This window comes from Bradyrhizobium oligotrophicum (assembly GCF_051168495.1).
Lineage (GTDB): Bacteria > Pseudomonadota > Alphaproteobacteria > Rhizobiales > Xanthobacteraceae > Bradyrhizobium > Bradyrhizobium oligotrophicum_A.
Map to the genome: position 1 here is coordinate 741743 of NZ_JBNPVB010000001.1, position 57204 is coordinate 798946.

Genomic DNA, 57204 nt, shown 5'->3' on the forward strand with positions numbered 1-57204 from the left:
CCGTCTGAGCACGCATATTCTGGACACGGTGAGGGGCAAGCCCGCCGCCGACGTCGCGATCGATCTCGATGCGCTGCAGCCGGATGGTTCGTGGCGCCGGGTCAAGCAGGTCCGGACCAATGCCGACGGCCGCACCGACCAGCCGGTGCTGGCTGGGGATGACCTCACGGCCGGCACCTACATGCTGACCTTCCATATGGGCGCCTATTTTAAGGCCCACGGCCTCGCCGCTGACGATCCGCTGTTTCTCGACCTGATCCCGCTCCGCTTCTCAGTCGCTGACACGAGCGCGCACTACCACGTGCCGCTGCTCGCGACGCCCTGGAGCTACCAGACCTATCGCGGGAGCTGAGACGATGAGTGCCGATATCTATCCGCGCGACATGGTCGGCTACGGCCGCACGCCACCGCATCCGCGCTGGCCCGGCGATGCCCGCATCGCCGTGCAGTTCGTGATCAATTACGAGGAGGGCGGCGAGAACAATATTCTGCACGGCGATGTCGCCTCCGAGGCGTTCCTGTCCGAGATCGTCGGCGCCCAGGCCTGGCCCGGCCAGCGCCACATGAACATGGAATCGATCTACGAGTTCGGCTCGCGCGCCGGCTTCTGGCGGCTGTGGCGGATGTTCACCGCGCGCAAGCTGCCGGTGACGGTGTTCGCGATTGCGACCGCCATGGCGCGCAATCCGGACGCGGTGGCCGCGATGAAGCAGGCCGGCTGGGAGATCGCCTCGCACGGCCTGAAATGGATCGACTACCGCGATGTCTCCGCAGCCGACGAACGTGCGCATATCGAGCAGGCGATCCGTCTTCACACCGAGCTGACGGGGACGCGGCCGCTCGGCTTCTACCAGGGTCGCACGTCGGAGCACACGCTGGACATCGTCCTCCACGAGCAGGGCTTCGTCTACAGCGCCGATTCCTACGCCGACGAGCTGCCGTACTGGATCGAGGGGCCGCATGGTCCGCAACTGATCGTGCCCTACACGCTCGACGCCAACGACATGCGCTTCGCCACGCCGCAAGGTTTCAATTCCGGGGATCAGTTCTTTGCCTATCTGAAGGACAGTTTCGATACGCTCTATGCCGAAGGGGCCGAGAGTCCGAAGATGATGTCAGTCGGGCTGCATTGCCGGCTTGTCGGCCGCCCCGGCCGCGCCGCGGCGCTGGCGCGCTTTCTCGACTACATCATGGGGCATGACAAGGTCTGGGTCGCGACCCGGCTCGACATCGCCCGGCACTGGATTCGGACGCATCCGCCGTCCGGGGTGTGGCGGCCGTCGCAGATGTCACGCGTGCTGTTCGTCGAGCGATATGGCGACATCTTCGAGCATTCGCCGGAGATCGCCGAGCGTGCCTACCGCTCCGGCCTGACGGCCTTCGACGATTCAGCGGACGCGCTGCATACCACGTTGATGAATGTCGTGCGCGCCATGAGCCGTGACGAGAAGCTCAAATTGATCCGCGCCCATCCGGAACTCGCTGGCCGCGAGGCGCTCGCGGGCGAGATGACGGATGACTCGATCGGCGAGCAGGGCCGGCTCGGTTTCACCTCGCTGTCGCGCGCCGAGTTCGAGCGCGTCGCCGACATCAACCGCCGCTATCGCGACAAGTTCGGCATGCCGCTGATCGTGGCGCTCGCGCTGCACGCCGACCGCGCTTCCGTCATCGCCGAGATGGAGCGGCGGATCGGCAGCGACGCGGATACAGAGATCGTCAACGCCATCGACCAGATTGGCCACATCACGCGGGCGCGGCTGGCGAACAAGTTCGATCAGGGGTGAGTGAGAACTCGCTCCGCCATTTCGGCGACATTCAGCAGCAGGCGGTCGCGGCCCCTTGCCGCAATCAGCTGCAGGCCGAATGGCAGGCCCTTTGCGTTCTTCCCGCACGGGATCGAGATGGCGGGAACGCCGGCATGATTGACGAACGGCGTGAACACCGCATGCCCGCGCGGAGACGCGGGCTTGCCGCCGATCTCGGACGGGCCGAGTTGCGCGAATGGCCAGGCGACACAGGGCACCGTCGGCGCCAGCAGCACATCGACCTCCATGAAGAACGCAGCAAAGGCACGTGCGATCTGTGTGCTCGCCTCGAGCGCGCGCGCGACATCGGCGCCGCTGAGGCCGAGGCCGCGCTCGATCTGCTTCGCGATATCCGGATCGAATTGCGTGGCATCGCTGCGGAAAGCGTCGCCAAACAGCGCGGCCAGCCCGGCATGCTGCAGCGGCATGACCGCGTCCTCGGCAAGGCCCGTGGGCCAGACGGGGTCTCTCCGCGCAATCGACAGGCCCGCGGCGGAAAGACGCTCGACCGTGCGTTCGAGGCCCATGCTGATGTCGTCATCGACGGCGACGTCGAGCCCGAGGCGGGGCGAGAACGCGATGCGCAATGGGCTTAGCTGATCGGCCAAGGGCGCGTCAAAGGAATGCGGATCGCGCGGATCGGCGCCGGCCATTGCCTCGAAGGCGAGCCTCGCATCGCCGACATCAGCGGCGATCGGGGCGATGACCGAGATGCCCCAGCCGGCTTCGGAAAACCCGGCGCCGTAGGGAATCGCGCCATAGGACGGCTTGAAGCCGACCACGCCGACATGGGCCGGCGGCCGCCGGCTCGATCCACCCGCATCTGTACCGATCGCGAGCGGCACGAGTCCCGCGGCGACCGCAACGGCAGGGCCGCCGGATGATCCGCCGGGCGTGAGATCCGGGTTCAGCGGGTGGCGCGTAGGCCCATAAAGCAGCGACGTCGTGACGCCCTTGCAGGCGAACTCGGAGGTCGCGCCGATGCCGACGATGACCGCTCCGGCCTTGCGCAGCCGTGCCACCGCGATGGCATCCTCGGGGGCGGTGAAGCCAGCGAACAGCCGCGAGCCCTGCGTGATGCGCCAGCCGCCGACCCAGATATTGTCCTTGATCACGACGGGCACACCGGCCAGCGGCAGCTGCTCTCCGGCCGCGACCCGGGCGTCGACGGCATCGGCGTCCGCGCGCGTGCGCTCCGGATCTGTCATCACGACGGCGTTGAGATCGCGTGCCGCGGCGATGCGGGTCAGCGCCTGCTCGGCCATCTCCCTCGCGGAGGTCTGCCGCGCCGTAACGGCCGCCGCGATGTCACTTGCGCGCATGGGATCGCTCCATCAGCAGCACGGCTGCGCCGGCAGCCGCGGTCAATCCAAGTGCGACGAAGCTGCCGCCGAGCCCGACGCGCGGCGTCAGGACAGCAACCAGCAGCGGCGCAGCGACGAGGCCGAGAAACGAGGCGGTGAGCACTGCGCCGGTGGCCTCGGCGACGCGTCCGGGTTTTGCGAGATTAGCGATCTCGGCAATGAAGACGCCGTTCCAGCCGCTCGCCGTCAGCCCGAACACGAAGGTCAGCATCACCAGGATCGGCCGGCTCAGCTGCGCGCCCCACAGCCCCAGCAGCAGCGCGCAGATCGCCATGCCCACGCCCGCCATCACCAGCACCGCGCGCGCCGAGCGCAGCCGCGTGGCGACGACGCCCCAGCCGAGCCGTCCAATAATGCCGGCGCCTTGCGCCGACGCCAGCACCCAGCCGGCCTCGACATGGCTCAGCCCGAGCTCCGCGGTGCCGAAGCTGACGAAGCAGGTGTTGAGGATGACCTGCATGCCGCTGAACGGGATCGAGGCGATGGCGAGCGCCGCCATGCGGCGGTCGGCGCTGATCAGCTGCAGCCGCTCCATGAGGCCGAGCCGCGGCATGACCACCGGCGCGATCGCGTAGGTCGGCCTGAGCCGTTCGAAGGCGGCGAAAGCGATGGCGGCGCAGACGATGACGGCGGCATAGGCGGAGTTTGGCGACATCAGGACGGCGATCGGCGGCAGTGCCAGCGAGCCGACCACGGCGCCGATCTGGCTGCCGGTCTGCCGGATCGAGAACACCATCGCCCGCTTCTCGGCCGGCACCAGCCGTCCGAGCAGCGCCGAGCTGGCCGGTGTTTCAGGTCCGACCGCAAGCCCCAGCATCAGCCCGGCGCCGAGCAGGGCCCATCCGCTCTCGAACAACGCGAGCGACATGCCGGCGCTGACGACCACGGCGCACAGCGCCGCGACGCGCAGCGAGCCGAGCTTCTGCACCAATGTGCCGCCCCAGAACGAGGAGACCAGGCTGATGACGAACGCTGCAGTCGAGAACAGCGACAGCTGTTCGATGCTGAGGCCGGCGCGCGGCGCCACCGTGCCGGGCGCGAACAGCGCCAGCGACACCAGCGCCTGCAGCGCGATCATCGCGGCGAGCGCGGGCCACAGCGGCACGGCTGGCGCCGCGGCAGGTTTCGCGTCTATCATGCCCCGCCAACCTGATGACGGAGTGCAAAATGGCCGGCGGTATCTCGGTTCATGCAGTCGATGTCGCGAACGGGCGCCCGGCGCTGGGCCTTGGTGTCGCGATCTGGCGCGTGGCGCCCGACCGCACGCTGCTCGCCGAAGGCCAGCTCGGCGCCGACGGCACCCTGCAGGCGCCGGTCGTCAAGGGCGACGGCGTCACGGCCGGCGAGTACGAGGTGCTGTTCCATATCGGCGAGTTCTTCGGGGCGGGTGCTAGGACGAAATTCCTGACCACAGTGCCGTTTCGCTTCGCGATCGACAAGGTCGAGGAGCACTTTCATCTGCCGCTGAAATTCACGCCCTGGGGCTATTCGATCTTCCGCGGGGCTTGAGAGCGTGCGGCCGTCCTTCGAGACGCCCGCCTGCGGCGGGCTCCTCAGGACGAGGTCTAAACGCTTGGCGATGTATCAATCCTCTCCATGAACTCGCGGCTGATGACCAATCTGCAGCGCCGACCTCGGAACCCGACCCTCATGGTGAGGAGCGCCGCGCCGATCGGGCCGAGTGCCAAGCAAGGTCGTCGTTCGCGGCGCGTCTCGAACCATGAGGCCTCCGCAGCTAGACGCCTCGATCAACCCGTCAGTCGCTTCGACAGTCCCGTCGTCCGTTCCATGATCGCCATCAGCGCCACCGTGCCGATGATCAGCACGCTCGACAGCGCGGCGATGGTGACGTCGAGCTTGCCTTCGAGGTCCTGCCACATCCGGATCGGCAGCATGTCGGTGGCGGCGTCGCGCAGGAAGAGCGACACCGGCACGTTGTCGAACGACGACATGAAGGCGATGAAGGCGCCGGAGATGATGCCGGGGCGGATCAGCGGCAGCACGATGCGGCGGAACGTGTAGAGCCTGGAGGCGCCGAGGATCGCCGAGCTTTCGAGCAGGGTCGGTTCGAGCTGCGCCAGCGCGGCGACCGTGTTGCGCACGACATAGGGCACGCAGACGACGGTGTGGCCGATCACCAGCGTCAGCAGCGAGATCGGCAGGCCGATCAGCGAGAAGAACATCAGCGCGGCCAGCCCGAAGGCGAGCGCCGGCAGCACCAGCGGCGACATGAACAGCGAGTCCAGAAGCTTCGCCGTCAGCGTCTTCGAGCGCGAGATCGCCAGCGCCGCGGCGACGCCGAGCACGACCGATAGCCCCGTCGACCACAGCGCCACCACGACGCTGTTGCGTGCTGCGAATTGCAGCTGCCAGGCGTTCCACAGCTCGACATACCAGCGCGTCGAATAGCCGGGCGGCGGGAATTTCAGCGAGAAGCCCGACGTGAACGAGACGATCACCACGACCAGCGACGGCGACACGATCAGGATCAGCGCCAGCACCGCGATGACCGTCATGACGATCTGGAAGCTGAGTGCCTCGAAATTCTTCTGCCGGCGGCTCATCGCGCATCTCCGTAGCCGCGGGCGCGCCGGCCGAGCGTCGAGAACAGCGCGACGATCGCCAGCACCGCGAACAGGAAGATGATCGAGATCGCGGCCGCGAACGGCCAGTTCTGCAGGGTCGAGGCTTGCTGATAGAGATACATCGGCATGAACAGCATCTGCCCGCCGCCGACCAGCGACTGGGTGATGAAGGCGGTGATCGCCGCCGCATAGGTCAAGGTGCAGCCGGCGATGATGCCGGGCATCGACAGCGGCAGCATCACCTTGACGAAGGTGCGCCAGCTGCCGGCGCCGAGCGAGGCCGAGGCGTCGGAGAGATTGGGATCGATACGGCCGATCGCGGTGATCAGCGGCAGCACCATCAGCGGCATCTGCACCTGCGCCAGCGCCGCGATCAGCCCTCCCTGCGTGTAGATCATGCGCAGCGGCGTGCCGATCAGGCCGAGCGATTGCAGCACCGAGTTGATGATGCCCTGCCGGCCCAGGATCACGATCCAGGCGAAGGTGCGGACCACGACGCTGGTCAAGAGTGGCAGCAGCACGATCATGATGATCAAGGTCTGCACCCGGCTGCCGGAGCGCTGGTAGAGCCAGGCGATGGGATAGCCGAGCACGAGGCAGGCGAGCGTAACCTCGGCGCCGAGCAGCAGCGTGGAGCCGAGCACGGACAGGCTGAAGGGGTCGGTCAGGAACTTGATGTACTGGCCGAGCCCCCACACCGTCGCCGCGGTGTCGTTGTGCAGCGACAGATAGAAGAGTTGCGCCAGCGGCAGCACGAAGAAGATCGCGAACGCCAGCCCTAAAGGCAACGCGAGCCCGAGGCTGAAGCTGGTCACGTCGCCGGGAGCTGTCGCGCTTGCTGTCGTGGCGCTCTTCATGGCTCAGATCTTGATGTCGCGATTGAACTTCTCGATCCAGGACGCGCGCTGCTCGTTGATCTTCTTCCAGTCCTGGAACACGAACTTCTTCTTCAGCTCGGCGGTGTCCTTGGCCAGCACCTTGGCGATCTCGCCGGACATCGCGACCTTGGTGTTGGTCGGCACGATCAGATAGGGCGAGTTCATCAAGGTCGTCTGCACCTCCGGCGACAGCGCCGCCTCGATCAGCTTGAAGGCAAGCTCCTTGTTCGGCGAGTTCTTGACGATGTGGATCGTGGTCTTGAACGCGATCGCGCCTTCCTTCGGCGCCACGAACTCGACCGGCACGCCGCGGGCCTTGAGGATCTGGATGGCGTTGAAATTGCCGGGCGAGATGTCGATCTGGCCCTGCTGGAACAAGGTCGCCAGCGCGCCGGGATTGGCGGCGACGGCGGCGAGGTTCGGCTTCAGCTCTTCAAGCGCCTTGAAGCCCTCGTCGACATTGGCCTCGGAGCCGCCCCGCATGCGCGCGATCTCGACCAGCCAGCCGGTGCCGAGCGTGGAGTTGAGGTTGGTGATGCCGACCTTGCCCTTGAACTCCGGCTTCCAAAGATCGGCCCACGACGTCGGCGGCGTCTTCACCGTTTCCGGATTGTAGGTCAGGCCGACGACCTGGAAGAATGGGGCCGGTCCCATCGCATCCTGCGCTTCCGGAATCAGGTCCTTGAAATAGGCGCTCTTGTCGGCCGGGAACGGATCGACGAGGTCCTGGCCGATCGCGACCAGCGCCGGACCCGGATCATGCAGCATGACGTCGATCGGCGGATTGGCTTTGGCGGCGTTGACCTTGGCGATCTGGTCGACCGATAGCATCGGATCGAGCACGATGGCGGCGTCCGCATTGGCCTTGCGAAACGCCGGCACCAGCACCGCCTTGTGCGCCTCCTCCCAGCTGCCGGTGAAGGTCGCGAAAACCAGCGGCCGCGCCTGCGCGAGGCTGAGGCCCGGGAAGGCGTGCATGGCTCCCAGCGTCAGGGCGCTGGTCAGGAGCCGGCGGCGATCAAGCATCATGTTTCACTCCGATGTGTTGGTTGTTCATTCCGGGAAGACGGTGGCGAGCCCCGGCGCAAGCGGCGCGACGCGCACCGGCGTGCCCGACTCGCGCAGCGGCGTGCCGCCGGTGCGGGCCTGCGAAATCTTGATGCTCGACCCGTCCTTGGCCTTGATCTCGTGCACGACGGTGGCGCCGAGCGGCAGCGCCATGCCGATCTGGCCAGCGAAGCCGGAGTCGTCGCCGACAAAGGTCAGATGCTCGGGGCGCAGGCAGACGGTGACCTTGTCCGAGGCACGCACCGGGTTGGGCGCACGCGCGATGATTTCGCCGCCGGCCTCCAGTCCGACGCGCACGTGACCGGCATCGGTCGCAATCACCACGCCCTTCATCTTGTTCGCGGTGCCGACGAAGCTGTTGACGAACAGCGTCTGCGGCCGATCGTAGATCTCGGATGGCGTGCCGAACTGTTCGAGATGGCCATGGCTGAGCACCGCGACGCGGTCGGCCATCGACAGCGCCTCCTCCTGGTCGTGGGTCACGATCAGCGTGGTGGTCCCGGCCATGCGCTGCAGCCGCTTGACCTCGATCTGCATGTCCAGCCGCAAATTCTTGTCGAGTGCGGCGAACGGCTCGTCGAGCAGCAGGATCGACGGCTCGATGGCGAGCGCGCGCGCCAGCGCCACGCGCTGCTGCTGGCCGCCCGACAATTGCCGCGGCAGCCGCTCACCGAACGCGCCGAGCTGCACCATGTCGAGCAGCCGCTGCGCCTCCTTGTTGCGCGTGGCCTTGTCGACGCCGCGCGCGGCAAGGCCGTAGCCGACATTCTCGGAGATCGAGAGATGCGGAAACAGCGCATAGTTCTGGAACACGATGCCGACCGCGCGGCGATTGGGCGGCAGCGCATCGACGACGTCATTGCCGATGATGACGCGCCCCTCGCTCTGGCCGATGAAGCCGGCGATGATGCGAAGCAGCGTGGTCTTGCCGCAGCCGGACGGGCCGAGCAGGGCAATGATCTCGCCGCCCTTTACATCGAGATTGATGTCGGAGACGGCCATCGTTCCGCTCGCAAAGCGGTGCGTGATCCGATCCAGAACGAGCGACTTGGCTTCCGATACGCTGGCCATGGGCTTCCTGCTCTACGCCCACGAAAAAAGCAAGAAGCGTGCCGCCTTTTCGAGCAGTGGAGGCCGTTTGCGTACAAGCAAGCGCGAGGCCGGTATGCGAGTGTGCCGGACTTTCGCAGCAGCTCACAGCAATGGCTCGCTCTCTCTCTACGTCATTCCGGGGCGCCCGAAGGGTGAGCCCGGAATCCCTACCCACGGGCCGTCATTGTCTGGTGAGACGGCCGTGGCGACATCTCGGGTCCGCACGGTCAGTCGTGGTTATGGATTCCGGGCTCGCGCTGACGCGCGCCCCGGAATGACGGGGAGAGAGACGGCGCTCCTCACCCACTCAAACTAACCGTCGCGATGCTCCAGCCGCGCGGCCAGTGCTTCCGACAATCCCGTCGTCGGCTTTGCGGCCGGGCGGCGGAAGGTGCCGGCTGTCGCCTTGCGCATCTTCAGGGCCAGCAGCGCCTCGGCCTGCTTCACCGCGGCGATCACCTGATCGACCACCGGCACGGGAATGCGATGTGCGACGCGGGCGGCGAGCCCTGAGAGGGGGGCGCCGGCGAAGATCAGCACGTCGGCCTCGTTCTCCTCGACCGCGCGCAGCGCCAGTTCGACCAGCAACTCCTCTTTCTCATTCTGCACGTCGGAGATCTGCTTGAAGCTGCCATCGAGCATGCGGATGCCGGCGCAGCGCTCGATCAGCCCGTGCATGCGCACGCACTCCTCGTACCACGGGCCCAGCGCCTGCGCGAAAGTGACGATCGCGAAGCGTCGTCCGGCCATGCAGGCGGTCAGCATCGCCGCTTCCGCGAGCCCGATCACCGGCACGTCGAACAGCTCGCGCGCCGCGAACAGGCCGGGATCGCCGAATGCGGCGATGATCGCCGCGTCGAACGTCCCGTTGCACTCCGCCAGCATCTCCAGCGCGACGGCGCCGCCGATCTGCGCCTCCGCGCGGGTGGCGATATAGGGCACGCCGCGCGGCGCCGTGCATGGGATCAGCGTCGTGCCGGGAGCGGCGGCGTCGCGGCCGACCTGCAACATGAGATCGGTGATGTCGGTGCGAATATTGGGATTGAGCAGCAGAATGTTCATGGCGCCTCGCGATGGAAGCCAAAGCTTGCCCGAGCCATCGCGGCCCTGTCTACAGCAGAGACATCTTCAAGCCCCGCCCGGCGGTCCGCCGAGAATGATGGCGATGAAGGTCGCGAGCATGGAGGCCACCGCGCCAAGGCTGAGCAGCCGCCGCAGCTTGAGGAACCAGGATCGCCGGTCACTGCCGCCGAAGCTGAGCTCGTCGACGATCAGCGCCACCAGCAACGCGGCGGTCAGCAGCACCAGCGAGGCCGCAGCCGGCAGCAGCAGCGCGGCCCAGCCGAGCAGAGCCGGCGTGACACCCCAGGCCATGCGCCACCAGTCGGCCAGGGCCGGCGTCTGCACGGCGAGCCCCCAATGAATCGCGCCGAGGAAACTCAGGATGACCGCGCCATAGGCGATCTGGGCCTGCAGGGCGATCAGGGTGCCGGGCCCTGGCCGGAGATCACCAGTACCGCAAGGCCGATGAAGGGGATCAGCCCCGCGAGCCCGAGGATGCGCATGGAGGTGGGAATGCCGGCGAGCATGACGTGACCTTCATCAGTTGCTGGGACGCGCTGGCTGAGCGCTCGTCGTTCGACGTCGCTCTGCGCGGCAGCGCTCGGAGCAGAACTTCACCTCATCCCAGTCGCGCGCCCATTTGCGCCGCCACGCGAATGGGCGGCCACATGCGGCGCAGATCTTGGTCGGCAGGTCGGCTTTGCGGCGCATCTTCGGCATGATCGGTCACCACGGAACCGGCGTACCGCGCCAATCGTAGAAGCCGCCGCTGTCCTTCGGCTCGAGCCGGTCGACGACACCGAGCAGGTGCTGCGCGGCTTCGGCCGGCGTGACGCCGCTCGCGGAGGCGAACGGCGCCGACAGCGCCGTCGCGACCGTGCCCGGATGCAACGCGACGCAGATCGCCTCGGGTGCACGGCGGGCGAGTTCGATCGCCGCGCAATGCACAAGCTGGTTCAGCGCCGCCTTCGAGGCGCGATAGCCGTACCAGCCGCCGAGCCGGTTGTCGCCGATCGAGCCGACCCGCGCCGACAGCGCCGCAACCATGGCCTTTCCGCTGCGGGGCAGGCGCGGCAGCAGGTGCTTCATCAGCAGCGCCGGACCCGTGGCGTTGATGGCGAAGGCGCGCGCCAGTCGCCCAGCATCGAGCTCGCGCCAGCTCCTTTCCGGCAGCTCTTCGCCGTCATGCAGCATGCCCGTGGCGATGATCACCAGCCTGGTCTCGCCGGTACCTGCGATCAGCTCCGCCGCCTGCGCGATGCTGGTCTCGTCGGTGAGATCGAAGTTGGGGAGTGTGCTGCGGCTGAAGCCGAGCACGCTGTCGAACCGGCCGCTCTCAGTGAGCGCGGTGCGGAGTGCGGAGCCGATTCCGCCGCTGGCTCCGAACACGGCGGCGACACCGCCAGCCGGAAAGGAACCCAGCCGCATGGCGTGCCTGGACAGGGGGGCGTCACCTTCAGCGCTGCCGTCACGCGTTGCGGCCGTGGTCAGCTGGTCCGTCACGTCGATCCTCGCCGGAGCCGTGCGGCCCCAAGACTCGCCCACGATTGTTCACCTTTCCATACGATCCTGCGCCGCGACTGGATCAGAAGGCCAGGCTGGAGCCTCTGGAATTGATTGGCGCGGGAGCCGGCTTCGGGATCACAATCGGGTGGTCGTTCACCGCGCCGCAACGAGTTGCGTCCAAGTTGCAGGCCGCGAACCGAATGAGCGGTCATGACATCAGAAAGCTCCGCCCTCGCCGTCCGAGGGTTAACGAAATGTTTCGAGCGGCCGGCCGTCGACGGGCTCGACCTGATCGTGCGCGCCGGTGAATTCTATGCGCTGGTCGGCCCCAACGGCGCCGGCAAGACGACGACGTTGCGCATGGTCGCCGGCCTGCTGCGGCCGGATGCCGGGCAGATCGCAATCTTCGGCATCGATGCGCTGCGCGATCCGATCGCCGCCAAGCAGGTGATGGCCTGGGTCTCCGACGAGCCGATGATCTACGACAAGCTCACGCCGCTCGAATATCTCGAATTCGTCGCCGGCCTGTGGGGCGTCGATCCCGCAACGTCCGGCCAGACGGCGCGCGATCTCCTGGTCTCGCTCGGACTGGAGCGCCATCTCCATGAGCGGTGCGAAGGTTTCTCCAAGGGCATGCGCCAGAAGGTTGCGCTCGCTGGCGCGCTGGTGCACGACCCGCAACTGATCATCCTGGACGAGCCGCTCACCGGCCTCGATGCGGTGTCGGCGCGTCACGTCAAGAGCCTCCTGGCCGAGCGCGTCCGCCGCGGCGGCACCGTGATCATGACCACCCATATCCTCGAAGTAGCCGAGCGCATGGCCGACCGGATCGGCGTCATCGCCGCCGGCCGTGTGGTCGCGGAAGGAACCCTGGCCGAACTGCGCCAGCAGAACGGCCGCACCGACACCAGCCTGGAGGAGCTGTTCATCGCACTGGTCGACGTCGAGTCCGCGGCATGACGCGGGCGGCGACGCTGGCCTGGTTCGCCCGCCACGAGATCAGGCTCGCCTGGCGGGAATGGCTCGGCATGATCACCGCCGGCAGGCGCAATCGCACGCGTGCCGCGATCATCGGCCTGGTGCTGTTCGGCGCCATCATGCATCTGCCGGCCTGGGCCGTGGTCGGGCGCTACGCGGACCTGCAGCCGCCGCTCGACAAGACGGCGCTCATCGTCATCAGCTCGACCATCATGCTGTCCTGGGCCCTGATGCTGTCGCAGGCGATCGAGTCGGTGACGCGCGTGTTCTACGCCCGCGCCGATCTCGACCTCATCATGTCGTCGCCGGTGCGCCTCGCCGAGATCTTCTCGGTCCGCATCGCCGCCATCGCCCTGTCGGTCACCAGTATGGCTCTGCTGCTGGCGACGCCCTTCGTCGACGTGCTGCTGATCGAAGGCGGCGTGCGCTGGCTCGCGGCCTTCGTCGTGGTCGCGGCCGTCGGGCTGTCGGCTGCCGCGATCGCCATTGCGATCACGATCATCCTGTTTCGACTCATTGGCCCGGCACGCACGCGGCTCGTCGCCCAGATCCTGGCGGCCGTAATCGGCGCCGGCTTCGTGATCGTGCTGCAGATCGCCGCGATCGTGTCCTACGGCACGCTGTCGCGCTTCGCCGTCCTCACCTCGGATGCCGCAGCTGCGATCGCGCCGGATCCGGACAGCTTCGTCTGGCTGCCGGCCCGTGCCACGCTCGGCGACGGACAGGCGCTCTTGATCCTGCTGGCTGCCGGGCTGCTGCTGCTCGGAATCGTCATGATGGTGTTCTCGCCGCGCTTTGCCGACACCGCGATCAGCGCCGCCGCGCAGGGCGTATCGAGCCGGGCCGGCGCCCAGATCCGCGCCTTCCGCGGCGGCTCGCGGCAGCAGGCGCTGCGCCGCAAGGAGTTCGTGCTGCTGCGGCGCGATCCCTGGCTGATCTCGCAGACGCTGATGCAGCTGCTGTATCTGCTGCCGCCGGCGCTGCTGCTGTGGCGCAGCTACTCCGACAGTTCGCAGGCGGTGATCCTGATCACGCCGGTCATCGTGATGGCGGCGGGCCAGCTCGCCGGCGGGCTGTCCTGGCTGACGATCTCGGGCGAGGACGCGCCCGAGCTGGTCGCGACCGCGCCGCTGACCGCGGTGAGCATCGTGCGCGCCAAGATCGAGGTCGTGCTGATGACGATCGCGGTGCTGTTCGCGCCGCTGGTGCTCGCGCTGGCCTGGATCGCGCCGTGGCAGGCGTTGATCACGGCCGTCGCCGTGCTGGTTGCAACGCTCTCGTCGACCTCCATCCAGCTGTGGTTCCGGATCCAGGCGCGGCGCAGCCAGTTCCGCCGCCGCCAGACCTCGTCGCGGCTCGCGACGTTTGCCGAAGCGTTCTCCTCGATCGGCTGGGCGGCGACCGCGGCGCTGGCGCTCGCCCTGCCGGCCGCCGCCGTGATCTGCGGACTGATGACCGCAGGCCTTTTGTTCGCGGCCTGGAGGCTGAGTCCGGCACGGTCCTGACACGATCAGCGCAGCACCTCCACGACCGCCGCGGCGAAGGCCTCGGGCGCTTCCTGCGGCAGATTGTGACCGGCGCCGGGGATCACGCGATGCGCGATCCGGTTGCTGAACTTTGCGGCATGGGCGCGGCCGTCCGTTGCCGGGATCACGCCGTCGCTGTCGCCGTCGAGCGTGATCGTCGGCACGGTGATCACGGGCTGGGCTGCCAATCTCCGTTCCAGTTCGTCATAGCGCGGATCGCCCTCGGCGAGGCCGTAGCGATGGCGGTAGCTGTTGATCACGACGTCGACGTGATCGGGGTTGTCGAAGGCTGTGGCGGAGCGCGCGAAGGTCGGATCGTCGAAGCGCCAGTTCGGTGACCATTGCTGCCACAGCAGCCGCGCGATTTCGGCGCGGTGGGCGGCGAGCCCGGCGCGGCCGCGTTCGGTCTGGAAGTACCATTGATACCAATAGGCGAATTCCTGCGGGACCGAAGCAGGCTTGAGCGCCTTCGCGATATCCTGGATGGCATAGCCCCCCACCGAGACGAGACCGACACAGCGTTCCGGCCACAGCGCCGCGCCGACGCAGGCCGCCCGTCCGCCCCAATCATAGCCGGCGAACACGGCACGCGAGATCGCCAGCGCATCGATCAGCGCGATGAGATCGGCGCCGATGGCCGCCTGCTGACCCGATCTCGGTATCGACGGATCAAGGAAGCGCGTCGACCCGTAGCCGCGGACGTAGGGCACGATCACCCGGCAGCCCTGGGCAGCGAGGCGCGGCGCCACGTCGACGTAGGAGTGAATGTCATAGGGATAGCCGTGCAGCAGGATGACGGCCGGACCATCGGCCGGTCCGCTTTCGAAATAGGCAATGCGCAGCACGCCTGCGTCAATCTCGCGCAGCGGCTGCATTCGAACAGTCATGGCGTCCTCCCACATCGTCCGCCGCCCTCATCGATCCCCGGCGTTGTGCTGAGGATAGTGATGATCCGGTTTAGGCGCTACACTCGCAGCTGCCGTTGAAGGGGAACCGACATGCTGCGCTCGCTGGCCTCGCTGCTCGCCGTCCTGATCTCGTTCGCAACGCCCGCGCTGGCGCAATCGGGGCCGCGCACCAGCGAGTGTCTCGCGATGGCCGGCAACACGCCGCGCGCGATGCCTGTCAGCCTGCGCCGGACGGCCACCGCCGCCAACGAGGTGACGATCACCTATGCCGGCCACTCGACCTACTTCATCGACACGCCGATGGGCATCCGCATCGCCACCGACTACAGCGGCGCCTATCAGGTCGGGCGGTTGCCGGACGTGATCACCATGAACCGGGCGCATTCGACGCACTACACGCTGGCGCCCGATCCGCGCATTCCGCACGTGCTGCGCGGCTGGGGCGACGACGGCAAGCCGGCGCAGATCTTCGAGCGCATCGGCGACGTGCTGGTCCGCAACATCACCACCGACATCCGCCGCTATTTCAGCGACTCGCTCGGCGCCGACATGATCAAGGACGGCAACTCGATCTTCATCTTCGAGGTCGCCGGCCTGTGCATCGGCCATCTCGGCCATCTGCACGTCAAGCTGGACGAGACGCATTTCGCCGCGATCGGCCGGCTCGACGTGGTGATGGTGCCGATCGACGGCACCTATACGATGTCGCTCGACGGCATCTCCGAAATCACCAAGCGGCTGCGCGCCTCGGTGGTGCTTCCGATGCACCGCTTCGCGACGCCGCTCGACGAGTTCATGCGCAAGATCGGCCAGCAGTTCGAGATCGACCGCCGCACCGAACGCAGCCTGAAAATGTCGCGCGAACTGCTGCCGTCGATGCCGACGGTGATCATCCTCGACGGCGTGTAGCCTCAGGCGCCCGCGAGGCTGGTGCCGCGGCGGCCGTCCGGCGTCAGGAACATACGCTTGAGCTTGTTGATCACGCGCACGGCGAGGCCGAGCACGTAGGGCTGGGTCTTGAGGCAGAAGGCGAGCTTCTTGACGTGGCCCTCGACGTGCCATTTGGCATGGGCGCCGTCGCGGAAGAAGATCACGTCGCCCGGCCCGTAGCGCTTCGGCGCCATGCCTTCGCTCTCCAGCACGATCGCGCCTTCGAGGATCAGGATGGTCTCGTCGAAATCGTAGTACCAGTCGAACTTGCCCTCGGTGCAGTGCCAGACGATGGTCGATCCCAGCCCGTCGCTGCTGCGCGCGATGGTGCAGGAGGTCGCCGTCGGATTGCCCTCGGTGATCCAGGATGGTTCGATCGGAGCCGGCGCCAGGTCGACGGTGAGATTGGCGGTTTCGATCAGGGACGGGGACATCGTGGACCTCAAATGCATGTGACTGAAATGACCGGACGGACGCCGGCGCGGGCCTGCGACCATAGCGGGTTGCACCTAATGGCTGCTTGCCGCGATCATTAAGATGTGAGCCATTGGCCGCGACCCGCGGTCGCATCACACCCACGCAAGCGCTATAAACTTCACGCCAGCGCCGCATTTTGTTCGCGGCCTCGCCAAACCTCCCGATTTACTGTTTGGCCGCACTGCAAGATGCGGGACGTGCCTCCTCCGGTTGCCTGCCGCATTTGTGCAACGTGCCGTCACCTTTAGAGATTTGCCGCCTTCGCCAGAGAATAAGGATTTCCCGAGATGCGCCGACTGAGCCTCGCCATCGTCCTCACGCTGTCCGCCGCCACCCTTGCTGCGACCACCCTTGCCACGACCACCCTCGTCAGGGCCGGAGAGACGCCCGCCCCCGACAACGCCAAGGCCTACTTCATCAACCTCAAGGACGGCGACACGGTCTCCTCGCCGGTCCTGATCCGCTTCGGCCTGTCCGGCATGGGCGTCGCGCCGTCCGGCACCGAGGCCCCGAACACCGGCCATCATCATCTGCTGATCGACGCGCCGGCGCTCACAGGCGATGCGCTCAACGAGGCGATCCCGGTGGATGCCGAGCATGTCCATTTCGGCAAGGGCCAGACCGAAGCCTCCGTCAACCTCACCCCCGGAAAGCACACGCTGCAGCTCGTGCTCGGCGATTGGAGCCACATTCCACACAACAAGCCGGTGATGTCGGAGCGGATCAGCATCACGGTCGAGCCGACGACCCAGGCCAAATCGCCATGATCCCGGCGCGGCGCAGCTCGCGATCCGGCTTGCTGCGCCACCGCCTCCCCCTTCTGCGAGTGCACATCCCGCGCTCATCTATGTCTTGAGCGCGAGCCGCAGTCCGCCCCAATGGCGGTCCTTGATCGTGATCGGCACATCGATCTCCTTCAGCGGCACGCTGACCCCGCCGCCCATATCGCGCTCGTAGCGCTGCACGAGATGTCCATGGAGCGTGCGCGCCGCCGCCATGCCGGCGCGATCCTTGTAGAAGCGGCGGTTGCGGCAATTGGCGACGTTCCAGATTCTTTCGCCTGGCCGCTGCGTCTGCGAGACACTGCGGTTGTGCGTCGGGATATAGGCGTTCCTGTCGATCGCGACGCAGAATACGGCGTTCGGATTGGCGGCAAGCACCGCCTCCTGGAGCGGCGCCAGGATGCGATCGCAGATGGCGGTGAATGGCGCCTCGAACTGCTCGGGATCGGTTCCTGCAATGCGGCGGTAGTTGAAGTCGAACCATGTCGCGATCGTGCTCTCGCCTGAATCGATCGACTGCTCGATTGCGGCCATGATCCTCCCGGCCACCGTCAGCGCCGCGTCGACCTGGGCCTGATCGGCGCCGTCGATCGCGGCCAGGAACGCAGCGATCCGTTCGTTCTGCGCCTGGCCGAGATCGCGAAAGCTCACATGGACGTCGCGATTGCCGATCGCCACGATGTCGCCCTCGACCCCGCCGAAGGATGCGCACTCCACCTTGACCTGCTGCTGCTCGGCGATGCCGACGATGTCCATCGCGGCGCGAAAGCGCAGGCCGCCTGCGGACAGATCGAGCACCGTACCGTCGATATGTCCTCCACGGCCGTGCAGGCGCGCGGATACGCTGACAGGCCGCCGCTGGTCGGACGAGCGGCGATCGCCGACGCTCGATCTCCGCAACGAGACCATGAGATTGGCGCGCAGCTCCGAGACGCGGCTGTTGGTACCGGTCACGAGCTCGGACACGGTCTGGGTCTGCTGTTCGATCTCCGACGAGCGGCCGGAGATGCGGGTGACGTTCTCTGCAACCATGGCGACGCCCGCCGAGGCCTCGGTGAGGCTGCGCGCCACCTCGCGCAAGGTCGCCTCCTGCTGCTCGGCGGCTGCGGCCATCGCGGCGCTGGCGCCGTCGATGCTGCCGATCGCCGCACTGATCTTGCTGATGACGACGGTCGAGTCCGAGGTCGCGGTCGAGATGCGCTCGATGCGCTGGGCGATGTCGTCGGCGGCGTCGGAGGTCTTGCGCGCCAGCGCCTTCACTTCATGTGCGACGATGGCAAAGCCGGCGCCGGCGTCGCCGGCGCGCGCCGCTTCGATGGTGGCGTTGAGCGCCAGCAGATTGGTCTGTGCGGCGACCTCGGCGATGGTGTTGACGACCGAGGAGATCTGCTCGGCGGCGTCACTCAAGGCGGCTACGGTCGAGCCGGCCTGCTGCGCTTCCCGCGCGGCCCGGCTCGCCAGTTCCGCGGTCTCGGCCGCGCGCTGCGCAATCTCACGTCCCGTCGCCGACAGCTCTTCCGCCGACCCCGACACTGTCGTGACGTTGCTGCTGGCGCGGGCCGACGCGTCGGCCACCGTGCCGGCCTCGCTTGCAATCGTCTTCGCCTCCGAGACGGCCTGCGCGCTGCGCGTCGAGGCGTCGCTGCTGATGGCCATGACCTCGGCGACGGCGCAATCGAGGTCGGTCTCGAGCAGCTCCCACATGTCGGCGAACATCTTGCGGCGCTCGCGCTCGGCTTCCTCCTTCACAATGGCCTGCTCCTCGGTGAGCCGGCGGTTCTCCAGCAGCTTGCCGTGGAATACCCCGAGTGCGCGCGAGATCTGGCCGACCTCGTCGCGACGCTTCACCGGCTCGAGGCGAACGTCGAGATCGTTCTGTGCCAGCCGCTCCATCGCTCGGGCCATCTGCAGCAGCGGCGAGGCGAGCCAGCGTCCGAACGCGAAGGCCGCTGCGGCCGTGATCAGCACGGTGATGCAGATCGACCAGAACACGGTGTCCTTCACGCTCGCGAGTTCTGCCTTGACGACGCCGAGTCGCTGATCGGCTGCGGACCGGATCGCCTGCAGCGTCGGACTGATGCCTTCAATGTGCCGCGCCAGCTCGGCCTGCTCGCCCAGCAGCCTGGTCTGTCCGCCCATGTAGGAGAGGAAGCTCGTGCGATAGACGTCCATCAGCATGACGATCTCGGCCTTGACCGGCTCGGGCAGATCAGACTTGGCGAGTTCTGCGCCGAACTCGGTGACGCGCTGGCGCAGCTCCTCGCCATATTTCGGGTCGCCGCGCAGCATGAAATCCTTTTCGTGGCGGCGCATCATCAGCATCAGCACCGCCAGCCGCGGCTGGTCGTATTTCTTCAGCTGCGTTTCGATCGAGCGAACCGCACCGCGCAGCTTTCCTTGCAGCCCGTCATTCTCGTTGAAGCCGATGACCTTCTGGGCCGCGACGACAGCGGCGAAGCGCGTTGCGTAGCCGGTGATCGCCTCGCGCGACGACGCAGCCTGCCGTGCGGTCTCGTCGCCGGGTGTCGCCGCGAGGATGTCGTCGACGCGATCGAGCCGCGAGGTGATCGACTTCACCAGTCCGTCATGCGCGGCGACCTTGTCGTTCGACGGCTTCTGCAGGAATTCCGTCGCAGCGCCGCGCGCCTGCAGCAGGCCTTCCCATACCCCGCCGCTCAAGGCGGCCAGCATGGCCACGCGATCCGCCGTCTGCTGGCTGCGCCGTTCGATCGAAAGTCCTGTCAAATAGAGGCAGCCGATGACGGCGACGCCGGCAACACCCAGGCAAAGAATTTGGCCCTTGAGCCCAAATCGAATCCGGCCCTGCGCCGGGCTCGTGGTCGCGGCACCCATCACTCTTCCCTATGAGTCAACGAAGTAGCAGCCGCGAGTTTTATGGGTGCTACTTAACGGCGACCTAATTGGCGCGAGCAATATTCCAAAAATCAACCGTCGGATGCAGTAGTCCTACGGGCTTTGCAATGATCCGGCCGCAACAAACAACTCTAAGCACGGTCTCGTGCAGTCGGCGGCCGCATCACGCGATGGGCCGCCGGCATACGCATCGATCAGGCCCACTCGCCCTTGCGGAAGACCGGCACGCGGCGGCCGTCGGTATGAACGCCGTCGATGTCTGTCTCGGCGGCACCGATCATCCAGTCGATATGGATCAGGCTCTGGTTGCCGCCTTGGGCTGCGATCTGCTGCGGCGACAGCGAGGTGCCGTTGACGAAGCATTTCGAGTAGCACTGGCCGAGCGCGATGTGCGAGGCGGCGTTCTCGTCGAACAGCGTGTTGTAGAACAACAGGCCGCTCTTGGAGATCGGCGAGGAGTGCGGCACCAGCGCGACCTCGCCGAGCCGACGGGCGCCCTCGTCGGTGTCCAGCACCTTGTTGAGCACCTCCTCGCCCTTCGAGGCCCTGGCCTCGACGATGCGGCCTTCTTCGAACCTGACCTGGATGTCGTCGATCAGCGTGCCCTGATAGGACAGCGGCTTGGAGCTTCTGACGTGACCCGAGACGCGGCGGCAGTGCGGCGTCGTGAACACCTCCTCGGTCGGGATGTTGGCGTTGCAGACGATGCCGTTCTTCGCGGTCGAAGCGCCGCCCTCCCATTCATGACCATCGGCCAGGCCGATCGTCAGGTCCATGCCGGGGCCGGTGTAGTGCAGCGCGCTGAAGCGTTGGCCGTTGAGCCACTCGGTGCGCTCGCGCAGCACAGCGTTGTGACGCTCCCAGGCCGACACCGCATCCTCGCGGTCGACACGCGACGCCGCGAAGATCGCATCCGCGAGCTTCGCCACCGCGACCTCCTCAGGGACATCGGGGAAGACCAGCCTGGCCCAGGCCGCGCTCGGATAGGCGATGATGTTCCAATTGGTCTCGAAATTGGTGATCTTCTCCAGTGCCGGCTGGTAGGCCTTGGAATTGGCCTTGCTCGCGCGCGCGACCTTGGCCGGATCCTGGCCCGACAGCAACATCGGATTGTCGCCGACGATGGCGAGCCGTGCGGTGTTCTCCGAGAACGCCTTGGCCATGCCCTGGTAGAGCCAGTCGGCGGCGCGATCGAAGCTGTTGTCATGACCAAAGCGATAACGCGCCAGGGTCAGCTCCTCGTCGGAGAAGAACGAGGTCACGATCCCCGCGCCGGCCTTGTAGGCATGCTCCGCGACCTTGCGCACCAGCGGCAGCGCCACCGACGGCGCGGTCAGCAGCAGATCCTGCCCCGGCTGCAATTGCAGCCCGATCTTTACCGCCACTTCGGCGAGGCGGTCGAGCTTCACGGGATCGATGGCGGCGTCGATGTTGCGCGGATGTGCGGTCATCAGGGGTGTCCAGTTCCGTTGCTTTGCGGTGCTCAAGAGATAGGCCAATCGAGGAGGCGGTCAATGGTGAAGGGGCGGCGGCATTGCATCGAGCCTCCGCCGTCATCGCCCGCGCGGAGTATCTTCCGACAGATGTTCTGGAGGGGTTCGGAGACATGCTGACACATCAGAATGAACTTTTTGGGTCCGCATCCATCGCTTGCGAGGACTACGCCGTGAAGCCAGCGCCACCCTCCCCTGGAGGGCAGGGCCATCGCATATGAAGCTGAGGAACTGTCCCGGCGGGCAATTCTGCCGATGAGTTACTCCGTCATGCCCGGGCTCCGTCCCGGGCATCCACGTCGTTCTCAGCGAGCCGGACGACGTGGATGGCCGGGACGAGCCGGGCCATGACGACGTGGAGACAGACGAGAACAAAACCGCGATCGTCATATGCGATAGCCCTGCCTGGAGGGGGAGGGTGGCCTCACGAGGAGCGAAGCGACACGTGAGGCGGGGTGGGGTGATCTCTCCTCGAGCACTGGCGCCCGTGGAGAGATCACCCCACCCCGCTCGCCCGCGGCGCGGCCGTTTGATCCACCCCCTCCAGGAGAGGGTGGGCAGCGAGTTCGTAGCAACATCATCATCAACAATCTCAAGCCGCATATGCGGATGTGCATCTGCATTCTCGCGACGCCCCTGGCGCCCGAGTGATGCATCGATCTCACCCTCTCGAAGCGAGGGTGCAGGGAAGGCCGGACCTCGACTGAGGCCCGTGGCCCGCCTGCGAAAAGAATGCAGGCGGCAGGTACCACAGGTCCAGCCGGACGACCCGGCCCTCCCTGCGCGATAGTGTTACGGTGTCCTTCGTGCTCTCCTTGGGGACCGGGCTTTCTTGCCCCCATCACCTGCGGGACGCTCGCGCATCCGCAGCAGGCTTGACCTCGGCATCGGGAGGCCGGGACCACACGACTTGACCGTGCGAGCCGGAGTTGTTCGTCGGCGCGATTGCTCACGCTGCAAGCCGGCCCGCCCATCACATCCCGCACTCCACGCTTCGTGACGACCGCGCAGCGCCCCTCGTCGATGAGGCGGGATGCGCCTAGACAATCACATTTTCCGGAAAAACGAAAGCAGAATCTTGCGAGGCCGCGGGCCGGACCGGGCTACCCGGTTGACGCCGCGTTCGAAATTCGCGTTGTGACGCGTGCCGAATACGGGCGATTGGCGTGCCGTGAGGCGGACGATTCCTGAACGCTTCGACACTGAGTCGCCCGACGAGGCGAATGCTCCTGATCAGTCTTCGACGCGCAGCCCGTCGCCTTGAACGTACCAATCGGCGCGCGAGGCCCAATGCACATGGCGGTCCGGTGCCGTGCCGAGCGGCTGGTCGAAGCTGCCGGCCGGAATGATCGCCTCGCGGCCGCTGCGCGTCAAATGCGGCATCGGGCTGCCGCAGCGAGAGCAGAAGGCGGTGGTGAAGCTGCGCGCTTGCGGCAGGTCGAAGCGCGTCACGGAGACCTCGCCCTGCAGCCAGCGCAGCGCCGCAGCCTTCACGATCACCGCACAGGAATGCGCCGTGCCGCTCGCCTTGCGACAGCGTGAGCAATGACAGTTGAGGAATTTGTCGAACGGACCGTCGACTTCGAACACCACCTTACCGCACAGACAGCTTCCACGGACGATCGTCATGTCATTTTCCTGATGTCGTTTCCTATCAGCCCGTCGCGCCCTGTCCGGCGCGTCATTCCCTCGCGACGAGTCAAACGAATATGTCGATTTGGAACCGCCTCAGCGGGCAGCGCCGTCCCGCTATTGCATGGCTCCAGGGCGATTCGGTCACGTTGAGGACATGTTTGGACGTTGATTGGCGCGCGGCAGGGGGATTCACAGCGTACAGGAGTCCTCCGTATGTATCGCGTTGTTGTTGTTATCGTCGCATTGCTCGCTCTCTCCGTTCAGGCACAGGCCCGTCCTCGTCATCATCATCATCATCATCACTATTCGTATCGTCACCACTCCGTCATGAATGCAATGGCCTCGATCCCGGGTGAGGGGCGTGTCGTCGGTGGCCGCCCGTCTGGGTGCCCGCATGCCTTCTGCGGCTGCGAGGCGTCGCTCTATACCTTCGGCCGGGTCATTCCCGAGCTGAATCTCGCATCCAACTGGCGTCGTTTTCCGCGTGCCGCTCCCGCACCGGGCATGGCGGCGGTTCGCTCCGGCCACGTCATGATCCTGCAGCAGCAGGTGGGCAACAACGTCTGGTATGTTCATGACGGCAATTCCGGCGGCCACGTCACCCGCGAGCATCCGCGTTCGATCGCCGGCTACACCATCGTCAACCCGAACGGCGGTTCGTCCATGTTCGGCGCGGCGTCCGGCATGACCCGGCAGGCCCGCGCACCGGCGTTCCAGCGCATGGCCCGCAACGCGCGCTCATCGGACTGGATGACCGGCGCAACGCCGATGTTCAACTAAGTCGGGTCTCCCTCTCCTCGTCACGACGAGGAGAGGGAGCAGGCTCGCCGCAATCGACGTGGTCGTCGGAGTGCCGTGCCCTATTTCTGCGGCTCTGTCGTCGACCACAGCAAGGTCGTCGCGTTCTTCTCGTAGGCCATGCCCTTGGGGTAGCTGATCAGCTCCATCTGCAGGTCCCACGGCGTCAGGAAATACAGGATCGACTGGCCGCCCGCCGGGCCTTCATTGATCGGAATCGGGCCCTGCATCGTGCGCACGCCCTTGGACTTCAGATAGGCGGCGGCCTTGTCGATGTCGTCGACATACAGCGCGATGTGGTGGCCGCCGACATCGCTGTTCTTCGGCTGCGTCTTGGCCTGGTCCGGCGCCTCGTACTGGAACAGCTCGATGTTCGAGCCATAGCCGCAGCGGACCATGCTGATCTCGTGGATGACCGCGCGCGGATGCACGTTGACGACATCCTGCATGAACGTGCCCTTGTCGTCCGAGAACGGCCCGAACGACATCGCCTGCTTGCAGCCGATCACGTCGGTGAAGAAGGCGATCGCGGCCTTCACGTCAGGCACGGTGATCCCGGTGTGGTCATGGCCGCGCAGGCCGGGGATGGAGTCGGCGGAAGCGAGGGCGGTGGAGAGCGCGAGGGCGGCGAGGGTCGAGCTGATTAGTTTCATTGAAGGCATCATCAAACTCCTAAAGCTACTAGCGGCGAGACGACGACGGAGCGGCGATGACCACCCTCCCCTGGAGGGGGAGGGTCGCCTCGCATGAGCGAAGCGAATCTGAGGCGGGGTAGGGTGGGCCGCGCGCAACAGGTCGCGCCGATAGATCACCCACCTCATCGCGTATGACGACCGGAGTTTTGCTCCCCCGCGCCTCCAAGTCGTCATGGCCGGGCTTGTCCCGGCCATCCACGTCGCACGGCATCCTGGGGACGACGTGGATGCCCGGGACAAGCCCGGGCATGACGGAGAAACGCATCGGCAGGGGTTGCGCATCGCGACAGCCCGCAATCTCGGCAGCCGGACCTTTGAAGCACCACGCGCTTCACCCCGACGCCAACTGCTTCTCCACGGCCTTGTGATCGTGCGCCAACCCTGCCGCGAGACCCTTGGCCATGTCGCCGACATAGATGTCCTCCTCGCCGGCCTCGTAGCCGTCGAGGATCTCCTTGGCGGCGTCGGATGGCGTCATCTTCGGAATCGGCAGACCGGCCGTCATCCGCGTATCGACGGCACCGGGCAGGGCGCCGGCGATGCGCACGCCCTTCGGCGTGAGCTCGCCGCGCAGGCCCTGCGTAAGGCTGAGCGCGGCGGCCTTGGAGGCGCAATAGGAGCCCATCAGCGGCAGGTTCACCCGCGCCAGGATGGTGAGGATGTTGAGCACCGCGCCCTGGTTCTTGATCAGGACAGGCGCGAAGGCGCGCGTCAGCCGCAGCGGCGCGATGTAGTTGATCTCGATCTCCTCCTTGGCGATGGCGAGATCCGGCGCCGCCAGCAGCGCGGTGTTGTGGTTGATTCCGGCGTTGTTGATCAGCAGGGTCGCGTCCGACGCCAGCGCGGCGGCCGCCGCTGCGTCGGCATCGCTGGTGACATCCAGCTTCAGCGGCACGACCTTGTCGGACGCCGCCATACCCGAGATGTCGCGCGCGGCGGCGTAGATCTTGGCCGCACCGCGGGCGAGCAGCTCGGCGATCAGCGCCTTGGCAATCGCACCGGTGGCGCCGGTGATGACGACGACGGAGTCCTTGATCGATGCACTCATGCGGCGGATCCCTGCTGCTGCGGTTGCTGACGGGACGGGGTGTCGTCGAGCCAGCCCGGCTCGACATCGGGCAGTGGAATGGCGGCCAGGAGCTGGCGCGTATAGGCGTGTTGCGGATGGGAGAAGATGCGGCCGACCGGGCCGTGCTCGACCACCTCGCCGCCCCGGAGGATCGCGACCTCGTCGCAGAGCACGCGGATCACCGAGAGGTCATGGCTGATGAAGACCACCGTGAGGCCGAGCTTCGCGCGCAGCTCCTTCAGCAGCATCAGGATATGCGCCTGGGTCGAGACATCGAGGCCGGAGACGATCTCGTCGGCGACGATGAAGTCGGGCTGCAACGCCAGCGCCCGCGCGATGCCGGCGCGCTGGCGCTGGCCGCCGGACAGCTCGTGCGGATAACGGTCGACGAACGACGTCGGCAGGCCGACGAGATCGAGCAGCGCGGCAGCCTTGTCGCGCCGATCGCGCCGTCCGTTGAGGCGGCCATAGACCTGGAGCTGGCGCGTCAGCGTCACCGAGAGCGGCAGGCGCGGATTGAGCGAGGATTGCGGATCCTGGAAGATCATCTGGATGCGCGCACGCAGCGGACGCAGCGCTGCCTCCGACAGATGGCTGATCTCGACGCCGTCGAACTGGATGCCGCCGGAGGTCGGCTCCAGCAGCCGCACCAGCAGCCGGCCGAGCGTGGTCTTGCCCGAGCCGGACTCGCCGACGAGGCCGAGCACCGCGCCGCGCGGCACGGCGAGATCGACCGATTTGATCACGTCGCGCATCACGGGCTTGCCGAACAGCGACGTCGCGCGCGCCGGATAGGCGAAGCCGAGCTGGCCGGTGCGGAGCAGGATCTCGCTCATGCCGGCCTCCCGGCCGCGAGCTGATCGAGCCTGCGCGCCTCGGCCCACAGGCCTTCGATCAGCGCCGGCGGCACCGGCTTCAGGCTGTCAGCGGGACGGTCGGCGCGCGGGGTCGCCGCGAGCAGCGCCCGGGTATAGGCATGATGCGGCTTCACCAGCACGTCGGCCGTGAGCCCTTCCTCGAGCACGCGGCCGGCATGCAGCACGGTCATGCTGCGGCAAATCTTGGCGACGACGCCGAGATCATGGGTGACGAACAGGATCGCGGCGCCATGGCGCTGGCGCATCCGCTCGACGAGCTGCAGCACCTGGCGCTGCACGGTGACGTCGAGCGCGGTGGTGGGCTCGTCGGCGATCACGAGCGACGGATCGCAGGCAAAGGCCATCGCGATCAGCACGCGCTGGCGCATGCCGCCGGACAGCTCGTGCGGATAGAGGTTGAGCACGCGGGCGGGATCGCGGATCGCGACCTCGGTCAGCAGCTCAATGGCGCGGTCGCGCGCCGCCGCCTTCGACAGCTTCAGATGCAGTTGCAGCACGGCCGCCATCTGCGCGCCGATGCGACGGACCGGATTGAGCGAGGTCATCGGATCCTGCGGGATCAGCGCGATGCGGCGACCCAGCAGGTCGCGGCGCTGCTTGTCCGGCATCGCCAGCAGATCGCGGCCCTCGAAGCTTACGCGGCCTGCCGAGATCGTTGCCTTTGATGGCAACAGCCCGAAGATGGTGCGGCCGACCATCGACTTGCCGGCGCCGGATTCGCCGACCAGGCCGCGCACCTCGCCGGCCTCGACGCGCAGGCTGACGCCGCGCAGCACATTCGCGGCGCCGATCGCGACGTGGAGATTGTCGATCTCGAGGATGGCGATCATCGGCGCTGCACCCGATCGAGCGCGGCGCGCAGGCCGTCGCCGAACATGTTGAAGCCGATGACGCTGACGATGACGGCGCCAATCGGCAGCGCCATGATCCAGGGGGCCTGATAGACGATCTGCCGCCCTTCGGTGATCATGCCGCCCCAGCTCGCGGTGTCGCCGGTGACGGAGATGCCGACGAAGGATAGAATGACCTCGACCAGGATCGCGATGCCCATCTCGACCGCGAGCAGGGTGACGATCAGCGGGATGAGATTGGGCAGGATCTCCAGCCGCAGCGCCTGCGCCCGGGTCAGGCCGAGCACGCGCGCGGCGGCCGCATAGTCGCGCGCGAGCTGCGCCTGCGTCTCGGCTCGGGTGATGCGGGCGAAGCGGGTCCAGTCGACCACCACGATCGCGGCGATCACGGACGTGAGGCCGGCGCCGATGACGGCGGCGAGCACGATCGACAGGAGCACCGGCGGGAAGGCCATCCAGACATCGATCAGCCGCGACACCAGCTGGTCGATCCAGCCGCCGAACGCGCCGGCGATCAGGCCGAGCGCGATGCCGATGATCGCGGCAAGCGCCGAGGCGACCAGCGCCACGGCGACGGCGGTGCGCGCGGAATACATCAGCCTGGAGAGCACGCAGCGGCCGAGGCTGTCGGTGCCCAGCGGGAACGCCGCCTCGCCGCCGCGCATGAATGCCGGGGGCAGCTGCGCCGACATCAGGTCCTGCTCGGCCGGATCATGCGGGGCGATGAGCGGCGCGAACAGTGCGATCAGAAACAACATTGCGACGATGGCGCCGCCGATCCACAGCCGCGCGCCGCCACGCGCGAGCGCGCTGCGCCAGCGCGAGGGCGTTGCCGTGATGGGACCGGAGAGGATGAGATCAGCCATTGCATTTATCCATGACGCAGCCTCGGATCGAGCAGCGCCACCAAGAGATCGACGGCGAGGTTGAGGGCGATGAACAGCACGGCGAAGGTCAGGATCAGCCCCTGGATCAGCGGGAAGTCGCGGTTGATGACGGCATCGATCGCCATGTTGCCGATGCCCTCATAGGAAAAGATGCGTTCGACCAGCACGGTGCCGCCGAGCAGCAAGGTGACCTGCACACCGGAGAGCGCCACCGTCGGGATCAGCGCGTTGGGAAACACCTCGCGCTGCAGGATCGTGGTGCGCGAGAAGCCGCGGGTGCGGGCGATCTGCGCGTAGTCCTGGTCCTCGGCCTCGGCGAGCTGCGCCTTGAGCAGGCGCGCGACCAGTGCGGCGAAGGGCAGCGCCAGCGCTAGCGATGGCAGCAGCATGTGGCGCAGCAGGTCGGCGGCGACGTCGAAGCGCAGGGTGAGCAGGCTCTCGATCAAATAGAAGTGGGTGCGGAAGGCGACGGCGAGCTGCGGATCGAGCCGTCCGGAGATCGGCAACAACGGCAGCAGCACGCCGAAGCCGAGCAGCAGGATCAGCGCCCAGAGGAAATCCGGAATGGCGAGGAAGACGCCATTTGCCGTGTCGAGCAGCCATTCGATGCGGGTGCCGCGCAGCAGGCTGCCGACCAGCGCGACGGCGACGCCCATCAGCAGCGCCATGATGACGGAGAGTGCGGCAAGCTCGAGCGTCGCCGGCAGCCGCGCGCCGACCAGCTCGAACACCTGCTGGCGCAGGCTGATCGAGCGGCCGAAATCTCCGACAGCGACCTGGCCGAGCCAGGTGATGAATTGCGACAGCAGCGGCTGGTCGAGGCCATAGAGCCCACGCAGCCGGGCGATGTCCGCCGGCGACGCGCCGGGCGGGATCATCATCGCAATGGGATCGCCGGGCACCACGCGCAGCAGCACGAACACGATGGCGCCGACGCCGAGCAAAGTCGGCGGGATCAGAGCGAGGCGCTTGAGAATGGCGCTCCAGCGCATCGCCGTGTGCTCCGTCTCAGCCTTGCGTGACGAGCTGCGGCAGGATCATGCCGTTGGCCTGCGGCACCACCTTCAGGCCCTTCTTGTGCACGATCGGCTGAACATATTGCAGCAGCGGAATCACCTCGCCTTCCCCAGCGATATATTTGTCGACCGCCCTCCAGCCGGCGATGCGCTTGGCCTCGTCCTTTTCGCCCCAGAGAGGTCCGATGCGCTCGATCAGGTCCTTGCCCTTCCAGGCCGAATGCGGCGACGGGCCGAACATCGCGAAGCCGGTCGACGTGGTGGGATCGCCGATCGCGTTGCCCCAATTGTAGAATGCGGCCGGCGCCAGCGCGTGGCGCGCGCGCAGCTCGAAATGCTGGGCGATCTCGTAGACCTCGATATTGGCCTCGATGCCGACCTTGCGCCACATGCCGGCGATGGCCTGCACCATCTCGTAGTCCTTCGGCTTGAAGCCGCGCGTCGTCTGGATCGTGAACTTGACCGGCTTCGTCGTCGAGTAGCCGCTCTTGGCGAGCAGGCTCTTGGCGAGCTCCGGATCATAGGCTGTCTTGATCGAGGGATCGAAGGCGGCGTAGCCCGGCGCCTCCAGCGTGTCGATCGGCACGCCATAGCCGCGCAAGAGCTTCTCGACGATCGCCTTCTTGTCGATCGCATGGTTGGCGGCGAGCCTGACGTTGCGGTCGAGCATCGGGTCGATGTCGGTCAGGAAGATCATGCCGATGTCGGAGATCGGCTGGGTCAGGCCGGCGAGGTTCGGCTTGCCCTTGAGGCGGTCGAACTCCTCATAGGGAATCTCGAAGGTGATGTCGGAGCCGCCGGACTCGATCTCGGCGACGCGGCTGGTCGGATCGGTGACGAACTTGAACACCACGGTCTCGAACGCCGGCTTCGGCCCCCAATAGCCGGGATGCGCCTTCAGCCGCAGGAACGCGTTGCGCTCGAACGCATCGACCTTGTACGGGCCCGAACCGATCGGCGCCTTCTCGAAACCTTCGGCGCCGACCTTCTCGTAGTAGGCCTTCGGCAGCACGTATCCGGTCAGGAACGCCATCCATTTGAACAGCACCGGCTCGAACTCGACGACGTCGGCCGTGATGGTCTGGCCGTCGATCTTGAAGTTGTTGATCTTTGACCAGACGAACTGGATCGGGTTGCCGCCCTTCGGATCGGCGGCGCGCGTCAGCGACCACACCACGTCCTCCGGCGTCACCTTGGAGCCGTCGTGCCAGGTCGCATCAGAGCGCAGCTCCATCGTGATCTTGGTGCGGTCCTCGTTCCAGCCCCACTTGGTCAAGAGGCCCGGCGTGAACGAGAGATCGGCGGCCTGGCCGATATAGGGATCGAAGATCGCCTGGTAGATCGACTGGATCGTCGGATTGACCGCGGATACGCCGACGGTCGGATCGAACGACGGCAGGTTGACGTTGTAGGCGATCGTCAAGGTGCCCGCGGCCGCGCGGGCCGATGTCATCGGCAGGCCGGTGGCTAGCGGGAGAGCAGCCGCGCCCGCGAGCTGCAACATCGTACGGCGGGAGATCTGATGGTCACGCATGGTGATGCAACTCCGGATGAGCTCGAGGGAATGGCGCCCCTGCAGGCGCCATGACGATGTGCGATCAGTTCGGGGCGCTCTCGGCCCAGCGCTTCATCAGCGTGTTCGAGGGCAGGCTTTCATCGACCAGCTTCTTGGCGGTCTCGACGCCTGCGACCGGCAGCTTGGCCGGGTCGAGCAGACCGATCTGCACCAGCACCGAGGCCTGGTCCCAATAGATGTGCTCGTTGTAGAGCTTGTCGCCGCGGAAGCGCACGATCGCGACCAGCGGGATCTCGACATACTTCCCGGTCGGCGGGATGCCCGGCAGCATCCAGTCGATCTCGATGTCGTGGGTGAAGCAGAACAGCATCTCGTCAACGACGCGGTCGGCGCCGATCGTGCGCGAGATCGGCACCAGCTTGGTGTCCTTCGGCGTCTTCGGGATGAAGTGATTGGCGTAGAAGCGCAGCAAGTCCTTGTAGCCGACGCCGCCGGTCATGGTCGGGATGTGGTTGACATAGGGCTCGGCGACCATCGTGCCCATCGTCGCCTCGGCCGAGCGGGTGGCGAACTCCAGCTCGGTGTGCTTATCCCACAGCGACGACAGGTCGTAATGCGGGCCGAGCACCTTGCGGAACAGCGCGATCGAGCGCGAATGCGCCATCAGGGTCGCCGGCTTGTCGAAGCTGGCGCGCTCGGGCGCGGCGAAGGCGTGGTCGCAGCCGGGATAGAGGTAGAACTCAGCGTCGTCGCGGCCGGCAAAGCCGGCCTTGACCGCCTCGCGCGCCTCGGCCGGCGCGAACTTGTCGAGCTCGGCGAAGTGGAAAACGATCGGGCCCTTGATGTTCTTGGCCTCGGCGATGTCGGCCTCGATGCCGACGCCGTAATAGGAGACGGCGCAGTCGACGTCGGTGCGCGCGGCCGTGAGATAAGCGAGCTTGCCGCCGAGGCAGAAGCCGAGCGCGCCGACCTTGCCCTTGCATTCGGTCCGCGCGCGCAGAACTTTCAAGGCGTCAGCGGTGTCCTTGATCGCCAGATCGACGTCGAAGCGCTGGTAGTAGCCGAACGCCTTGCCGAAATCGGCCTCGCCATAGCCGAGCTCGATGCCCGGCTCGAAGCGCCAGAACAGATCCGGCGCCAGCACCACATAGCCTTCCTCGGCATAGTAGTCGGCGACGGCCCGCATCGAGGCGTTGACGCCGAAGATTTCCTGCAGAAGCACGATGCCGGGACCGGAGCCTGACGCGGGCACCGCCAGATAGCCCTTGAACGTGCCGCCATCGGCGGCGGCGATGTCGATCCACTGTCCAGCGCTCTTGCCAGCCATCGTCATGCTCCCCGGTCCTGCCAGCGTCCACAGTGACGCCGCACCTGATGTGTTTTCTTCATTGAATTTTTAATGTAAAAATGTGGGATGTAAACAGCAGAGATTGAGCATGCGCTGCACATCCATTGTGCGGAGCGGCATCGGGAGATGGGAATTTGAAAAGGGCTGTTAGTGCCGCGGCGGCGCGCAAGGCCGTGGTGGTGAAGGCGAAATCCGCCAGGAGCAAGTCCGGATCACGGGCAGAGATCGCCCGCGTCGACGCTGAGAATGGCGACGGCAAAGGGTCCTGGCATCTCGCCCGCAGCGACGCCGAGCGGCGGCTGTCGGACTTCGAATTCGCGCTGGAGCGGCTGGCGCAGTCCTATTATCGCTGGAAGGCGTCCTGCCTCGCCGCGGTCTGCGAGGTGCCGCTGACCGGTGACGACGTCGCCGTCCTCAACGTCGTGCGCATGGGCGACGAACCGAAGCGGCTCACCGAGGTCGGCCAGTTGCTGAACCGCGTCGACGTGCCGAACCTGCAATACGCGACGCGCAAGCTCGTGCGCGCCGGCCTGATCGAGACCGAGGGCCGCTCCTCGCGCAAGGAAACCCGCTACCGCGCCACGGCGCGCGGCCGCGCCGTGACCGAAGACTACGCCGCCTTGCGCGCCGCCACGCTGCCGCCGATGTTCGACGGCCTGCCCTGCTGGATCGACAGCTGCGCGGCGACGACCGCGCAGCTCGACCAGATGTCAGGCCTCTATGGCCAGGCAACGCGGGTCGCGATCACCAAGCGGCATCAATCGTGAGCCCTCCCGCGAGCCCGGCCCTGCTCACGGCTTGAATACGTAGCCGGGGCCGATCGCCGCCGCCTCGGGGATCGGCGGCAAATCGGCGAACAGTTCGGGCTTGTCCTTCATCACCTTCAGGATGAATTTCGGCTCGATGTGCGCATTCACGTCGAAGGTCGATTTGAGGATGCCGAGCCGGTGCAGGCGATCCTCGGCGCTGTAGAGGGCGCGATAATTGTTCGCCGACAGCCTTCGGTCCGCCTGCTGGATGTTGAACTGCATCGCGGCCTCGGCGACCTCCTGCTTGAGACCGGGGATCCAGCGGGTCGCGACCTGCGCCGCCTGCTTCGGATTCTTGCGCATCCACTGGTCGGCCTCGGAGACGGCGGCGAGAAACTTCTCGATGGTCTCGCCATTCGCCTGCACCCATGGCCGCAGGGCGACATTGAAGCCGAGATAGGCGATGACATCGCCGCCGCGCACGAGCTGGAACGCGCCCGGCACGTCCTTGCCCGCCACGATCGGCCACGGGTCCCAGCCGGAGAACGCATCGATGCCCTTCGCGAGCAGCGCCACCGTCATGTCCGGTGGCGGCGTGTTGACCAGGGTGACATCCTCAGGCTTGAGCCCGGCCTTCTCCAGTGTGGCGAGAATATAGAGATGGTTGATGGTGCCGAACGAGGCCGCGATCTTCTTGCCCTTGAGGGTCGCAAGGTCGCCCTTGACGATGCCGGAGCCCTCGCGGGCGACGATCGCGATGGTCGCGTCGGAGCCCGCTTTGGTCGCATTGCCGCTGTAGTTGCCGAGCGCCACGAGGTCCATGCCGCGCAGCACTGCGCCGATCATCGGCACGCCGACCTGCACGATCTCGCTCTCGCCGGCCTGCAGCGCATTGAGCGCGTCGACGCCGGTGGCGTAGGGCCTGGCAATCGCGACATCGAGGCCATGCTTCTCGAAGAAACCGCGCTCCAATGCGATCGGCAGGCCGATCTGATCGATGCCCGTCACCATGCCGGCCTTGAGCTTGGTCAGGGTCTGCGCAGCCGCCGGCACACAGGCCAGCGCGAGCGCGGTAGCAGCCACCAACAGGCGTCTCATACTATCCTCCCTCCTTGATTGGTCCGACCGACGTCACCCAATAGGGCCGGGCGATCGCGGTCAGATCCCTTCGTTTGACACCACGCAGTTCGATGGAGCGGTCGTCGGTGCCGGAGACGCGCCCATATTGCTGAAACGCCAGCACGTGAAAGCGCTCCGGCGTGAACGGCAGCTCGATCTGGACATTGAGCTTCTCGGAGGTGCCGGCGAGCTCGGGCGCGATCTTGCCGGGCGCCGCCAAGGTCAGCCACAGCTGGAAGCCGCAATACGCCGCGATCACGCCGATGACGATGCGGCCCCTGGTCGAGTTCAGCGCCTGCAGCAGGAGGCTCATGCCGCGCGTACCATCTGCAGCACCTGGGCGGACAGGCGCTTGAACTCATCATCATTGACGAGCTGGTCCCACATCCGCGGCCGCGGCAGGTCGACTGCGACCTCGTCGAGAATGCGGCCCTTGGACAGCACCACCACACGGTTGGCGAGGAACACGGCCTCGCCGACGTCGTGGGTGATGAACAGCACGGTCGGCCGGCGGTCCTGCCAGATCCGCGTCAGCTCCTCCTGCAGGGTCATCCGCGTCTGCGCATCGACCGCCGCGAACGGCTCGTCCATCAGCAGCACCGCCGGCTCGTTGGCGAGCGCGCGCACGACGCCGACGCGCTGCTGCATGCCGCCCGACAATTCGTTGGGATAGCGGTTCGCGGCATGCGACAGGCCCGCCAGCGCGAGATAGTCGCGGGCGATGCGGTCGCGCTCGGCCTTCGGCACGCCGCGCATCTTCGGGCCGAAGCCGACATTGTCGAGCACTGTCTTCCAGGGAAATAGCGCGAACGACTGGAACACGACGCCGCGCTCGGGGCCCGGGCCGTTCACAGGCGTGCCGTCGAGCAGGATCTCGCCCTTCGAATGCGGGATGAAGCCGGCGATCATGTTGAGGATCGTGGTCTTGCCGCAGCCGGAGGGGCCGACCACCGAGACGAACTCGCCCTGCTGCACGTCGAGCGAGACATCATGCACGGCGGTGACGTGCGCGCCGGCATAGGGATCGAAATAGGTCTTGCCGAGATTCCGCAGCGAGAGTGTCTTCATGATGTCACCAATCCCCAGCGCTGGCCGGTCGCGCGTTCGAGCGGCGCGAGGATCCAGGCGTCGACGACGTACCAGAGCAGTCCCAGAATGATCATGCCGAGCACGATCTCGACGGTGGAGCCGGCGCGGCGCGCATCGAACATCAGAAAGCCGATGCCCGACGTGCCGACGATCATCTCGACCGCGATCAGCGCGCGCCAGCCATAGCCGAGCCCGTTGCGCAGGCCGGTGATGATGTTGGGCAGCGCGCCGGGCAGCGTCACCTCCCACAACACGCGGGCGCGCGAGGCCCCGAGGCACAGCGCGGCGCGGCCGAGATCGCGCGGCACGGATTCGACGCCGAGCACGGTGTTCAGCACGACCGGAAACAGCACTGTATAGACGATGATGAAGGTCATCGTGGTCAGCCCGAAGCCGAACCAGATCAGCAGGATCGGCAGCCAGGCGATGTCGCCGATGGCCTGGAAGAACAGCAGCACCGGCCAGCAGATCCGGTGCGCCCAGCGGCTGGTGCCGATCAGAATGCCGAGCGGAACGCCGAGCGCCATTCCGACGGAGGCGCCGACCGCGAGGCGGATCAGGCTGTCCTGCAGGTAGTCGGGCAGGATGCCCTTGTAGGTCAGCGTCACGAACGAGCGGGCGACGTCCGCCGGCCCTGGGAAGAAGGCGCGCGGAAACAGCCCGGCTTCGGCCACGATGGTCCACAGCGCAACGACCGGGATGAAGGGGATGATCGCCGCAAGCGCCGGCCAGCGCCGCGTCATCCGTGCATAGCCGGCCCACATCTGCAGCAACAGGTTCATGCCCGCCTCACCATGCCCCAGCGCTCGATCGTGGCGCGTTCGATCCGCACCAGGATCAGCCGGTCGATCAGCAGCCACAGCACGCCGATCACGATCATCCCGAACACGATGACCTCGGTGCGGTAGAAGTCGCGCGCGACGAACAGCATGTAGCCGAGGCCGACATTGGTCGCGATCATCTCGGCCGCGATCAGTCCGCGCCAGGCGAAGCCGAGGCCGGTGCGGATGCCGGTGACGATGTTGGGCAGCGCGCCCGGTAGCAGCACCTCCGTCAACATCGCCCAGCGTCCGGCGCCGAGCGAGGCGGCCGCATTGCGCAGCGTGTGCGGAATCGTCTGCACGCCGAGCAGGGTGTTGTAGGCGACGACGAAGAACACGGCATTGAAGATGACGAATACGATCGCGCCGAAGCCATAGCCGAACCACAGCGTCGCGATCGGAATCCAGGCGATGCCGGCGAGTACCGAGAAGAAGCGGAACAGCGGCGTCAGGAAGGCTGCGACCGTGGGGCTGACGCCCATCGCAATGCCGAGCGGCACTGCGGTCGCGACGCCGACCAGCGTGCCGAGCCCGACCCGCAGCAGGCTGGCGCCGACATGGGCGATCAGCGTGCCGTCGCGGATCGAGTCGAGCGCTGCGGCGCCGACCGCGCTGACCGACGGGAACACGCGTGGACTGACGTCGAACAGCGGGACGACGACGGCCCAGATCGCGAGCAGCGCCAGCAGCGGCGCGACGAACATGGCGCTGCCGGCGACACTTGTCGCGCTGCGCATGAGCCAAGGCGACCTGGTTTTCACACTGGCCTGCACCTGAACGTCACCTCCCTGAGTCATCCTGCTTCCGTCATTTGGCGTCTCGTCATGACGCGCCGCGCTTCTGGGTGTCGCGGCTTCGTCGCTCGTCAGGTGATCGCATAGCCTCCATCGATGATCAGCACGGTGCCGGTGACGAACGAGGCCACCGGCGAGCAGAGATAGAGCACGCCGCCGAGCAGATCGGCCGGAGTCCCCCAGCGCCCGAGCGGGGTGCGATCGAGGATCGGCTTGGCGCGCGCCGGATCAGCCTGCAGCGCCGCCGTCAGCGGCGTCGCGATCCATCCCGGCGCGATCGCGTTGACGCGGATGCCGTCGGCGGCATAGGCGATCGCGAGCGATTTCGTCAGCTGCGCGATGCCGCCCTTGCTCGCGGCGTAGCCCGGCACGAGGCCGCCGCCGAAGAACGACAGCATCGACGCCAGATTGACGATCGCGCCCTTGGAGCGCGCCAGCAGCGGGCGCGTTGCGGCGCAGATCCGCATCGACCCGGTCAGGTTGACGTCGACGACATCGGCGAAGACCTCCGGCTGCAATTCGTCGCCGCGGCGGATCATGCCGGCGCAGTTGACGACGACGTCGAGCGCCTCGAGCGAACTGGCGAGCGAGCGCACCGCCGCGTCGTCGCGAACATCGAGGCGCTGCAGCCTGGCTTGCCCGAGCAGCGGATCGGCGGCCGCGGCGGCGATTTCGCCGTCGCTGACCCCGACGGCGATCACCTCGGCGCCCGCCTGCAGGAAGCCGCGCGCGATTCCCGCGCCGATGCCCGAGGTGCCGCCGGTCACCAGCACGCGGCGGCCGGCATACCATTGCGAGGCCCAGGCGCCTGACAGGTCGGCCGCGATGGGATCAGACCCGGTCATCAGCGCACGAACTGGTCGACATAGTCGGCGCCGAGACCGCATTCGGCATAATGCGCGCGGCACATGTCGATCTTGGTGAAGACGTCCTCATAGCCGGTGTGACGGTTCTGCTCGTCGAGATAGATCATCGAGCCCTGGATGTTGAAGAAGGTGATCATCTCCGGCGTGTCGTCGGGCACCGTCAGCGTGTGGATCTCGCCCGGCGGCTCGAACACGTAGGAGCCCTCGGTCGCCACCCAATCGTGCTCGCGATAGAACCATTTGCCCTTGAGCACGAAGCCGTGGACCGGGTTCGGATGCAAATGGCGCGACAGCACGCCCGACTTGCGGACGCGCAGCAGATTGCACCACTGTCCCTGTCGCGTGTTCAGCATCAGCGGCCGGAACCAGACGTTCTTGGCTTGCGGCACCCAGACCCGCTCGTCCGTCGGCATCGCCACGACGGCGATCTCCGGCGACGCCAGCACATGCGTCGATCCCTTCATGTCACGATACATCGCGCTTCCTCTTTGGTTTTCGCTCGGTCTTCTTCGCGGTTCCGCTGCCCCGCTCGCGCTTGCGCGAGGCCGCGGCGATCGCGCTGCGCCGGGTCGCGAGCCGCGACTTGGTGTAGCCGAGCACACGCTCCATCGCTGTCCGCGCCTTCTCGGGATTGCCTTCGTCGATCGCGCGCGCCGCGGCGGCGTGGTTCGGCAGATTGTCCTTGAACCAGCCGGCGCTGCCGACGGCGACAAGGAAGACGGTGCTGAGAATGGTGTCGACGGCGCCGCGGAAGCCTTGCAGCACCGGGTTGTGGGTCGCGTCGAGGATCGCGAGATGAAACGCCTTGTCGGCGGCGATCGCGCTGGAGAGATCCTTCGCGGTCTCCATCGCTGCGAGCGCGGTGTTGATGCGCCAGCGATCGTTCTTGGTCGCGCGCTCGGCGGCCAGCGCCGCAGCGGCCGGCTCGATGATCGAGCGCACCTCCTGGATCGCCAGCAGGAGATCGCGATTCGGTTCGTCCTGGCCGACCAGCCAGCTCAGCACGTCGCGATCGAGCAGGCTCCAATCATGCCGCGGCAGCACATGCGTGCCATGGCGCGGCCGCACGCTGACGAGGCCCTTCGCGGCGAGCGTCTTGATCGCTTCGCGAATGACGCCGCGCCCCACGCCGAAGCGCGCCTCGAGATCGGGCTCGGGCGGCAATGCGGTGCCGACGGGGATGAGGTCTTGCGCGATCTCGCGGCCAAGCGTCGTCAGCACGGTCCTGATCCGGCCGGGCTTGACGAGGCCTGCGGTGCTCTGCCGCGCTCTGGCCAATTCGCGTTCCTTCCCCATGCGACCTGTCTGCGAGGTCTGCTTTCGCGAAGGCTAGCACGGAGAAAACGGCCTTGGCAAACATCGGATGTTTAACATCCGATGTTTGGGCGCCGCAGCAAAGCGCGGCATTACGCCGCCCGGGTCTCCCGCCGGAAGAGCACGTAGAGCGCGGGCAGCACCAGCAAGGTCAGCACCGTGGAGGAGATGATGCCGCCGATCACGACGGTGGCGAGCGGACGCTGCACTTCGGCGCCGGCGCCGGTCGCGAGCGCCATCGGCACGAAGCCGAGCGATGCGACGAGCGCGGTCATCAGCACCGGCCGCAGCCGCGCCAAGGCACCTTCTTCCACCGCTGCGATCACCGAGCGTCCTTCGTGGCGCAGCCGTTCGATGAAGGCGATGATGACGAGACCGTTGAGCACGGCGACGCCCGAGAGCGCGATGAAGCCGACGCCGGCCGAAATCGACAGCGGCAGGTCGCGCAGCAGCAACGCGGCGATGCCGCCGGTCAGCGCCAGCGGCACGCCGGAGAACACCAGCGCCGCGTCGGCGAGCGAGCCCATGCTCATGAACAGCAGCAGGAACACCAGCGCGAGCGCGATCGGCACCACGATGGTGAGCCGCTTGGTGGCCGAGACCAACTGCTCGAACTGGCCGCCCCAGCCGATCCAGTAGCCCGGCGGCAGCTTCACCTTCTCGGCGACGGCGGCCTGCGCCTCGGTGACGAACGAGCCGAGATCGCGCGCGCGAACATTGGCCGAGACGACGATGCGGCGCTTGCCGTTCTCGCGGCTGACCTGGTTCGGTCCCGGCGCGGAGACGACGGCCGCGACCGACGACAGCGGCACGTAGCGCGGCTGCGCGGCGGCGTTGAAGGCGGTGCGGACCGGCGCTGCGTTAGCGTCGTCGGTGGCAGGCAGCGCGATCGGGATGGCGCGGATCGCGTCGAGATTGCCGCGCAGGCGCTCGGGCAGGCGCACGACGATGTCGAAGCGGCGGTCGCCGTCGAACAGCTTGCCGACCGCCTTGCCGCCGATCGCGATCTCGACCACGTTCTGCACCTCGGCGACGCTGAGGCCGTAGCGCGACAGCGCCTGGCGGTCGATCTTGACGCTGAGGATCGGCAGGCCCGCCACCTGCTCGGTCTTGACGTCGGTCGCGCCGGCGACGCCGCGGATCGCGGCCTCGACCTGGCGTGCCGCGCCCTGCAGGATGTCGAGATCGTCGCCGAAGATCTTGACGCCGACATCGCTGCGCACGCCCGAGATCAGCTCGTTGAAGCGCAACTGGATCGGCTGCGAGATCTCGTAGTTGCTGCCCGGGATCTCGTCGGCGGCCTGCTCGATCTCGGCGACGAGCTGCGCCTTCGGCTTCGCTGGATTGGGCCACTCGGCGCGCGGCTTCAGCATGATGTAGCCGTCTCCTTGCGACGGCGCCATCGGATCGGTGGCGACCTCGGCGGTGCCGATGCGGGTGAAGACGTCCTTCACCTCGGGTATCAGCCGCAGCCGCGCCTCCAGCGCCTTCTGCAGATCGACGGACAGTGTGAGACTCGTGCCTGGAATGCGCAGCGCCGCCAGCGCGACGTCGCCTTCGTCGAGGCTCGGGATGAACTCGCCGCCCATGCGCGTGGCCGCAACGCTGCTCACTGCGATGATCCCGACGGCCGCGGCGGCGACCGTCAGGCGATAGGCGATGACGGTCCGCAGCAGCGGCGCGTAGATCCGTCGCGCGGCGCGCATGATCAAGTTCTCCTGCTCGGAGACCTTTCCGTTGACGAAGATGGCGACCGCGGCCGGCACGAAGGTGATCGAGAACAACACGGCGGCGCCAAGCGCCATCAGCACCGTCAGCGCCATCGGCGTGAACATCTTGCCCTCGACGCCGGTCAGGGTCAGCACCGGCAGGTAGACGACGGCAATGATCAGCGTTCCGAACAGGCTCGGCCCGACCACCTCGCGCGCGCCGGCGACGATGGTCTGAAGGCGCTCACAGGTTGTCAGCAGGCCGCCCTTGCGGTGCTGCGCCTGCGCCAGCAGCCGCAAACAGTTCTCGACGATGATGACGGCGCCGTCGACGATGATGCCGAAATCGATCGCACCGAGACTCATCAGGTTGGCGCTGACTTTGCTCTCCACCATGCCGGTGACGGTCATCGCCATCGACAGCGGGATGATGCAGGCGGTGACCAGCGCAGCGCGGAAGTTGCCGAGCAGGAGAAACAGAACGACGACCACGAGCGCGGCGCCTTCGAGGAGATTTTTCTCGACCGTGCGGATCGTCGCTTCGACCAGGTGGGTGCGGTCGTAGAGCGTGCGCGTGATCACGCCCTCGGGCAGGGACTTTGCGATCTCGTCGAGCCGGGCCGAGACGCGCCGCGCGACGCTGCGGCTGTTCTCGCCGATCAGGAGCATCGCCGTGCCCAGGATCGTCTCCTCGCCGTTGAGCGTCGCCGCGCCCGTGCGCAGGTCGCGGCCCTCCATCACCTCGGCGACGTCGCCGACGCGTACCGGCGTGCCGCCGCGCGCGCCGATCACGATGTCCTTCAGCTCGGCGGCGCTGCCGACCTGGCCGGGGGCGCGTACCAGATACTGCTCGCCATTGCGCTCGATGTAGCCGGCGCCGACATTGGCGTTGTTGGAGGCGAGGGCTGCGATGACGTCGCGGAAGCTGATCTTGTAGGCCATCAGCCGGCCGGGATCGGGCAGCACGTGGAACTGGCGCTCGAAGCCGCCGATGGTGTTGACCTCGATCACGCCGGGGACGCCGCGCAGTTGCGGCCGGATGATCCAGTCCTGGACGGTGCGCAGATCCGTCGGCGAATAGTCGGCGCCCTCCGGCGTCTTGGCGCCGGGCCTGGCCTCGACCGCATACATGAAGATCTCGCCGAGGCCGGTCGAGAGCGGGCCCATTGCGACCTCGACGCCCGGCGGCAGCTGGTCCTTGATCTGCTGGATGCGCTCATTGACCTGCTGGCGCGCGAAGTAGATGTCGGTGCCGTCCTGGAACACGACGGTGACCTGGCTCAGGCCATAGCGCGACAGCGAGCGTGTGAAATCCAGCCGGGGCAGGCCGCCCATCGCGGTCTCGACCGGGAAGGTGATGCGCTGCTCGGTCTCGAGCGGCGAATAGCCCGGCGCCTTGGTGTTGATCTGGACCTGGACGTTGGTGATGTCAGGCACGGCGTCGATCGGCAGCCGGGTGAAATTCCAGGCGCCGAACGCGATTGCTGCGAGCGAGATCAGCAGCACCAGCCAGCGCTGGCGCACGGCGAAGGCGAGGATCGCGTCAATCATGCTCGGCCTCCCCCTTGCCCATCTCCGCCTTCACGACAAAGCTGTTCTCGGCGACGTAATGCTCGCCGGCGGCGAGGCCGTCGCGGATCTCGACGTAGGTCGGATCGGACTCGCCGAGCGCAACCGGCCGGGCCTCGATCTTGTCGCCCTCTTCGCGGACGAACACGACGGTCCTGTTCTCCAGCGTCTGGATCGCGCTGGCGCGGACCGCGACGGCGACGCTGCGCTTGGCGAGCACCAGCCGCGCGGTGACGAACAGGCCGGGGCGCAGCCGGCCGTCGGCATTGGCCAGCACGACGCGCGCCAGCGCGGTCTGCGTCTCGCTGGCGCCGACGGGCGCGATGTAGGAGACATGGCCGCGGATTTCGCCGCGGCCGTCGTCGGGGTCGATCAGCACCTCGTCGTCGAGCCGGACCCGCCGCAGATCCTGCCGGTAGATCGACAGGTCGACCCAGATGGTCGAGAGATCGGCGACCACGAAGGCCGGCTTCTGCTCGGAGGCGTATTCGCCGAGCGAGATCTGACGGTCGATGATGGTGCCGCCGAGCGGCGCCTTGAGATCATAGGCGGTCAGGCTCTGGTTGCTCTCGATCGACGCGAGCAGCTCGTCCCTCGCGACGGTGTCGCCGATGCGCTTCCGGATGGCGCGGACTATGCCGGGAAAGCGCGGCGTCACCTGCACCAGCGCTTCCTGATTGGCACGGAGCACGCCGTTGAACGACAGCGTATCCGACAAGGTCGCCGGCCCCGCTTCGGCGAGGGTGACGCCGGCGGCGGCGAGCTTCACGTCGCCGATGCGGATGCGGTCGGCGCCGTGCTCGTCCTGCTCGACGTGATCCTTCGGCGCGCGCTCCTGATTCTCGGCATGCTCTGCATGGCCAGCGGTCGCCTCCGTGTGGGGCGCCGCGTCGACGAGGAGGCGTGACGCACCGGCGCCGGCTCCGGCCGCGAGGATCGCAACGACAATGACGGTGAATGTCTTCATCGCGCAGTCTCCCGTGTCAGGGTGAAGGGGCGGCCGACCAGGCCCTCGATGGTTGCGACGGCGACATGGATGTTCTGCAGCGCCTCCTGCTCGCGCAGCCGCGCCTGCGCCACGCTCGCCTGCGCATCGAGCACCTCGAGCAAGGTGAAGCGGCCGGCGCTGTAGCCCTGCGCGATCTCGTCCGCGGCCTCCTGTGCCCTTGGAATTGCGATCTCGCGCAGGACGGACAATTCGCGCAGCGAGCCCTGCAGCGAATCGTAGGCGCGGCCGGCGATCACCAGCAGCGCGTTGCGATTGGCCTTGCGCTCGGCCTCGGTCTTGGCGAGGCTTTCCTGCGCGGAGAGGATGTTGCCCTGGTTCTGGTCGAACACCGGGATCGGCACGGAGACGCTGAGCCGGACGGCGTCGTCCTGCGTGTCGTTGTAATGCCGCCATCCAGCACTGAGGCGCACGTCGGGGTACGGCTTCAGCCGTGCCAGCAGCAGCTCGGCATTGCGCTGGGCGTAGACAGCGGTCCAGCGTGCCAGTTGTGGATTGGCGTCGATCGCGGCGATGACACTCTGAAAGGACGGCGCTCGGCCGGTCGCGTCGAACCGCCCGGTGACCGAGACGAACTTTGCCGAGCTGTCCCCGATGAGCAGCGCGAGCTCACGCCGTGCGCTCGCGAGCGTTGCCTTGACGCGCTCGCGATCGGCGCGCACCAGCGCCGAGGCGACCTCGGCGCGGCCAGTTTCCGCCGGCGAGGACGCACCGGCCTCGACCCGCCGTCGCAGCAAGGGCGTCAGCCGGTCGAGGGCGGCGACCTGGTCGTCGAGGATCTGAATGCGGCGCTGGGTCGCGAGCACGGTCACGAAGGTAACGGCCGTCTCCGACAATATCTCGAGCCGCACCGCCTGACGCTGGATCTCGGCCACCCGCACGCCGGCCTGGCCGGCGGAGATGCGCGCGTCGCGCTTGCCGAACCATTCGAAGGCCTGGCTGATCTGCAGGGTGGTCTCCGCCGATCGCGTGCCGCGATAGGCGCCAGAGCCGAACGAATTGTCCTGCTCGTAGGAGAGCTCCGGATTGAGCCGCGCGCCGGCCTGCAGCCGCTGGCCGGAGGCAATGCCGATGTCGCGCTCCGCGGCGGACAGCCGCGGGTTGGCGGCGATGGCGCGCGACAGCGCCTCGCGCAGGGTCAGGGTCTGCGCAGCGGCGGCATGCACGGGCAGCGCCAGTAGGGCTGCCGCGCAGATCGCGCGTGCAGCCATCGCGGGGAATGGCATGAAGATGAACCTGTCTTGACGAGCGATGATGGACGGCGCGGGCCGTCGCGGCGTGGCGTCAGATTAGGTGCCTTGGCGGCGGCGAGTCGGACTCGGACAGAACGCCGGCGCGAAGCGCGGGAATGGGCCAGTCGATCGCGGCGACGATATCCGCCGGCACCGCCGCGAGCTGCAGCTGCGGGACGGCGGCGGAGAAGCAGCCATGGCAATGATGATCGGCGATCCCGCGTGGATCGGAATGACCGGCCTTGTCGAGCAGCGACGTGATCTCGGCCTTGCCGGCAGAGGGGTGCGCGACCTCGAGATCGCAGGCGCCGTGCAGCATGCCGGCAAGCAGATAGGCGACCATCACGCACGCCGCCGCGATCCGGCGCAGCAGGCCGGAACGACTGGTCGGATATGGTCGGCCAATGATGCGCACCGCGCCCCCGTTCGCTTGGCGGATAGCACGGGGGCTGCGGTGTTGTCGATCAGCAACAATGTAACAAGGGGAACCGCGTCACGGCAGCGCGAGCGCCGGGGCGAGGATCACGCAGGCGAGCAGCGCCAGGGCCGCAGCGCTGCAGCGATAGCCGAGCAAGGCCGGCACGGCGCGCCCGAGGCCGTGGCGCAAGGTCGCGCCGAGCGCGATCCAGCCGCCACCGATCAGCATGGTCGAGCAGCCGAGCGCGATCAGGAACGGCAGCAGGCGCGCGGCTTCGTCTGCCGGTGGCAGCAGCGTGAAGGCGAAGATGATGGCCTTCGGATTCAAGAGCGTCGTGATGAGCACGCGACGGAAGGTGACCGGCGCGACATCGGCGGCGGACGCACTGCCATGGCGCCAGAGCGCGACCGCAAGGTGCAGCAGGTACAGCACGACCGCGACGCGCAGAGCGTGCCCGACGATCGGCGTGGTCGCGATGACGGGACCGAGCACGACGCGCAATGTCAGGATCGCGAGCAGATAGCCGGAGAGTTCGGCCAGCAGCAGATGAACGGACGCACGGACGCCTCGGCCGGCGCCCGCGGTCGCTAGCAGCGTATTGGTCGGGCCGGGTGTTGCGAGCAGGGCCGCGGCCGACAGAACGAAGATCGACAATTCCATGCCGCCATCCACCACGCGTGCAACAAGGCCGCCTTGAGCAGGGTCAATGTTGCTGGGCCTCACCGGACGCCGGCTCGCTGGCCGTGTACGTTCTGAACATGTGGTCCCGCTTTTCGGTACTGCCCGCTCACAAGTCATGCGGTGATACCTGCGCGACTGGCGGTCCCTCTCCGCATGAATGGCCCGTATTGGCGGCATGCAGCGCGCTCGATTGACTTGGGGCCTCCGCCCACTAAGGTCCGCGCCGGCACGCGCAAGACAACGACGATGGTGGCGCGAAGGATCGGATGACAATGACTTTGGCGATGAACTGGGACGAGTGGGCCCGGCATGACGGTATGGCGCTGGCGGCACGTGTGCGGAGCGGCGAAGTAACCGCGGCGGAGCTGGCGAGCCAGGCGGCCGCAGCCATTGCCAAGGTCGATCCGAAACTATCAGGCGTGGTGGAAGTCTTCGCGGACGCGATCGAGGACCCCGTCAAGGCGGGTGCCAATGCCGATGGTCCGTTCGCCGGCCTGCCGTTCCTGATGAAGGATCTCGGGCCGACCATGGCCGGGCGCCTGCAGGAGCAGGGCTCGCTCTATATGCGCGGCAACCGTCCGGCCGCCGACACGCATCTGACGTCGAAGATGCGCAAGGCCGGCCTCAATCTGATGGGGCGCACCACGACGCCGGAGTTCGGCGTCTGCAGCTCGGCTGAGAATCCGGCGGTCTACGTCACGCGCAATCCGTGGAATACCGACTACACCACCTGCGGCTCGTCGGCCGGAAGTGCGGCGATGGTCGCCGCCGGCGTGGTGCCGATCGCGCACGCCACCGATGGCGGCGGCTCGATCCGCATTCCGGCCGGCGTCAACGGCAATATCGGCCTGAAAGTGTCGCGCGGCGTGTTCTCGATCGCGCCGCATCTGTCGGATCTCTCCGGCCTGGTCTCGATCCAGGGCTGCCAGTCGCGCAGTGTGCGCGACACTGCCGCGTTCGTCGATCATTGCCGCGGCGGCGCGCCAGGCGAATTCATGCCGTACTGGACCACGCCGGAGCCCTATGTCGATCTGATCAAGCGCGACCCCCGCAAACTGAAAATCGCGCTGTCGCACCAATGGGGCGACTATCGCGCGACGCCGCACATCGCGGCCGAGCTCGAGCGCGTCGGCAAATTTCTCGAAGGCCTCGGCCATCACGTCGGCTACGCCTTGCCGGACGTCGACTATCGCGCCGCCTTTGCCGCGCAGACCACCTGCTACATCTCGAACTTCGCGATCGTCATCAACAACCTGCTCGCGTCGCGCAAGCTCGAGCGGCCGCCGGCCGACCTGATCGAGCCGATCAACATCCGCATCTGGGAAGCCGGCAAAGGCACGAGCTTCGCCGAGCGCGCGGCGATGCAGGCGGTGTTCAACACCACCTCGCGCGCCTTCGGCGCCTTCTTCGAGGAGTGGGACATCATCCTGACGCCGATCACGGCGTTGCCGACGCCGAAGATCGGCACCACGGAATATCTGACGATCAGCGACAATCCCGACGTGCTCGACTGGTTCGGGAATCTGTGGCGCAACTTCGCGTTCACGCCGCTCGCGAATCTCTGCGGCATTCCGGCGATATCGCTGCCGCTCGCCAGCAACGAGCACGACCTTCCGCTCGGCATCCAGGCGATCGGCAAGCAGGCCGACGACGGCCTGCTGCTGCAGCTGGCTGCCCAGATCGAGCGCGCCATCGACGGCCAATGGAACGGCGGCGCCGTTCCGGCGGTGCATGTCACTAAGGGCTGAAGCAATACCGTCGCGGATGACGGTCGTCAGTTGGCGGCCACCGAGCCGGGCGCATGCCCGCCGCGCGGCGGGCTGCTCACCTCGGCCATCACGGCAGAGGCCTGAAGCATCGAGATGCCGGTGTCGTCCATCACGAACCGCGGCTGCACCTGTCGTGCGTCGCCGTCCTGGACCATCGCCATCCGCTGATTGTCGAGCAGCAGCCAGCGTCCGTCGAGGCGCGCCGCGACGACGGCATGATCCTCATCGCGTGCGGTGTCGCGAACAATGACGATGCGCAGATCCTGCGACGCGACGCCCGCCAGCCGGAGCGCAACGAACTTCGCGATCGCGTAGTCCTCGCAGTCGCCGGCCTGGCTCGCGAAGGTAACGAGCGGCGACGCCCAGACGTCGGTCTTGCCATACTGAGCGAGATCGCTCATAGGCCGAATGGCGAGATTGATCGCACGGTTGATTTCACCCAGGCGGGCGCGACCTTCCCTGGCGCGTCCCTGATCGACGATCGCGAGCAGGCGCAACGCGGCCGGCGAGACACAACGGTCGCGATCGCCGTCGCAAAGGGCGAGCTGTACCCGCTCGTCTTCGAGCTGGCGCGCCAGTCCGAGCCATTTGGTCCGCAGCGGGCCGGCTGCAACGCCGGCTCTGATCAGGCCGAACGGTTCCGCATCGTCGATGACGACCCCGAGTCCCAGCGGCTGCCCGACCGGGCCGGCCGCTGCGGGATGGCCGAGTCCGAGGGCGGCGCTGACGGCCGCCGCCGCAAATGATGCGCGCATCAGCGCGAGAATGTTCATGTGACGCCCCGTGCCCGGAACTCTGCCTGCGCGATGACGCGCGAACGGATCCGGTGCTTGTTGGGGCCAGCATGCGAGCCGGGGGTTGGACTCTGCTTAAAGCCGCTGTGCCGGCGACAAAATCGCGGTATTCAGGCTGAACGTTGTGTTGCTTCGATGCGACAAATCTTAGCGAAAGCGCCGCGGGGGCGCGCCGTCGCGGCATATTCTCGGTCTGGTTGTAGCCTCCGGCGATCCGCAGCTCCGGCTCAATTGTTGCATTTTGTCGATTTTTCTCGGCGCGACCGGCATGGGCCGCCCGAATTTCGCCCGCAGGAGTATGTGGGTGGGGATGTTGGGTTTGGACGATGTATTCGTTGGGCTGGCAATACAGTGAAATGCTGAGAATGCGCCTGATCTTGGCTTCGAATACGAATTTATACTTGGGAAGTCCTTACAGAAGGAACGATATAATCTTGAAGATATCAGGGAAAAACTTTGGGCGCTGCCGTTTCCGGGCCCCGGGCGCACAAGCTGAAGGTGGTTCCGCCAGACACTTTCCAGTGATATGCAGGGTTTGAACATCAATTCTTATGTAATTATTAACCATAGTCGGTGGGCCCGTGAATTACGCTGGCAAGTCTGACGCCGCGCTTTTCTCCAACGGCCTTGGCACGTCTGCGACCGCTCATGTGAAGCTGGACGCGCCGCATGCTCATGCGCCGGCGGATGCGATCGTCGTTCCCGACGCGCATTTTCTGTTCAATGCCGATTTCAAGCGCTCCGGCCTCGACCTTGTATTGTCGTCCGACGGCCGCGAGATCGTGCTGCCGGATTACTTCAAGGGCGACAAGCGGGCGCCGCTGGCATCGCCCGACGGCGCGCATCTGACCGGCGACCTCGTCAATACGCTCTCCGGCGCGGTGCAGGTCAGCCAGGCCGGCGGCGCGGCGAGCGCCGGCAAGGTGATCGGCCATGTCACCAAGCTGCAGGGCACCGCGACCGTCATCCGCAACGGCGTCTCGATTCTGCTTCACAACGGCGACAACGTCGAGAAGGGCGACGTCGTCCAGTCCGGCTCGAATTCGACGCTCGGCATCACCTTCATCGACGGCACCGTGTTCGGCCTGTCCTCGAATGCGCGGATGGTACTGAATGAAATGGTGTACGACCCCAACGGGTCGAACAACTCATCGCTGATCAGCCTCGTCGCCGGCACGATCTCGTTCGTGGCCGGCGAGACCGCCAAGCATGGCGACATGAAGGTCGACACGCCCGTGGCCACCATGGGCATTCGCGGCACGGCCGTGCTGGTCGAGATCGATTTCACGGTGCCGGGGCAGGGCGGTCTGCCCGATGCCAAGTTCCAGGTGCTGGTCGAGCCCGACGGCCGCACCGGCTCCTACGTGCTGTTCGACAAGACGACGCTGCAGCCGATCGCCGTGGTCAACCAGGCCGGCCAGCAGATCCAGATCAGCAACGGCGTGATCAATCAGACCACTGTCCCGCTCTCGCCGGACATCCAGAAGCTCATCAACGACGTCTTCACGCAGAAATTCACAGATAACACCAATCCGAAGTCGACGCCGCATTTCACCGACATCGGTGTGCTGCAGACGCTGACGCCGATCACCCTGGCCAACGGCACCACCGCGACGCCGACGTTCCGGGTCACCGACGACACCGGCTCGTCGGCTACGCCGGGCACGACGTCCGAGCAACTGACGCACATCGCCGGCCCGCCGGAGGTCCGGATTCTCGACACCGCCGGCCAGCTCACGACGGCGTTCGGGCTGATCGAGCGCGCCGGCCAGACCGGGAACGGCGCCGATCTCGACACGGTCCTCAGCCGGGTCAATTTCGTCGACATCAACGGCATCGACCGGCCGACGGTCTCGGTGAGCTTCGCGTCCTATGCCTACAAGAGCGCGCAGCAGGCCGACGTCACGGCCTCGTTGAATGCCCTGCAGCTGCAGGACGTGATGGCGACGGCCGTGAAGATCACGGTCACGCCGGATCCCAACAACAAGAACTACGGCTCGGCGGCGCTGACCTACAGCGTCCCCGATAACTATTTCGACTTTCTGGCGGCCGGCGAGACGCTGACGCTGACCTATCTCGTGCGCGTCGACAACAATTTCGCGCCCGCCAACGAATATGCGCTGGTGCCGATCACGATCACGGTGACGGGCACCAACGACAAGCCCGAGATCACGGCGGCGGTTCACTCGATCGCGTTCGAGGGCGGCACCAGCGTGCCGGGCGGACCGCTGACGTCGGATGATCCGACCTCGGGCACGCTGACCTTCAAGGATGTCGACCTCACCGACACTCACATCGTTTCGGCCAAGCTGACCAGCGCGGTTCTCGAAGGCGGCGGCAACCTTCCGCCCGCTCCGCTCGCTCTGTTCGAGCAGGCGCTGACGGCGTCGCTGGCCTCCGACAGCACCGGCAGCGGCACCGGCAAGATCAATTGGAGCTTCGGTAACCTGCCGGTCTACGTCGCCGATTTCATTCCCGCGGGGCAGACGCTGACGCTCACCTACACGGTGACCTTGACGGACTCGCAAGGCGCGACATCGACCCAGACGATCACGGTGACCATCACCGGCACCGACGATCCCGCCGTCGTCTGGATCGCCACCACGCAGCCCGGCGACAGCAGCGGCGCGCAGGTCATGTTGTGGGGCGACGGCGCGAACTGGGAAACCGGTCTGGCGCCGACGGCCCATGACGACGTCATCATCATCACCGATCAACTGCACGGCCTGACGCCCGCGTTCCCGGTGACGATCGAGACGGCGGCCTTCGCCAAATCGGTCAGCCTGAACGATTTTGGCGGCGGAGCCGTCCCGGAGCTCGACAATCACAGCACGCTGACGATCAGTGGCGCGCTGACGGCCAAGGCCGACTCCCGAATCTACAATTTCTCCGATGCGACGATCATTGTCGGCGGCTCGGTCCTGATCCTGGACCACAGCGAGCTGCACAATGCCGGCACGATGGTTCTGGCCGGTGGCGGCGTGTTTGGGTCCGCTGCGGACATCGTCAACACCGGAACGCTCGAACTGACCGGCGGCACGCTGACCGTGTCCGCCGACGTCGCGAACGCCGACGAGGACAGCTCCGGCCTGATCCAGGTCGACCTGGGCGCCACCCTGACCCTCGACGGCGGCAGCATCGATGGTGGAACGATCTTTATCCAGGGCGCGCCGGTGGTCCAGAACGTCGGCACGCTGGACGAGGGCGGAGAGCCGCCGCTGCAGGCCAACGGCCTGCTCGTCCTGCAAGGCGGGGCGGAGATCAGCTACGGCGAGCTGACCAATTTCGGCACGATCGAGGTGGCGGGCAGCGGCAACGCCATCTCGGACGAGAGCATCACCAATGTCGGCCTGATCGACGTCGAGGCAGCTGCCGAACTTACTCTCGGCGACGGCACCAGCGTCGACAATGCGGACGGCGCCATCACGGTCGAGGAGTCTGCGACCCTGACGCTGTCGCGATCGTCCATCACCGGCGGGATGCTGACCAATCACTCCGGCGGGACGGTGGCCCTGACCGGCCAGGCCGCGCTGATCGGCGGCACGCTGTGGAACTACGGCGGCGTCGCCGTCTCCGGCAGCGGCAATGCCTTCGAGGACGAGACGATCATCAATGCCAACGCCGCCGCGATCACCCTTGCGCTGAGCGGTGTGCTGTCGCTGAGCGGCACCAGCATCGCCGGCGGCACCGTCACCAGCGAAGGGACGATCTCCATCGACGGTGACAGCGTGATCAACGGCAGCGCCGTCGCGGGCGGCGCGCTGCTGATCGGCGAGACTGGTGTGCTGGCGGAGGCAACGGCGATCCTGACGGTTCAGGGCGCCGCTTCCTTGACCGATGTCGACGTGACGATCGGCGGAGGATCGACGCTCGAGGTCGCCGAAGAGGAGAGCGCGACCCTGGTCGGGGTGACGGTCGACAATTCCGGCACGGTCCAGGTGGATCAAGGCGCGCTGCTACTGATCGAGGACAGCACGATCACCGGGGGCAATCTCGTCAACCACGGCACCGTGCATGTCGAGACTGCAACTGCGACCACGTTCGACAATGTCACTATCGATAATACCGACGGTGACATCATCATCGATGAGGATGGTGAGACTCCCGTGGAAGCGACCTTGGTTCTCGACGGCAGTACGACGCTCACCGGCGGCGCGCTGAAGGTGCAAATTGCAGGCACGCTGGAGGTCGCCGGTCAAGACGTTACCCTGTCCGGCGTTGACGTGGAAAACGTCGGCATAGTCACTATCGATTTCGGTGCCATCCTCGATCTCGCTGGCACCAAGGTGAGCGGTGACGGCACGCTTTACATCTACGGCACCATCACCGCGAGCGGCCTGAGCGGCCTCAGTGGAGCGATCTACAACGACGGCACGATCGAGATCACGGCCGGCACGTTCGAGATCAGCGGTGACGTGTCTGGCCTGGGGCTTATCAAGGTCGATGCCGGAGCGACGCTCACGGTCGATGGCCATGTCGACCAGACCATTGATTTCAGCAGCAAGGGGAGCAGCGAGATCGTCATCGACGATGCCGGCTTCTCCGCCAAGCTCGCCGGCCTCGGCGTCGACGACAAGATCGATCTGAAAACGATCGAATGGAGCGACGCGACCACGGCGACGTTCGAGAACGGCGTACTCACCGTCTGGGATGGCAAAGGGCACAGCATTGCCTTGACGCTCGACGGCGATTTCAGCGGCTTGCATTTCTCCGGTCGCAATGATGGGCAGGGCGGAACGCTGATCACGCTGACGGACAAGGACGCGGCACCGGTGATCGCCGATCCCGAACAGACGGGTCTCGTCACCGAGACGGCGGAGACGACCGGATCGCCCGATCCGCTTCGCGTCGACGGCACCATTCACTTCCACGACGTCGACCTGACGGACCGGCCGACCGCCTCCATTCTGGCCAACGCGCAGAGCGTGACATGGACGGCGGCCGATGGGCACACCGACTTGTCCGGCCAACTGACGGGGGGCCAAATCGCCGCGCTCGAACAGGCGCTGCAACTGAGCCCAGGTGGCAACGCCAACAATGGCAAGGTCGACTGGACCTACGACATTGCTGACGGCAAGCTGGATTTCCTTGGCGTCGGCCAGACGGTGACTGTCACCACCACGGTGACGCTCGACGATCATCATGAAGGCGGCACCGCGACGTCGACGATCGTCGTCACCATCAAAGGCACCAACGATCTGCCGGTCGTGACGAGCGATGGGCAGCCGGCCGTCATCGCGGAGCGTACGGCCGAGTCAGGATCGAGCCTGCTCGACACGGCGAGCGGCACCATCACTTTCACGGACGCCGATCTCACCGATACGCACGTGTTGAAGGTCATCGGCGACGTTGCGACCTCGGGCAATGACTGTGGCTTGCCGTCGGACATGTCTGTGCTCAAGAGCTGGCTGTCGCTCGGCGCGCTCACCGAGTCCGGCAAGGGTGCGGGATCGCAGGCCTGGAGCTTCGCTGCCAGCGACAAGGCGTTCGACTACCTCGGCGTCGGTCAGCACGTGACGCTGACCTACACGGTGCAAATCGACGACGGCCACGGCGGCAGCGTGGAGGTGCCCGTCACCGTCACCGTCAAGGGTGCCGAGGATGCCCCCGTGATCACGGGTGAAACCAATCCGACGCTCCAGACCGTCATCCTGTCCGAGCGTGCGACCGTGCTGGCGGCCACTGTCGGCACCAATGCCGAGGGCATGCCGACAGAGACCTTCGATGACGTCACGGCCGGGTCCATGTCCGACAACGGGCGCGGCCATGGCAGTTTCTACAGCAAGGCGCTGGACGCGACCTTTACCGCCGACGGCAATGCTGGCGTGGTGCACGGCTCCTCGTCCACGTCTGCGGCGCCCTACATGCACGACGGTGCCGACCAGACCAACTATCTCAGCATCGGCGGCCAGGCCCAGGAGACCATCACCTTCGGCGGCCTCAAGAACAGCTTTGGCCTGTATTGGGGCTCGGTCGACAGCTACAACGGCATCTCCTTCTACAATGGCGACAAGCTGGTGGCGTCCTACAGCGGCGGCGAGGTCGCACCGCTGATCGCGAATGGCGGGCAGGGATCGCCGGCCTCGAACGGCTATGTCGAGTTCCTCGGCCTGTCGCCGTTCAACAAGGTCGTGCTGGCGAGCAGCCAGAACGCGTTTGAGATCGACAACGTCTCCGCCGGCAGCATTGCCGACCAGCCGGTCAAGCTGGCGTGCGGCATGTCGGGCACGCTGACGGTGCTCGACAAGGATGTCGGCGATACGCTGACGGCCTCGGTGCTCGGCAATGGCACGATCTTGTACAACGGCTCTCCGACCCTGCCGGCCAACGCCGAGGTCCAGACGCTGGCCGATGCCCTCGCGATCACCTTCGACAGCGCCACATCCGACGGCGGGTCCAAGGTTCTGCACTGGAAATACCATCCGGCCGACGTGAACCTGGATTTCCTCAATCCCGGCGACACGCTGACCGTCACCTATCAGGCGCAAGTCAGCGACGGTCACGGCGGCGCCGCGACCGAGGCGCTGACGGTCACGCTGGCGGGCAACGGCGCCACGACGGTCAACGGCACGGATCAGAACGACAATTTCGTCAATGTCGGCGGCGGGGTCACGATCTTCGGCAAGGACGGCAACGACACCTTCGTGTTCAATCCGCATTTCGGCAGTGCCACGATCGCCGATTTCGACGTCGACAAGGACGTCGTGCAGATCGACCATTCGCTGTTCGCCTGTGTCGACGCAATGGTCGCTGCGGCACAGTCCGCCGGTAACGGCCACGACACCGTCATCACCGACGCGGCGCACGATACGCTCACTCTGAAGGGTGTGACGCTGGAGCAGTTCAAGTTGCATCACGAAGGTTTTCATCTCGTCTGAGCATGCGCATGGCGCATGCGATGCAGACGGGGGCATCGCCAAGCGGGCCGTCCGGGACGACCGTTGGTCTCGGACCGCCGGCCCCGGCGTGATATCGGATGCTGTATGAAGCGGTTGAGAGCAGTCCCACGATGGTTCGCGCGCAGGTTCGGTTATGCGCGCGTGATTTGCCTGCTGCTGCTGATCGCGTTTGCGGCGCTGCGCGTCGCCGATCCTGCGCCGGTGCAGGAGCTGCGGCTCCGAACCTTCGACAATTTTCAGGCGTTCAGTCCGCGGACCAAGACGATCCGCCCCGTGACCATCGTCGACATCGACGAGAAGAGCCTTGCGGATCCCAAGCTCGGGCAGTGGCCGTGGCCACGGACGCGCATCGCGGAGATCATCGACAATCTGACGCGGCTTGGCGCCGTCGTGATCGCCTTCGACGTCGTGTTCGCCGAGCCGGACCGGCTCAATCCCGCCATCGCTGCGGAGACCTTTCCCAATCTCGATGAGGCGACGCGCGAGAAGCTGAGGGGACTGCCGTCGAATGACCAGGTGCTGGCCGACGCCTTGCGCAGGTCGCGCATCGTGCTCGGCGAAACCGGCAGCTTCGATCGGCGCGCCGATCTCGATACGACGCTACCGGTCACCGGCTTCGCGATGACGGGCGACCCCATCCCCTTCATGGAGCCTTTCCCAGGGCTGTTGCGCAACGTTCCGGTCATCGAGCATGCCGCGGCCGGGCGCGGCCTGTTCACGATTCCCCCGGAGCGCGACGGCATCATCCGCCGGGTGCCGATGATCATGCGGGCGCAGGACACCACCATGCTGGCGCTGAGCTTCGAGACGCTTCGCGTCCTGACCGGCACGGACACGGTCTTCATCAAGGCCGAGGAAGGCGGCATCACCAACCTCGTCCTGCGCGGTTTTCAGATCCCGACCGACGGCAACGGCAAGATCTGGGTGCACTACGCCAACCACGATCCGTCGATCTACGTGTCCGCCATCGACGTGCTCGAGGGGCGCGTGGCGCCGGAGAAGATCGCAAAGAAGCTGATTCTGATCGGACCGTCGGCGATAGGTCTGTACGACATCAAGACCACTCCGGTCTATCCGGCCATGCCGGGCGTCGAGGTGCATGCCCAGGTGCTGGAGTCGGTGCTGACGGGGTCCATCCTGACCCGCCCGTATTGGGGTGTCGTGGTCGAGTTCTTCGCTGCGGTCCTGCTCGGTCTGCTCGTCATCGTGTTCGCGCCGCAACTCGGCGCCGTCACGCTGGTCGTGGTCGGGGCGTTGTTCGCGAGCGCGCTGATGGGCATCTCCTGGTACTCCTACACCCAGCATCGCCTCCTGATCGACTTCACCTATCCGATGCTGTCGACGACGGCGATCTATCTGACGCTGATCTTCGCCAATTTCGTCCGCGAGCAGGAGCAGCGCCGGCAGATGCGCTCGGTGTTCGGACAATATCTGTCGCCGGTGCTGGTCGAGCAACTCGCCGACTCCCCGCCCAAGCTCGGCGGCGAGGAGCGCGAGATCACGGTGATGTTCTCCGACGTGAGGGGCTTCACCTCGATCTCGGAGAGCTACAAGCACGATCCGCAGGGCCTGACCCAGCTGATGAACCGCTTCCTCACGCCGCTCACCGATGCCATCATTGCCCGCAAAGGCTACGTCGACAAATACATGGGCGACGCCATCATGGCGTTCTGGAATGCGCCGCTCGCCGACCGGGATCATCAGCTCAACGCCTGCGAAGCCGCGCTCGACATGCTCGATCGGATCGACATGGTGAATGGCGAACGCGAGCAGGAGGCCGCGCATGGCGGCCATGTCTACATTCCGCTCAAGGTCGGCATCGGCCTCAACACCGGGATCGGCGTCGTCGGCAACATGGGCTCCGATTTGAAGTTCAACTATTCGGCGCTCGGCGACAGCGTCAATCTCGCTTCGCGGCTCGAAGGCCAGTCCAAGGAATACGGCTTTCCGATCATCGTCGGCTCAGCCACCGCGATGGCGGTCAAGGACCGGCTCGCGATCCTCGAACTCGACTTCATCATGGTCAAGGGCAAGACCGAGCCGGAGGTGATCTATGCCATCACCGGCCGCCAGGACGTGATGCATTCCGAGCGCTTCCAGCTCCTGCGCAATCTCACCATCGAGATGCTGGCCGCCTATCGCAGCCGCGACTGGGACGAGGCGCTCGCCGCGATCGCGCGCGGCCGCAAGAACGACGAGGCGAGGGAGCTTGCGAAACTCTACGACCTCTACGAGGCCCGCATCCGCAGCTATCGGCAGGACCCGCCGCCGGACGACTGGAACGGCGCCCATGCGCTGCTGACGAAGTAGCCGCTGCGCTGGACCCCATAACGGCGTGGGCGTCCTACTTTTCC

The 57204-nt window shown here is 66.6% G+C and carries 50 protein-coding genes (2 of these 50 only partly in view); 12 read left to right on the plus strand and 38 right to left on the minus strand.

Annotation, left to right across the window (positions count from 1 at the left end; all coding sequences use genetic code 11):
- Together uraH and puuE are read left to right on the plus strand one after the other, a co-directional pair.
- A protein-coding gene (gene uraH, locus ACQR1B_RS03180; RefSeq protein WP_434831279.1) for a hydroxyisourate hydrolase crosses the window boundary here: on the plus strand, positions 1-352 show its 3' portion. It extends 5 nt beyond the left edge of the window; the window shows 352 of its 357 coding nt (coding positions 6-357); the start codon falls outside the window, past its left edge; it ends in the stop codon at positions 350-352.
- A gap of 4 nt (positions 353-356) precedes the next feature.
- Positions 357-1784 carry an allantoinase PuuE gene (puuE, locus tag ACQR1B_RS03185; protein ID WP_434831278.1) on the plus strand — a complete coding sequence of 476 codons (1428 nt, stop codon included), beginning with the start codon at positions 357-359 and terminating at the stop codon, positions 1782-1784.
- Here the strand turns inward: puuE and ACQR1B_RS03190 are convergent.
- Both ACQR1B_RS03190 and ACQR1B_RS03195 read right to left on the minus strand, forming a co-directional pair.
- A complete protein-coding gene (locus tag ACQR1B_RS03190) occupies positions 1775-3127 on the minus strand; it encodes an amidase (RefSeq protein ID WP_434831277.1) in 1353 nt (450 codons plus the stop codon). The two genes, puuE and ACQR1B_RS03190, sit on opposite strands and share 10 nt — an antisense overlap.
- The gene (locus ACQR1B_RS03195) at positions 3114-4307 is read right to left on the minus strand and encodes an MFS transporter (protein ID WP_434831276.1); all 1194 of its coding nucleotides are present in this window, start codon (positions 4305-4307) and stop codon (positions 3114-3116) included. Before ACQR1B_RS03195 ends, ACQR1B_RS03190 begins: the two co-directional genes overlap by 14 nt.
- Before the next feature lie 29 nt (positions 4308-4336).
- On the opposite strand from ACQR1B_RS03195, the gene ACQR1B_RS03200 reads away from it, so the two are divergent.
- Positions 4337-4678: a hydroxyisourate hydrolase gene (locus tag ACQR1B_RS03200; RefSeq protein WP_434831275.1), complete on the plus strand. Its 342-nt coding sequence runs from the start codon at positions 4337-4339 to the stop codon at positions 4676-4678.
- 239 nt (positions 4679-4917) lie between these two features.
- On the opposite strand, the gene ACQR1B_RS03205 is transcribed toward ACQR1B_RS03200, so the two are convergent.
- The 8 genes from ACQR1B_RS03205 to ACQR1B_RS03240 all read right to left on the minus strand — a co-directional run bounded on the left by ACQR1B_RS03205 (position 4918) and on the right by ACQR1B_RS03240 (position 11357).
- Entirely contained in the window at positions 4918-5733 is an 816-nt protein-coding gene (locus tag ACQR1B_RS03205) for an ABC transporter permease (protein WP_284423498.1), read from the minus strand.
- Positions 5730-6611, minus strand: a complete 882-nt coding sequence (locus ACQR1B_RS03210) for an ABC transporter permease (protein WP_434831274.1) — start codon at positions 6609-6611, stop codon at positions 5730-5732. Before ACQR1B_RS03210 ends, ACQR1B_RS03205 begins: the two co-directional genes overlap by 4 nt.
- A 3-nt stretch (positions 6612-6614) precedes the next feature.
- Positions 6615-7661 (minus strand): ABC transporter substrate-binding protein, encoded by a 1047-nt coding sequence (locus ACQR1B_RS03215; RefSeq protein WP_172111584.1) that lies wholly within the window; start codon positions 7659-7661, stop codon positions 6615-6617.
- Between the two features lie 24 nt (positions 7662-7685).
- Entirely contained in the window at positions 7686-8771 is a 1086-nt protein-coding gene (locus ACQR1B_RS03220; RefSeq protein ID WP_434831273.1) for an ABC transporter ATP-binding protein, read from the minus strand.
- A 333-nt stretch (positions 8772-9104) separates the two neighbouring features.
- Positions 9105-9854, minus strand: a complete 750-nt coding sequence (locus ACQR1B_RS03225) for an aspartate/glutamate racemase family protein (RefSeq protein WP_434831272.1) — start codon at positions 9852-9854, stop codon at positions 9105-9107.
- Positions 9855-9920: 66 nt separating this feature from the next.
- Positions 9921-10277 (minus strand): DUF3429 domain-containing protein, encoded by a 357-nt coding sequence (locus ACQR1B_RS03230; RefSeq protein ID WP_434871331.1) that lies wholly within the window; start codon positions 10275-10277, stop codon positions 9921-9923.
- Positions 10278-10394: 117 nt separating this feature from the next.
- The gene (locus ACQR1B_RS03235; RefSeq protein WP_434831271.1) at positions 10395-10574 is read right to left on the minus strand and encodes a DUF2256 domain-containing protein; all 180 of its coding nucleotides are present in this window, start codon (positions 10572-10574) and stop codon (positions 10395-10397) included.
- Between the two features lie 6 nt (positions 10575-10580).
- Positions 10581-11357: an SDR family NAD(P)-dependent oxidoreductase gene (locus tag ACQR1B_RS03240; protein WP_434831270.1), complete on the minus strand. Its 777-nt coding sequence runs from the start codon at positions 11355-11357 to the stop codon at positions 10581-10583.
- Between the two features lie 213 nt (positions 11358-11570).
- On the opposite strand from ACQR1B_RS03240, the gene ACQR1B_RS03245 reads away from it, so the two are divergent.
- Both ACQR1B_RS03245 and ACQR1B_RS03250 read left to right on the plus strand, forming a co-directional pair.
- A complete protein-coding gene (locus ACQR1B_RS03245) occupies positions 11571-12320 on the plus strand; it encodes an ABC transporter ATP-binding protein (protein WP_434831269.1) in 750 nt (249 codons plus the stop codon).
- Positions 12317-13843, plus strand: a complete 1527-nt coding sequence (locus ACQR1B_RS03250; protein WP_434831268.1) for a permease — start codon at positions 12317-12319, stop codon at positions 13841-13843. The genes ACQR1B_RS03245 and ACQR1B_RS03250 overlap by 4 nt, the downstream gene beginning before the upstream one ends.
- Before the next feature lie 5 nt (positions 13844-13848).
- On the opposite strand, the gene ACQR1B_RS03255 is transcribed toward ACQR1B_RS03250, so the two are convergent.
- Positions 13849-14751: an alpha/beta fold hydrolase gene (locus tag ACQR1B_RS03255; protein ID WP_434831267.1), complete on the minus strand. Its 903-nt coding sequence runs from the start codon at positions 14749-14751 to the stop codon at positions 13849-13851.
- Positions 14752-14862: 111 nt separating this feature from the next.
- Between ACQR1B_RS03255 and ACQR1B_RS03260 the strand changes: the two genes are divergently transcribed.
- Entirely contained in the window at positions 14863-15681 is an 819-nt protein-coding gene (locus tag ACQR1B_RS03260) for an MBL fold metallo-hydrolase (RefSeq protein ID WP_434831266.1), read from the plus strand.
- Positions 15682-15683: 2 nt separating this feature from the next.
- Here the strand turns inward: ACQR1B_RS03260 and ACQR1B_RS03265 are convergent, their stop codons facing one another.
- Entirely contained in the window at positions 15684-16136 is a 453-nt protein-coding gene (locus ACQR1B_RS03265) for a cupin domain-containing protein (protein ID WP_434831265.1), read from the minus strand.
- A gap of 330 nt (positions 16137-16466) precedes the next feature.
- Between ACQR1B_RS03265 and ACQR1B_RS03270 the strand changes: the two genes are divergently transcribed.
- Entirely contained in the window at positions 16467-16946 is a 480-nt protein-coding gene (locus ACQR1B_RS03270) for a DUF4399 domain-containing protein (RefSeq protein ID WP_434831264.1), read from the plus strand.
- Between the two features lie 78 nt (positions 16947-17024).
- Here ACQR1B_RS03270 and ACQR1B_RS03275 read toward each other — a convergent pair whose 3' ends face one another.
- The 3 genes from ACQR1B_RS03275 to ACQR1B_RS03285 all read right to left on the minus strand — a co-directional run bounded on the left by ACQR1B_RS03275 (position 17025) and on the right by ACQR1B_RS03285 (position 22957).
- Entirely contained in the window at positions 17025-19814 is a 2790-nt protein-coding gene (locus tag ACQR1B_RS03275; protein ID WP_434831263.1) for a methyl-accepting chemotaxis protein, read from the minus strand.
- Between the two features lie 215 nt (positions 19815-20029).
- Positions 20030-21286: an aminopeptidase gene (locus tag ACQR1B_RS03280; protein ID WP_434831262.1), complete on the minus strand. Its 1257-nt coding sequence runs from the start codon at positions 21284-21286 to the stop codon at positions 20030-20032.
- Positions 21287-22561: 1275 nt separating this feature from the next.
- On the minus strand, positions 22562-22957 hold the full coding sequence (locus tag ACQR1B_RS03285; protein ID WP_434831261.1) for a GFA family protein: 396 nt from the start codon (positions 22955-22957) through the stop codon (positions 22562-22564).
- A 219-nt stretch (positions 22958-23176) separates the two neighbouring features.
- Here ACQR1B_RS03285 and ACQR1B_RS03290 point away from each other — a divergent pair, with 219 nt between their 5' ends.
- Positions 23177-23743 (plus strand): hypothetical protein, encoded by a 567-nt coding sequence (locus tag ACQR1B_RS03290; protein ID WP_434831599.1) that lies wholly within the window; start codon positions 23177-23179, stop codon positions 23741-23743.
- 80 nt (positions 23744-23823) lie between these two features.
- Here the strand turns inward: ACQR1B_RS03290 and ACQR1B_RS03295 are convergent, their stop codons facing one another.
- From ACQR1B_RS03295 to ACQR1B_RS03330, 8 genes are all read right to left on the minus strand, one after another.
- A complete protein-coding gene (locus ACQR1B_RS03295) occupies positions 23824-24414 on the minus strand; it encodes a VOC family protein (RefSeq protein WP_434831260.1) in 591 nt (196 codons plus the stop codon).
- A gap of 373 nt (positions 24415-24787) precedes the next feature.
- Positions 24788-25504, minus strand: coding sequence for an SDR family oxidoreductase (locus ACQR1B_RS03300; RefSeq protein WP_434831259.1), 717 nt, complete (start codon positions 25502-25504; stop codon positions 24788-24790).
- Positions 25501-26361, minus strand: a complete 861-nt coding sequence (locus tag ACQR1B_RS03305; RefSeq protein ID WP_434831258.1) for an ATP-binding cassette domain-containing protein — start codon at positions 26359-26361, stop codon at positions 25501-25503. The genes ACQR1B_RS03300 and ACQR1B_RS03305 overlap by 4 nt, the downstream gene beginning before the upstream one ends.
- Positions 26358-27233: an ABC transporter ATP-binding protein gene (locus ACQR1B_RS03310; RefSeq protein ID WP_434831257.1), complete on the minus strand. Its 876-nt coding sequence runs from the start codon at positions 27231-27233 to the stop codon at positions 26358-26360. The genes ACQR1B_RS03305 and ACQR1B_RS03310 overlap by 4 nt, the downstream gene beginning before the upstream one ends.
- On the minus strand, positions 27230-28120 hold the full coding sequence (locus ACQR1B_RS03315; protein ID WP_434831256.1) for an ABC transporter permease: 891 nt from the start codon (positions 28118-28120) through the stop codon (positions 27230-27232). The genes ACQR1B_RS03310 and ACQR1B_RS03315 overlap by 4 nt, the downstream gene beginning before the upstream one ends.
- Positions 28121-28125: 5 nt before the next feature.
- Positions 28126-29133 (minus strand): ABC transporter permease, encoded by a 1008-nt coding sequence (locus ACQR1B_RS03320; RefSeq protein ID WP_434831255.1) that lies wholly within the window; start codon positions 29131-29133, stop codon positions 28126-28128.
- Between the two features lie 16 nt (positions 29134-29149).
- Positions 29150-30691 carry an ABC transporter substrate-binding protein gene (locus ACQR1B_RS03325; protein ID WP_434831254.1) on the minus strand — a complete coding sequence of 514 codons (1542 nt, stop codon included), beginning with the start codon at positions 30689-30691 and terminating at the stop codon, positions 29150-29152.
- A 64-nt stretch (positions 30692-30755) separates the two neighbouring features.
- Positions 30756-32000, minus strand: a complete 1245-nt coding sequence (locus ACQR1B_RS03330; RefSeq protein ID WP_434831253.1) for a dienelactone hydrolase family protein — start codon at positions 31998-32000, stop codon at positions 30756-30758.
- Between the two features lie 155 nt (positions 32001-32155).
- On the opposite strand from ACQR1B_RS03330, the gene ACQR1B_RS03335 reads away from it, so the two are divergent.
- The gene (locus ACQR1B_RS03335) at positions 32156-32788 is read left to right on the plus strand and encodes a helix-turn-helix domain-containing protein (RefSeq protein WP_434831252.1); all 633 of its coding nucleotides are present in this window, start codon (positions 32156-32158) and stop codon (positions 32786-32788) included.
- 24 nt (positions 32789-32812) lie between these two features.
- Here ACQR1B_RS03335 and ACQR1B_RS03340 read toward each other — a convergent pair whose 3' ends face one another.
- The 13 genes from ACQR1B_RS03340 to ACQR1B_RS03400 form a co-directional block, all read right to left on the minus strand.
- Entirely contained in the window at positions 32813-33868 is a 1056-nt protein-coding gene (locus ACQR1B_RS03340; protein WP_434831251.1) for an ABC transporter substrate-binding protein, read from the minus strand.
- A gap of 1 nt (position 33869) precedes the next feature.
- Positions 33870-34202 carry a hypothetical protein gene (locus tag ACQR1B_RS03345; protein WP_434831250.1) on the minus strand — a complete coding sequence of 111 codons (333 nt, stop codon included), beginning with the start codon at positions 34200-34202 and terminating at the stop codon, positions 33870-33872.
- Positions 34199-34957: an ABC transporter ATP-binding protein gene (locus ACQR1B_RS03350; RefSeq protein ID WP_434831249.1), complete on the minus strand. Its 759-nt coding sequence runs from the start codon at positions 34955-34957 to the stop codon at positions 34199-34201. Before ACQR1B_RS03350 ends, ACQR1B_RS03345 begins: the two co-directional genes overlap by 4 nt.
- The gene (locus tag ACQR1B_RS03355; protein ID WP_434831248.1) at positions 34954-35760 is read right to left on the minus strand and encodes an ABC transporter permease; all 807 of its coding nucleotides are present in this window, start codon (positions 35758-35760) and stop codon (positions 34954-34956) included. The genes ACQR1B_RS03350 and ACQR1B_RS03355 overlap by 4 nt, the downstream gene beginning before the upstream one ends.
- On the minus strand, positions 35757-36536 hold the full coding sequence (locus tag ACQR1B_RS03360; RefSeq protein ID WP_434831247.1) for an ABC transporter permease: 780 nt from the start codon (positions 36534-36536) through the stop codon (positions 35757-35759). Before ACQR1B_RS03360 ends, ACQR1B_RS03355 begins: the two co-directional genes overlap by 4 nt.
- 128 nt (positions 36537-36664) lie before the next feature.
- The gene (locus tag ACQR1B_RS03365; RefSeq protein WP_434831246.1) at positions 36665-37438 is read right to left on the minus strand and encodes an SDR family NAD(P)-dependent oxidoreductase; all 774 of its coding nucleotides are present in this window, start codon (positions 37436-37438) and stop codon (positions 36665-36667) included.
- Positions 37438-37935, minus strand: a complete 498-nt coding sequence (locus ACQR1B_RS03370) for a 2,4'-dihydroxyacetophenone dioxygenase family protein (RefSeq protein WP_434831245.1) — start codon at positions 37933-37935, stop codon at positions 37438-37440. Before ACQR1B_RS03370 ends, ACQR1B_RS03365 begins: the two co-directional genes overlap by 1 nt.
- Positions 37925-38737: a FadR/GntR family transcriptional regulator gene (locus tag ACQR1B_RS03375; protein ID WP_434831244.1), complete on the minus strand. Its 813-nt coding sequence runs from the start codon at positions 38735-38737 to the stop codon at positions 37925-37927. Before ACQR1B_RS03375 ends, ACQR1B_RS03370 begins: the two co-directional genes overlap by 11 nt.
- 128 nt (positions 38738-38865) lie before the next feature.
- Positions 38866-42033, minus strand: coding sequence for an efflux RND transporter permease subunit (locus ACQR1B_RS03380; protein WP_434831243.1), 3168 nt, complete (start codon positions 42031-42033; stop codon positions 38866-38868).
- Positions 42026-43018: a divalent metal ion exporter adaptor subunit IhpB gene (ihpB, locus tag ACQR1B_RS03385; RefSeq protein WP_434831242.1), complete on the minus strand. Its 993-nt coding sequence runs from the start codon at positions 43016-43018 to the stop codon at positions 42026-42028. The genes ACQR1B_RS03380 and ihpB overlap by 8 nt, the downstream gene beginning before the upstream one ends.
- Positions 43015-44283 (minus strand): divalent metal ion exporter subunit IhpA, encoded by a 1269-nt coding sequence (gene ihpA, locus ACQR1B_RS03390; RefSeq protein ID WP_434831241.1) that lies wholly within the window; start codon positions 44281-44283, stop codon positions 43015-43017. Before ihpA ends, ihpB begins: the two co-directional genes overlap by 4 nt.
- Positions 44284-44341: 58 nt before the next feature.
- Positions 44342-44632 (minus strand): hypothetical protein, encoded by a 291-nt coding sequence (locus tag ACQR1B_RS03395; protein WP_434831240.1) that lies wholly within the window; start codon positions 44630-44632, stop codon positions 44342-44344.
- A gap of 150 nt (positions 44633-44782) precedes the next feature.
- Positions 44783-45367, minus strand: coding sequence for a LysE family translocator (locus ACQR1B_RS03400; protein WP_434831239.1), 585 nt, complete (start codon positions 45365-45367; stop codon positions 44783-44785).
- Positions 45368-45660: 293 nt separating this feature from the next.
- On the opposite strand from ACQR1B_RS03400, the gene ACQR1B_RS03405 reads away from it, so the two are divergent.
- Positions 45661-47136 (plus strand): amidase, encoded by a 1476-nt coding sequence (locus tag ACQR1B_RS03405; RefSeq protein ID WP_434831598.1) that lies wholly within the window; start codon positions 45661-45663, stop codon positions 47134-47136.
- A 26-nt stretch (positions 47137-47162) separates the two neighbouring features.
- Here the strand turns inward: ACQR1B_RS03405 and ACQR1B_RS03410 are convergent, their stop codons facing one another.
- Positions 47163-47930, minus strand: a complete 768-nt coding sequence (locus tag ACQR1B_RS03410; protein ID WP_434831238.1) for a transglutaminase-like cysteine peptidase — start codon at positions 47928-47930, stop codon at positions 47163-47165.
- Between the two features lie 602 nt (positions 47931-48532).
- On the opposite strand from ACQR1B_RS03410, the gene ACQR1B_RS03415 reads away from it, so the two are divergent.
- Together ACQR1B_RS03415 and ACQR1B_RS03420 are read left to right on the plus strand one after the other, a co-directional pair.
- Entirely contained in the window at positions 48533-54829 is a 6297-nt protein-coding gene (locus ACQR1B_RS03415) for an Npun_F0296 family exosortase-dependent surface protein (RefSeq protein ID WP_434831237.1), read from the plus strand.
- A 105-nt stretch (positions 54830-54934) separates the two neighbouring features.
- On the plus strand, positions 54935-57160 hold the full coding sequence (locus ACQR1B_RS03420; RefSeq protein ID WP_434831236.1) for a CHASE2 domain-containing protein: 2226 nt from the start codon (positions 54935-54937) through the stop codon (positions 57158-57160).
- Between the two features lie 34 nt (positions 57161-57194).
- Here the strand turns inward: ACQR1B_RS03420 and ACQR1B_RS03425 are convergent, their stop codons facing one another.
- Positions 57195-57204 carry the end of an HlyD family type I secretion periplasmic adaptor subunit gene (locus ACQR1B_RS03425; RefSeq protein ID WP_434831235.1) on the minus strand. Its footprint extends 1331 nt past the window's final position, so only the last 10 of its 1341 coding nucleotides appear in the window; its start codon lies beyond the right edge, outside the window; its stop codon occupies positions 57195-57197.

Excerpts from the sequence above, each read along its gene's own strand:
- ACQR1B_RS03195 (WP_434831276.1), bottom strand. The coding sequence starts at position 4,307 with ATGATAGACGCGAAACCTGCCGCGGCGCCAGCCGTGCCGCTGTGGCCC.
- ACQR1B_RS03225 (WP_434831272.1), bottom strand. The coding sequence starts at position 9,854 with ATGAACATTCTGCTGCTCAATCCCAATATTCGCACCGACATCACCGAT.
- ACQR1B_RS03340 (WP_434831251.1), bottom strand. The coding sequence starts at position 33,868 with ATGAGACGCCTGTTGGTGGCTGCTACCGCGCTCGCGCTGGCCTGTGTG.
- ACQR1B_RS03235 (WP_434831271.1), bottom strand. The coding sequence starts at position 10,574 with ATGCCGAAGATGCGCCGCAAAGCCGACCTGCCGACCAAGATCTGCGCC.
- ACQR1B_RS03325 (WP_434831254.1), bottom strand. The coding sequence starts at position 30,691 with ATGCGTGACCATCAGATCTCCCGCCGTACGATGTTGCAGCTCGCGGGC.
- ACQR1B_RS03350 (WP_434831249.1), bottom strand. The coding sequence starts at position 34,957 with ATGAAGACACTCTCGCTGCGGAATCTCGGCAAGACCTATTTCGATCCC.
- ACQR1B_RS03245 (WP_434831269.1), top strand. The coding sequence starts at position 11,571 with ATGACATCAGAAAGCTCCGCCCTCGCCGTCCGAGGGTTAACGAAATGT.
- ACQR1B_RS03395 (WP_434831240.1), bottom strand. The coding sequence starts at position 44,632 with ATGGTCGCCTATCTGCTTGCCGGCATGCTGCACGGCGCCTGCGATCTC.
- ihpA (WP_434831241.1), bottom strand. The coding sequence starts at position 44,283 with ATGCCATTCCCCGCGATGGCTGCACGCGCGATCTGCGCGGCAGCCCTA.
- ACQR1B_RS03360 (WP_434831247.1), bottom strand. The coding sequence starts at position 36,536 with ATGCGCAGCGCGACAAGTGTCGCCGGCAGCGCCATGTTCGTCGCGCCG.
- ACQR1B_RS03365 (WP_434831246.1), bottom strand. The coding sequence starts at position 37,438 with ATGACCGGGTCTGATCCCATCGCGGCCGACCTGTCAGGCGCCTGGGCC.
- ACQR1B_RS03210 (WP_434831274.1), bottom strand. The coding sequence starts at position 6,611 with ATGAAGAGCGCCACGACAGCAAGCGCGACAGCTCCCGGCGACGTGACC.
- puuE (WP_434831278.1), top strand. The coding sequence starts at position 357 with ATGAGTGCCGATATCTATCCGCGCGACATGGTCGGCTACGGCCGCACG.
- ACQR1B_RS03280 (WP_434831262.1), bottom strand. The coding sequence starts at position 21,286 with ATGACCGCACATCCGCGCAACATCGACGCCGCCATCGATCCCGTGAAG.
- ACQR1B_RS03220 (WP_434831273.1), bottom strand. The coding sequence starts at position 8,771 with ATGGCCAGCGTATCGGAAGCCAAGTCGCTCGTTCTGGATCGGATCACG.
- ACQR1B_RS03200 (WP_434831275.1), top strand. The coding sequence starts at position 4,337 with ATGGCCGGCGGTATCTCGGTTCATGCAGTCGATGTCGCGAACGGGCGC.
- ACQR1B_RS03255 (WP_434831267.1), bottom strand. The coding sequence starts at position 14,751 with ATGACTGTTCGAATGCAGCCGCTGCGCGAGATTGACGCAGGCGTGCTG.
- ACQR1B_RS03315 (WP_434831256.1), bottom strand. The coding sequence starts at position 28,120 with ATGGCTGATCTCATCCTCTCCGGTCCCATCACGGCAACGCCCTCGCGC.
- ACQR1B_RS03420 (WP_434831236.1), top strand. The coding sequence starts at position 54,935 with ATGAAGCGGTTGAGAGCAGTCCCACGATGGTTCGCGCGCAGGTTCGGT.
- ACQR1B_RS03405 (WP_434831598.1), top strand. The coding sequence starts at position 45,661 with ATGACTTTGGCGATGAACTGGGACGAGTGGGCCCGGCATGACGGTATG.
- ACQR1B_RS03400 (WP_434831239.1), bottom strand. The coding sequence starts at position 45,367 with ATGGAATTGTCGATCTTCGTTCTGTCGGCCGCGGCCCTGCTCGCAACA.
- ACQR1B_RS03320 (WP_434831255.1), bottom strand. The coding sequence starts at position 29,133 with ATGCGCTGGAGCGCCATTCTCAAGCGCCTCGCTCTGATCCCGCCGACT.
- ACQR1B_RS03285 (WP_434831261.1), bottom strand. The coding sequence starts at position 22,957 with ATGACGATCGTCCGTGGAAGCTGTCTGTGCGGTAAGGTGGTGTTCGAA.
- ACQR1B_RS03270 (WP_434831264.1), top strand. The coding sequence starts at position 16,467 with ATGCGCCGACTGAGCCTCGCCATCGTCCTCACGCTGTCCGCCGCCACC.
- ACQR1B_RS03345 (WP_434831250.1), bottom strand. The coding sequence starts at position 34,202 with ATGAGCCTCCTGCTGCAGGCGCTGAACTCGACCAGGGGCCGCATCGTC.
- ACQR1B_RS03295 (WP_434831260.1), bottom strand. The coding sequence starts at position 24,414 with ATGAAACTAATCAGCTCGACCCTCGCCGCCCTCGCGCTCTCCACCGCC.
- ACQR1B_RS03410 (WP_434831238.1), bottom strand. The coding sequence starts at position 47,930 with ATGAACATTCTCGCGCTGATGCGCGCATCATTTGCGGCGGCGGCCGTC.
- ACQR1B_RS03290 (WP_434831599.1), top strand. The coding sequence starts at position 23,177 with ATGTATCGCGTTGTTGTTGTTATCGTCGCATTGCTCGCTCTCTCCGTT.
- ACQR1B_RS03265 (WP_434831265.1), bottom strand. The coding sequence starts at position 16,136 with ATGTCCCCGTCCCTGATCGAAACCGCCAATCTCACCGTCGACCTGGCG.
- ACQR1B_RS03330 (WP_434831253.1), bottom strand. The coding sequence starts at position 32,000 with ATGGCTGGCAAGAGCGCTGGACAGTGGATCGACATCGCCGCCGCCGAT.
- ihpB (WP_434831242.1), bottom strand. The coding sequence starts at position 43,018 with ATGAAGACATTCACCGTCATTGTCGTTGCGATCCTCGCGGCCGGAGCC.
- ACQR1B_RS03305 (WP_434831258.1), bottom strand. The coding sequence starts at position 26,361 with ATGAGCGAGATCCTGCTCCGCACCGGCCAGCTCGGCTTCGCCTATCCG.
- ACQR1B_RS03300 (WP_434831259.1), bottom strand. The coding sequence starts at position 25,504 with ATGAGTGCATCGATCAAGGACTCCGTCGTCGTCATCACCGGCGCCACC.
- ACQR1B_RS03260 (WP_434831266.1), top strand. The coding sequence starts at position 14,863 with ATGCTGCGCTCGCTGGCCTCGCTGCTCGCCGTCCTGATCTCGTTCGCA.
- ACQR1B_RS03205 (WP_284423498.1), bottom strand. The coding sequence starts at position 5,733 with ATGAGCCGCCGGCAGAAGAATTTCGAGGCACTCAGCTTCCAGATCGTC.
- ACQR1B_RS03190 (WP_434831277.1), bottom strand. The coding sequence starts at position 3,127 with ATGCGCGCAAGTGACATCGCGGCGGCCGTTACGGCGCGGCAGACCTCC.
- ACQR1B_RS03370 (WP_434831245.1), bottom strand. The coding sequence starts at position 37,935 with ATGTATCGTGACATGAAGGGATCGACGCATGTGCTGGCGTCGCCGGAG.
- ACQR1B_RS03310 (WP_434831257.1), bottom strand. The coding sequence starts at position 27,233 with ATGATCGCCATCCTCGAGATCGACAATCTCCACGTCGCGATCGGCGCC.
- ACQR1B_RS03380 (WP_434831243.1), bottom strand. The coding sequence starts at position 42,033 with ATGATTGACGCGATCCTCGCCTTCGCCGTGCGCCAGCGCTGGCTGGTG.
- ACQR1B_RS03355 (WP_434831248.1), bottom strand. The coding sequence starts at position 35,760 with ATGAACCTGTTGCTGCAGATGTGGGCCGGCTATGCACGGATGACGCGG.
- ACQR1B_RS03275 (WP_434831263.1), bottom strand. The coding sequence starts at position 19,814 with ATGGGTGCCGCGACCACGAGCCCGGCGCAGGGCCGGATTCGATTTGGG.
- ACQR1B_RS03250 (WP_434831268.1), top strand. The coding sequence starts at position 12,317 with ATGACGCGGGCGGCGACGCTGGCCTGGTTCGCCCGCCACGAGATCAGG.
- ACQR1B_RS03215 (WP_172111584.1), bottom strand. The coding sequence starts at position 7,661 with ATGATGCTTGATCGCCGCCGGCTCCTGACCAGCGCCCTGACGCTGGGA.